The following is a 57,671-nucleotide window of genomic DNA, read 5'->3' on the forward strand; positions in this document are numbered from 1 at the left end:
AGTTAACTCATAAGATATGTGAAATTCATCTAGTATCTTAGCTGCTTCTTGCATAACAGGTAGATCAGAGTCACTGCCCATAATAATTCCAACCATAGGTTTCATAATATTAACCTCCTCATTATCCTTTTTGACTAATAACTCTTAGTCCTCTCTTAGCTTTTTCAGCTTTTTCTACTGCCTCATCAATTGTGTCAGCACAAACTGTAATATGACCCATTTTTCTCTTAGGTTTTACTTCTTCTTTGCCATAGATATGAACTTTTGCGATTCCATCATTATAGACTTTATCTAAACCTTCATAATATGCTATTCCTGACTCACCATCTTCACCTAGAAGGTTTCTCATTACTGTTGGACATCTAAGGCTTACATCTCCAAGGGGTAAACCTGAAATAGCTCTTATATGTTGCTCGAATTGAGATGTCAAACATCCTTCAATAGTATAATGACCAGAATTATGTGGTCTTGGTGCTACTTCATTTATTAATATATTATCATCTTTAGTAACAAACATTTCAACACAAAACATACCTACGCCTGAAAAAATCTCCATTACTCTATGGGCTAATTCCATTGCTTCTTCTGTACATTCCTTAGAAATCTCTGCTGGAACTCTTGTTTCATCTAATATACTATCTACATGAATATTTTCACCTACTGGATATACTGTTATTTCTCCATTTATCCCTCTACAAGCAAGAACAGATATTTCTTTTTTCAGGTCAACAAATCGTTCTACCATCAAAGGAATCGTTCCGTTACCTAATTGTCTATAGGATTCTTCTATTAATTTTTCATTTTCTACAACATAGTTACCTTTACCATCGTAACCACCTGTACAAGTTTTTAACATCATTGGATAACCAAATTCTTGACCTGCGTTTATTAAATCTTCTGTGGACTTTATTAACATAAAATCTGGAACTGCTATATCATTTTTAAGAAGTGTGTATTTTTGATTATATTTGTTTTGAATTATTTCCAAGCTCTTTGCAGTAGGGTAGATTGTATACCCTTCATCTTCTAATTTCTTTAAAATATCTACATTGATATGTTCGAATTCATATGTAATTACGTGAACTTTTTCCGCCATTGTTCGTATTGCCTTCTCATCATCAAAAGAAGCCAATATATGTTCATCAGATATACTATGTGATGGGCAAGACTCTGAAGGGTCTAATGTTATAACATAGAATCCCAACCTTTTAGCATCTAAAATCATCATCTTGCCCAATTGTCCTCCACCAATAATCCCAATCTTTTTAGAAAGATTATTCATTACGAACAACTCCTTAATCATATTTGCATTTTTAATAGGCTGTAAAATCATTTTACAAATAAAATTAAAATAAGTCAATAGATATCCGAACATTTTTTAGTTTTTTAATAAAAACATTCACTTCCACCATTTTTTTATAACCAACTATTCTAAAATAGCAAAAGAAAAAGACAAAAGTATACACTCTTGTCTCTTACATTTATTATTCCATATCTAAAAACCATTTTATAACTTTTTTACTTTCTTCAATTTTGAGAGTATTACTTACAACACCCATTATTTTTTCAGAATCTCCAACCATAACAGTTTTGATTTTTTCATTATCAGTTACATTAATTCCATAAATCTGCTCATTGGTATCCTCTTCACTTTTACCTTTTATTAGTCTATCAGTAAGCTTATTAAGTTCATCTTCTGAAAACACTTTGTCCAGAGGAATCATGGACCCTTGAAGCAATAAAAAATTATACTGTTCTTTGTCCAAAATTAATACATCAAGTTCTCTTGCTGAGATATTAGCTACAAATTTAGTTTGTGTTGCCATTTGTATCTGTGGGTTTTCTATCCCATAAACAAAGGTATTGAAGAACACCTTTTTATTACCCATTTCCTCAGTTACTATTATTGGGTTTAATTCTTTTTCTAATGATTCTGTGTTATCTGAAACAATACTGCTGCCTACAAAATTGACACTTACTGCTGATTTTGGTGGTGGATTGAAAACCCATATATTCAGAAAGCTTCCAACAATAATCATAACTAGTATACTAGCAAAGATATGTATCTTGTAATATTCCCAAATATATTCAACTTTTTCTTTCCTTGTTAACTCCTTGAATTTTGCTTTGTTTGATTTTTTCATCTGCTTATCACCTTGTTCTATCTATTTGCAAAATAATATATAAAGATTATTATATCATAATTTTAAGCTTCATCAAGGGCTTTATTTAATTCTTGTGTTCCTTCAAGAACAAATCTACCATCTTTTATTAATCCAATACGTTCATTATCTTTAGTAATTACATCAATTGACTTAAGTCCACTATATGGTATTGTTATATCGGTATGCTTACCAGTATATGCTTCATCAATATTTGTCTTTCTAAGTATTGATTTTTCATTATCCCTAGCAATTATTTCTTTTCCATCTGAATTATATACAGGAGTATCTTCACCCCATGCAAAACAAGTATCCCCAATTGCAAAGTGAGGACCTGTTTTTTCTGTTATTAATATAGGTAATACGTTATCAATATTATATTTATGTGCCATTACATATGCTGTAGTATTGGTTCCAATAGCAAATTCTCCAAGTGGTAATGTTTGGTTAGGGAAAATCAAGTTTTCATATACGTATTTTTTATTTTCTTCACTATTATCAAAATTAGTGCATGTATATGTGTCAACATATCCATCTTTGAAAGTTATTTCTAGGTTGTTATATTTCAATCCATTAAGGAATACTTCTTCGACAAATAATGTACCATTAGTACCCATTAAAGTTGGTGATGTATATACTTCTCCTAGAGGAATGTTAACATCAGCTAAACAATTGTGGAAAAGTGATTCTTTTTCTGGATTTTTTATCTCATGTAATTTAACCATTATATCTGTTTTATTAGAGCCTTTTCCTTGTACGTGAGCGTATTCACCCTTATCTAATGCATCTATTAGTTTCTGTTGTATTTTTTCATATACATTCACATCAAGGGTGTTGACTTTTATAGTATAATCAAATATCTCTTGGAATTTGTCTCCTATTTCAGGTACTGGATATGATACCATAGTAAAACTATAATTTTCACCTGATAAATATTTACAAAGCAGCTGTTTAGCTTTCATTTGAAGATTTTTATTAAGAACTGTTTGTTCGTCATCTAGTTTAACACACTCTTTTTTTGTTTCTGGATAGAATGGCTTTTGTCCAAAACCTTCAAGAACAGCAGGACCACCTTGAGCATGTAAATTAGCACCCAATTCATTTATATGTTTTTCACATGCATCCTGCTTAAGTCTTGCATACTCTTCATCAAGATATAATGCATAATCATATCTATGGTCATAAAAATATTGTTTATTAGGCATAGTAGAATACATCTTAGTGAAAGCATAATTGTATTCAATAGTAGTTATTGTTTCTATAGTAATGATAGGTCTTAGATTCAATTTTTCAAAGTTAGCTATTACTTCTCTCATAACACGTTCAAAACCTATTTGATATCTTAAGCTTACTGCTGATTTAATCGTGATATCTTTGTTATCATTTATAAATCCTATACGATAACCTTCTGACATAATATCAGCCATGTATTTAATCTTTTCTTTTGGTATATCATTAAGATATTCTGCTATCTTAATTTCATTATAATCTATGTAATTTCCATATTTAAATAAATATCTAAGGTCAGTTAAATCATCTTTTTTAACCATATCAGTAAGATAAGATTTATTAGGATTACTCATTTCATCATAATATAGCTTAACTTCTTGATCTACATATTCTTTTGCATCAGCTAATATGAATTCATTTAATTTGCAATGTGAAATCTCTTGATTATCCATAATGTAATTATAGAATTGAATAAATAACTTATTAACCCTATACATCATAAAAATCTTATGCTGATAAGCTAATTGTACATATTCATGTACTTTTGTGTATAGATATGACAATGCCTTACCAATTTCATTACCAAATTGTGAAACAGCATAACTTGGATTACCATAACATGTATCATAATTATCATGTAACAAGTCTTCGTACATTTCTTCATTAAAAACTTTTAATTGTTCAAAAGTATTATTTTTAAAATATACTTCATCTAATTCTTTTTCATGGTCAGCCATCATAATTATGAACCTGCTAAGTTCATTAAAATATTTTCCATAACCATCCTTTTTCTCTGTACAATTAACAATAGAGTTAATCTTTTCTAAAGATTTTTCGTATGAATCTAAAATAGTTTCATTTTCTTTTCTATAATAATCCTTATAATCAAACATAATTTTACTCCTTTTGAATTATATATTTCTATATTAATTATTATCTATATATTGTATCATCAAATAGTATTAACTTTTGTCTGTGATCAGCCCTTTTGCTCTAGCAATTCTTGTAGCTGTAAAAGACACTATAAAAGCTATAATTATACTGAGCAATACATCTGTTGGATAATGGACTGATAAATAAACCCTTGATAATGTTATAACTATAGCTAAAATAAGAATAGGTAAATATACTTTCCACTCTTTTACCAAAAAAACAACTATGAATGCTACAGAAAAACTGCTTATTGCATGTCCTGAAGGCATTGAGAAACTATTTAATTTATCAATGATAATATCTAAACCTAGTGCATCATATGGTCTAATTCTACCAATGGCATTTTTTAATATTAGTTCACCTAAGATAATATTAGTAATTAATACAGTTGTGGCTATTATACCGACAGTTCTATATTTTTTACTTGCTACAAGCAATATACATATGACTATCCAAATCAAACCAGCATTACCAATACGTGAAAAGAATACCATTATACTGTCCAGTACAGGTGTTCTTAGATGTTCAGATATATATAGTATAATATTTTGGTCAATTTTATTTATTGTATTAAATATTGTCATCACCCCTCTTTTAAGCTATTACCACAATTGTTACAGAATTTTGCATCATAATCATTTTTCGTTTGACATTTACTGCATATTATATACTTCTCGTTACTTCCTTCATCTGTATATGATGTAAGTCCTTCTTTAACTGCTTTAGTTACTTCTCTTATACTATCTTTTGTTCCGTCAGCCATATAATTAATAGTATCTTTCGCTACTGGTGAAATCTCTTCAGCAGAATATCTTGCTACCTCACCCATAAATGCAAATTTACACATAGCTCCACCAAATCCCATCAATGGAATTCCAATAAAGCCACACCAAAATTTAGTAGGTGTATGAGGTTCTTTGCCAAATCCAAAAGAATTCATGGAACCTATGGAACTAAAGGAACTAAAAAAATCCACGAGACAAACAACAAAAAATATTATGCCAATTCCAAGTAATAATGGTCCTAATACTTTTAATATGTTTTTCTTACTTGTATGATTTTTGTCAATACTATTTTTATTCATATAATATCCTCCTCATATTAGTGTTCTTATATAATGATTAAAAATATACCTTCACTTAATTAAATTAACTAATTAGTAAATCAAGTAATATTTTTAAACATAAATATAAGAGTTAACCCCTTACCAGCTAACTCTTATATTATACCTTATATCCACATATTTTTCCAACCATTATATAGTACAAATTTGTATTTATTTTGTAGTATTATCAACTCCTATATTTATATTATCCAATCCCTTTTTTTTATTATATTCTCTTCTACTATATAGATGCTTGACACCTATTATCACTGCGAATATATAAAATCCGCAACCTAATATCGTTTTAATATCCCATTCTCCTATGACATTCTCTCCTCTCTTATTTCTTTTTAATATATTTTCTAGTGTCTATTGCAACAGCAATAAGAATTATCATACCTTTTACAACGTATTGAAGATATGGGTCTACTCCAATATAAGCTAAACCAAAGTTAATTACTTGGAATATAATAACCCCTGTTACAATACCTGCTACTGAACCAACTCCACCCATGAGGGAAACACCACCAACGACACAGGCTGAAATAGCATCTAATTCATAGCCTAGACCTAAGTTGTTGGTTGCAGAACCTGTACGGCCTAATTCAAGCAATCCAGCTGCTCCATATAATACTCCAGCAATTACATATATTATTAGAGTTGTCTTGACAATACTAACACCAGATACTGCCGCAGCTTCTGCATTCCCTCCAACAGCAAACATATTCTTGCCTATTCTGGTTTTGTTCCATATGAACCATATGAATAAAATTGATATTAGAGCAAAGAGCATAAGGAATGATATATAAAACTCATCTGAACCAAACTTAAGTTTTAATAATTTGCCTTGAGCGATATATTTAAAACCCTCATTCAAACTTGTTATAGGAGAACCGCCTAAAGCATTATAATAACTTGAAGCTGCACCATATAGAACTAACTGCATACCTAGTGTAGCGATGAATGGTGTGATATGTAATTTTGCTGTCAACCAACCATTAATAAATGATGCAAAAGTTATCAATAGAATTATAAATAAAATTGATAATGCAATAAACCATCCTGATGTTGGCAGATTAGGAAATATCCTTCTAGAAAAACCAGGTGACTGCATCAAGCTTGCTCCTACAACCCCAGCTAATCCAACCATCCTACCAATAGATAAGTCTGTTCCAGCAAGTACAATGATACCTCCTACACCAAGAGCAAGCATACATCTTGTTGAGGCCTGAGTTAATATTGTAGCCAGACTTCTCCATGATACTATAGATGAATCCTCTATTATAATTATTATAATCATGATGAGTAGTACAAAATATATTGCATATTTAAGAAGTAAGTCGCTTATCTTCTTTTTATCAAATGAAATCTTTCTGATTATCTTATTCATGTAATTTATCCTTTCTATATATATTTTGCTGCAAGTGCTAATACTTCTTCTTGAGTTGTTGAAACTGTTTCTACACATCCTGCTAGATGACCATTACTCATAACAATTATTCTATCAGTTATACCAAATAATTCAGGCATCTCAGAAGAGATAACTATAACACCTTTACCGTTACAAGCTAATTCATTAATAAGTTGATATATCTCATATTTTGCACCAACATCTATACCTCTCGTAGGTTCATCCAACAATAATATCTCTGGATTAGTTAATAGCCATTTTCCAATAACTACTTTTTGTTGGTTACCTCCAGATAGAGTCCCTATTTTAGTTTTTTCAGATGGTGTCTTCACTCTCATACTATCTATAACCCATTTTGTATCTACCTTGGATTTGGATTCATTAATGACACCACCACTGCAATAGCTGTCTATGTTAGAAATAATACTATTAAAGTAAACAGATAAACCTGCAAAAAGACCAGTTTTCCTTCGTTCTTCAGTTACCAGAGCAAATCCATTTTTAATTGCCTCTCTAGCATTATTATTTTTCACTTCTTTACCATGCAAATATATATTTCCTGATTCTTTCTTACGTATTCCAAATATGGTTTCCAATAATTCTGTTCTTCTTGAACCCATAAGACCTGCTACTCCTAATATCTCACCTTTTCTTAGTTCAAAACTAACTCCTTTGACTTTTGGAGCATAAAAAGATTTTAGGTCTTTTACTTCTAATATTAATTCACTAGGTTTATTCTTCTTTTCTGGGAAACGATTTGTTAAATCACGCCCTACCATAAGTTTTATTATTTTATCTGTTGTCAAGTCATCAGCACTCTCAGTTGCAATATACTTACCATCTCTCATTACAGTAACTTCATCAGCTATTTCTAGGATTTCTTCCATCTTATGAGAAATATATATAATACCTACTCCCTGTTCTTTCAAACTATTGATTATTCTAAATAGATGATGTACCTCTTTTTCAGTCAAAGAGGATGTTGGTTCATCCATAACAACAATCTTGGCATTATAGGAAACAGCTTTTGCAATTTCAACCATTTGTGCTTGAGATACAGATAGGTTTTCAATCTTTTCTTTTGGATCAATATCAATATTAAGGTCTTCAAATATTTTTTTGGTTTTATCATACATTTGTTTTTCGTCAACAACGATACCCTGCATTGGAAATCGTCCTAACCAAATATTATCCACAACTCTTGTTTGTCTTACTTGGTTTAATTCTTGATGCACCATTGAAACTCCGTTTTCCAGAGCCTCTTTTGCATTCTTATAATTTATTTCTTTTCCCGATACCTTGATTGTTCCTGCATCTTTCAAAAAGATACCAAACAGACATTTCATCAAAGTAGATTTACCTGCGCCGTTTTCTCCCATCAACGCATGAACAGTTCCTTTTCTCAAAGCAAGTTTAACATTATCAAGAGCTTTTACACCAGGAAATTCTTTTGTTATACCAGTCATTTCTAATACTAATTCATTCTGTTTTTGTTTATTCATATTCATCACCATACCTAAAAGATTAGCAGGCAGGTTATTCATAACCTTACCTGCTGTATTTCATTTCAATAGTGTAATCTATTCCATTCCATAAGCTTTTTTAGCTAAATCCAAATTATCTTTTGTTATTGGTTGATATGGTATCCTAACTGCTTTTGTTTCATCAAGGGAGAAATCAAGACCATCTAGAACGTCTTTTCCTGCTGCAGAGTTGATAGCCATTTCAATAGAAACTCTACCTTGATTTAATGGGTCATTAAGTACTGTACCAAGCATTATATCTTGTTGAATCAGATCTAACGCTTCTGGAATAGCGTCAACTCCAACAACTGGCATATATTTACCGTCTGAAAAATATCCATCTGCTTTTAGAGCTTCAACAACACCAAGTGCCATACCATCATTATTACATAACACCATTTCTATTTTATCGCCTTCTTTACCTAACCATGTTGTCATTAATTCTTTACCTTTTGTTGCATCCCACATACCAGTTTGTTTTTCTAATTCTTCTACCTTGATTCCTTCATTTTTTATATATTCAACTGAATATTTAGTACGAGCTTCAGCGTCAGGGTGACCTGGTTCTCCCATCAACATAACATATTGCATTATACCATCGTTATTTCTATCCCATTCTGGATGGTCTTTCCAAGCTTCTGCAACTAATTTACCCTGAATATCTCCTGATTCTTTTGATTGTGTTCCTACATACCATACTTTATCATAATCTATCTTATCTGTTCCTTCTGGGTATTCTTTGTTAACAAATATCAATGGTATATCAGCAGCTTTTGCCTTATCAGCTATTGTTGGTGCTGCACCTGGGTCAACGAGATTGATTACAAGAGCATTAACTCCTTTATTAATCATTACATCTACTTGGTCATTTTGCACGGATTGATTATTCTGTGAATCATTCATAACAAGTTCTGCATTTCCCTCTGCTGCTGATGTCATTGAATTTCTTGTATAAGTCATAAAGTTATCATCAAATTTATAGATTGTTACCCCTATTTTTGGTTTATCAGTTGACTTATCCCCTTTAGTTCCTTGATCACTTTCACTGCTACTTTGAGCACTATCATTACCTCCAGTAGGTTCAGCATCATTCTCTTTTGAACCACAACCTACAAACAAACTCATAACTAGTAATGTTGTAAGTAATAATCCCATTATCTTTTTCATCTAACTACCTCCTATAATTGTATATTTCTTATAAATTATTTCTTCTACAACTAGTATTTTACCACCTTTATCATAATACATATAGTAATTATTTATTATGGTTTAGTAATTTTTCACTAATTATGTGTAATTATATTGGTTTTATAGTAATTTTTTAATATCAATCGTAATAATTTATTATACTCAAAAAATAAGACTCACTTATAAGATAAAAAATAGCTATCACTTTAACAAGCAATAACTATTTTAACTGATGTACCAATATTAGGAGTGCTTTGAATTGATAAACTTGCTTTATCATTGTATACAAGCTTTAATCTTTGTTTTGTATTATCTAAGCCTATACTTTTACAATATGTCTTGAAGCTTGTTTTTTCATTTGATGCTTTATTATTGATACCATCGCCATTATCAATTATCTCACAGGTCAATACATCATTTAGTAGTGAAATAAATATCTTGATATCACCGTTTTTTTTGTTAGAAAAAGCATGAAAAAAAGCATTTTCAACTATAGGCTGTAATAACAATTTGGGAATAAGGATATCAAAAGCTTTATCATCAACATAATAAGATACTTGTATTTTTTCTCCGTATCTCATACTATTGATTTTTGCATAGTTTTTCAGATTATTAATCTCTTCTTCTACTGTTACCATTTCATCAGTTTTTGATATTGTATTTTGCAATAATGCTATAAATGCATTAATCATTTCATCTACGGCTTTATTATCTCCCTGCCAAGCTAGATATTTGATTGATGCTAGAGTATTATACATGAAATGAGGATTGATCTGCATCTGTAAAGCTGATAGTTCAGCAGCTCTTCTTTGTTCTTGCTCGTCCATTAACTTATCTATATATGATTCTAATTCCAGTACCATCTGATTATATGCCTTACTTAGTTTTCTTACCTCATAACCTCCTTCAATAGGAACTTTTTGTTTAAAATTAGCTTCTGTTGCTACTTCCATAGTATCTACTAATTTGGTTAGTCTACTGGTTGTCTTTTTAGTTATTATAAGGATTATAGAACATGTTAGTAATGCAATTATACCTGATAGAAGTATTATATAATACTTTGATTTCAAGAAAACTTTTGATACAATACTTGTATCACTTAGAATAACTAAATAAAAATCCATATTCTGAATATATCTAGCTGTCAATAGATATGGTTTCTGGCGAAATTGGGTCCGTATATACTTGGAGCTTTTTATTGATTCCTTTACCATTGTAAGGATGTCTTCACGATCTTCTCCTATATATTTTTTCATACTACTTGATAGGACTTGTCCTGTTTTACTAAGTATTATTACATCATTTCCTCTTACCATATATTTTTTATATAAGGAACTATAATTTTCCTCTGTAATACTTATGAACATATCTCCAAAAAAAGTATTATTAATAGGTTCTTCCAATCCTTTGGTAATAACAATAGATGGCTGTGAAGAAGCATAACCATTAAATCCACTTATTATATAATGGTAAGTATTAGAAGGATTTTGCTTATACTGTTTATAAAATCCCATTTCCATTATTTTATCTTTTGTTGTAGTAGTGACACCTATATAATTGTCTGTATAATAATTCTTGTTATTTCCTATGACAAATATATTAAACATAGGTACCCCGTAATTATTATTTATTCGAAATAATTCATTTTGTAGACTATATCTTTTATAGAAACGTTCAGCTTTTGGCATGTACTCTGTACAATACAATTTTAGATTATTGCTTAGCCCATATTCTTCCATCAAGTTATAAGCCTTATAATTCAGATTTTTTAGTTCATCTACAATTCTATCTCCAATCTTTTGATTAGATGTATTATATGTATTAATATATAATTTTTCTCCTGTACTAATAGTCACTGTTGCTACTACTACAGTTGATATCACTAGACCACACAATGTAACAAGAACAATTTTAGTAAATAACGAAAGTCTTATAATTTTATCTACTGATTTTATTTTTCTTAATCTCATTTCATATACATCCTTCTATAGGTTGTTGGTGTGTAACCAGTCAATTTCTTAAAAACCTTGGTAAAGTAGTTAGGGGATGAATAACCAACCAACTCACTAACATAGGATATCTGAACAGAAGGTTCAACTAGAAATTCTTTCGCCTTTTGTATCCTAACTCCATTGAGATAATCATTAAAACTTTCTTTGTAGTTATTATTAAAATAAGCAGATAAATATGAATAGCTAATATGAAATTCATTAGCGATTTCTTGGAGATTGATTTGTTCTTTATAATTGAGGTTAATATAGTCTAGTATCTGTTGCATCATTTTACTTGTAGTCCCTATGTTTATCAATGATTGTATATAATCTTTTATTTCATTAAAGTATTTTATTATCTCTTTCAATGTAATTGCATTGGAGATATCATTGAAAAATAAGATCTTTTTTGTATTTACTTCCTCATATTTATCTTCCCTAATAAAAATAATATTTAAAAGATTATAAATAACGTTTTGAACAATTGCTTTTATTTCGTTGCCTAATAAACCATTTTGAAAAGTTAGTTTGTTAAGATATGCTTCCAAGTATTCAAGTGCATTAATTGGGTCGGATGTCGCTATATGCATAAATTCTTTTGTATCAAATTGTAATCTTTCCTTATTTTTATATGTTTCTAAAGAAACACTTATATACCCATTTTCATAACCATAAAAATTGTATTGTGCTAAGTTTTTTATTTCTTGATAAGCTTTTAAGAGATTTGAAGATGAATTAATCCCGTCAATTTTCATTAAAAAAACAGCAATAATTATATTCTCAAGATTGTTGGTTAGTTGATTCCATTTATTATTGATGTCAAGTCTTGCTTCTGATTTATGATTAATAATGAATATATGTATGTTTTGGGATTTACCTATATATATATAATTGTAATGTCTGAATGTTTCATTAACCTTATCATTAACTAAACCAATATCAACAGAATCAGTAGTGCATTGCTGATATCCTATTATGGTATACTCTGATTGATTGAAACAATTACTTATTAATTGTTTATCCAAGGTTTTATCCTCTAACATCTTCAGAAGCTGTTTCCCTGCATCATCTTCTTTTTTAACATCACATACAGGTTGTCCAAATTTCTTTTGTAACGGTATTAATATATCAAGTAATTGCTTTGCTGTTAGTGTAGGTTTTAGAATATAATCTGCAACTCCATACTTGAACGCAGTTTTTACATAATCAAAATTATCATATCCACTTAAAATTACGATCTCAATATTCGGATAACGTTTCTTTATTATTTTAGATAGCTCTATACCGTCAATATTAGGCATGACTATATCGCATAAGATTATATGCGGATGTACCTTTTCAATTAGCTCTAATGTCTGAGTGGCATTAGTTGCTTCCCCCACAATTGTAAAACCATACTTTTCCCAATCCAACATATGCATGATACCTTGTCTCAATAAGTATTCATCATCTACAACTATAATTTTGCACCATTCCATATACCATTCTCCTATAATAACATAATACTATTATTATAATGCTTATGCCTAGATTCCACAAGACATCTAGGCATAATGTATGATAGTTATTTTCCATATTTATTTTTATCTATTAATATTATAGATTAAATAACTTATATAAAATTATAGATAGAGCATCAAAACCTATAAACTAATTGGCTTATCATTAGCCTTTAGATAGCTTTCGATTGCTTCAACATCTTTATCACCTCTACCTGATAAATTAACTATAATAATCTTGTCTTTATCAAGGGTAGGTGCAAATTTCATAGTATAAGCAAGTGCATGTGAACTTTCAATTGCAGGAATTATACCTTCTGTTTGTGATAAATATAAGAATGCATTCACTGCTTCATCATCTGTAATAGATTCATACCTTGCTCTACCAATGTCTTTTAGATGTGCATGTTCTGGTCCAACACCTGGATAATCCAATCCTGCTGATATTGAATACACTGGGCTTATGTTTCCTTGATCATCTTGGATAAAGATTGTATTCATACCATGAACAACACCCTCTTCTCCATGAGCCATAGTTGCCGCATGGAACTCTGTATCTACTCCTTTTCCCGCAGCTTCTACACCGATTAATTCAACTTCTTCATAAGAATTAAATTCGTGAAATAAACCAATAGCGTTACTTCCTCCACCTACACATGCGATACAATAATCTGGAAGTCTTCCTTCTTTTTCTTTTATCTGTCTAAGAGCCTCTTCACCTATGATTTTTTGGAATTCACGAACCATAGTTGGATATGGATGTGGTCCTACTGCTGAACCTAATAGGTAAAATGTATCTTCTATTCTCTCTACCCATTGCTCAATAGCTTCATCTACTGCATCGCTTAGAGTTCTAGTTCCTCTTGTTACTGGAGTGACTTTCGCACCTAGTAATTCCATTCTAAAAACATTAAGCTTCTGTCTCTTAGTATCTTCTTCTCCCATAAAAATCTCACATTCCATGTTGAACATAGCTGCAGCTGTAGCAGTTGCTACACCATGTTGTCCTGCTCCCGTCTCAGCAATTATCTTATTCTTGCCCATTCTCTTAGCTAGTAATATTTGTCCTATTGCATTATTTATTTTGTGGGCACCTGTATGATTAAGATCTTCTCTTTTTAGATAAATCTTAGCTCCACCTAGCTTATTGGTCATATTCTTTGCAAAGTATAGTGGGGACTCTCTTCCCACATAATCTTTCATGTAGTATAGATATTCATTTTTGAATTCTTCATCCTTCATAGCTTTGTTAAAAGCTTCCTCCAATTCATTCAAAGCCTCAATTACTGGTTCTGGTACATATTGTCCTCCGAATTTTCCAAATTGATGTGTCATAATTAAATTCCATCCCTTCTAATTAATTTTGAATTTAATAAAATGTGATATTGATTTTTGATGAGATGTGTATCTAAAAAGGCAATTAAAAAACACTTCATCCATTTATTGGGACGAAGTGTTACTCGTGGTACCACCCAACTTTAAGCACTTTGCTGTAGGTCAACAGCTTAAAATTTAATTCTCTCTAATAACAAAAAATCTCCGTCATTATTAGGACGAAGTTACATTTCGTTATGCCACCTATTATGTGCTTAACTCTTTCAGATACTAACATATCCTATCCCTGTAACGTAGGAAAAACGGTATAAGCTACTTACAATTAAGCGTTCACCATACTTCTCATGAATCCATTCAGAATTATTGTAGATATCAGGATTCCACCATCCCCAACTCTCTATAATTACAACCAATTCTTACTACTTTCAATCACCGAATTTGATTATTAAATTATATTTATTATATATTAATATGTTCTATGTGTCAAGATTTTTTTGTACTTAAGCTTTTCTATTTAATAAATATGAAAAAGGTTACAGTTATATTAATAATTGTAACCCTTACTTTCCCGGTTATTCTATTAATTTGAAGCAATTTTCTCAGATGTTTCATTCAAGCTTTCCAATATCTTATTACCTTTTTTTGATAATGTTAGATACTTATATGTCAATGAAACAGTATTTTCTGAGCTACTATAATTTTCTTGTGCAATAGCCGACAGGTTATTAGCTGAACCCACTATATTTCTGTTTTCCTCTACAATTGTAGATATTTTCGAGGATAGCAAATCGATTTTTTTCGTACTATCTATCATATTATTTTTAATTTTACCAAAAACATTCTTTGTATCTTCAACTAATTTATTTTGTTCCTCACTTATTTCATTAAGTTTTTCATATGCACTCAAAGATTTATTGGTTTGTTCTTGTAATTCTGCAATAATTAATGTAATATCATTAACGGATTGCGAAGACTGTTCTGCCAGATGTCTTATCTCATCTGCAACAACGGCAAAACCTTTACCTGCTTCTCCAACTCTTGCAGCCTCTATTGCAGCATTTAGAGCCAATAGATTAGTTTGATCCTCAATATTTTTTATGGTCTCTATGATATCTACAATATTATCCGACTTTTCTTTCAGTTCTTGCATTATATCAAATGTTCTAGAATTATTTTCATTTGAGACATTATTATTATCGTACAATGTTTCGACAATCTCAATACCGTTACCAATTACATTTTCTATTTCTTTCGAAGTATGACTTATTGATAGCGATGTATCTGAAGCTTCATTTATCAACTCTTGGATATTATTAGTTGACTCTAGCTGTTTTTCTGTATATTCAGCACCTTCTCTAGCCCCTTCTTTTATCTGTTCTACTGATTGTTCTATATCTTTTGACATTATATTCATATCTTCCATAATAGTATTTAGTTCGTTAGAATGATTATATATTACTTTGCTAGTATCTATTAATCTATTCATCATGTGATCTTGCTCTTCTTTAGACTTTTTAAGATTACTGATCATATTTCTATTTCTATTCATCATGTTATGTAATATCTTGGCTCCCATATAGCAGGAAGCAGAAAATATTAGCAGTACAAGAACTAAATAGATATAAACAGATTTATCCAAATTTGATACATTATCATTATCTAATAATCCTACTATTTTAAAAATAGTCACAACTATATTAACACTGCTAGTTATTACTATTGCCTTATATCGACCTAGGAAAACTAGTAATACTAAAACTGGAAACATACCTGAGAAAACAACTATACTTTCACTAGTACCAAATATTACAGACCAACATATAATCATTGGAATCAAGGTTATATAGATTGTTCTCCTAGTATTAATATTTTTTTTATTCACTATAAGAGTAATGACAACTGATGTAATAAGAAGAAAACACAAAGAAATAACTAGATAGAATGAGCGATTCCCCATTTTAACACCTATAACCATTTGCATTATCATCAGCAAAAATATAATACTTATCATTATGTAATAATTTTTATATCTCTTTTGCTCATGACTTATTTTAATATTTCCCTCCATCTAACTCCACCTTTCCTTTTATACGTAACATTATATTACATAATTTGTCTAATTACAATATTATTAACACTTTATCATTAAGTTCATATGTAAAATTAGATTTCATAATATTTATATACTATTTTTTTTAAAAATTATAGACCATTTCACACATTTTTTCCACCAAAAAAACAGAACAAACTGTAATAATTACAAACTGTTCTGTTTATTGATTTTGTTATATATTGAATTCATTTATTATTTTTTTCAACTTTTCCATACTTTCTTTTGTTTTTCCAACTTGATGGTTAACTTCATTAGTCTTATAATTAGATTCAGACATTCTATCTGCAATATCTGTAGTTGAACTAGCACCTTTATTAATCATGACCACTATTTCATCAATAACAGTAAGTACATATTCAGTAGAGGCTAAGAGTTCCTCAGATGTTGCACTAAAATCATTAACAAGATCATTAACAAGCTTAGCATCTTCACTATATTTATCAGCTACATCTAACATTTTTTTATAATCATTTTCTACATCTGTAGATACAAATTCCAACAAATTATTTGCACTCCTTGAAAGGTTTCCCACTGAGCCTTTTACTTCTGATGTTACACCCTGTATTTTTAGAACTGTGTACTTTGATTGTTCTGCAAGCTTCCTTATTTCATCAGCAACTACTGAAAATCCTTTTCCTGACTCACCAGCTCTCGCTGCCTCTATTGCTGCGTTTAATGCTAATAGATTCGTCTGTTCTGTAATCTGCATAATAGTTTCAGATAAGATATCTATTTCTTCTACAATTTTTGATTTATTAATTGCCTGTTCCAACTGTTGTTTTGTTTCGGAAAATATTTGTATTGCTTTTCTTTGGGATTCATCAACGTTTATTCTTGTTGTATTAGCTTTTTCATTTATTTCTCCAGAGGCTACTGAACCTTCCTGTGATTTGTAAGCAATAGATTGTACAGCTTTTTTTATTTCTTGTAAGGTTACCGTCATTTGTTCAGATGAAGAAGTAGTTTCTTCCATATTTTCTGTAAGTACTTTTGTGGTTTCAAATACATCTTTTAGGTTATTATTTAATAGTTCCACATTTCCCCTTACATTTTGTACTTTATCATCTACATTGATTGATTCGCTAATAATAGTTTGAACTATTCTTCTAATATCAATCTTCATTTTATTAAGGGCATTGGCAAGTACTCCAATTTCATCTTTTTTATTTAGTAGTTTTTGATCGATATTACTGCTAAAGTCACCAGAAGCTAATGCATTAGCATAACTAGTCATTTTTACTAATGGGTTTGTTAATGTTTTTGCATAATAATATGCTAATACTAATCCTATAATAATAGCCACTATTACAATAAAGATTTGATTAGTTTTAAATGAATTCAAGGGCTTTAATACTTCTGATTTAGGTACTTTCAATACTAATAAGCTTCCTGTATTTAATCGTGAATGTGCAGCGATCATTTTTTTTCCATCTATAGTTACCTCTTTTACGCCAACTAAATTCTTTCCGTTATCTGTAATGCTATTATACTCTTCAGTTACCTCTCCCATAACATTATATGGCACTATTTCCACTGGACTGTTATCATATAAGTCTATTTCCTCTAATTTTTGCTTTAGTTTATTATCTTTTAGGCCTATACCGAATACACAAATTCCTTTTCCATCTATTGAAACCGACGAATTGTAATCTATACTGACCTCACCTGTTTCTTGATTAGTTAGAACGCTCCATTTCCCTTCATCATTATTGATTACACTATAGAACCAGTTCATTTTCGGATCATCTTTTTTAAACCAAGTTTTATCTATTTCAGTTACATTTTTAAAACTTCCGTCTAATTCAGGATCCATATACCAAAATGCATGCACTTTATTTGTGGTAGATGGCGTTAACTCAGGATTAAAGGTAACAAATATTCCATATAGATTTCCAGAATATCTTTTTGCTATGAATTTCATATATTTTGAAAGAATATGATTATACTCTGATAAGTATTCATCTCCTCTTTGCTTAAGTTCATACATATTAAAGCTACTCTTAACGTATTCTCTTAGAGATTCCTGCATTATCTGATACTGAAAAAACTCTTGGTTTATATCTTTAGTCTCTCTTAACACTTGTTGAAACATCTTATCTTTAAACTCATCCTCTAACACAATACTACTTTGAATAAAATTTAATACTCCAATTACTGTAGACAATAAAAATATAACTATAAAAATTGACACTATAAATCTTATCTTTATACTATTTAACTTTTTAACCATAACACAAACTCCTTTTAAAAACAATTATAGTATTAAATTCGACAATAATTTAATCTATCCTTTATTTTTTTATAACTTCAATAAATAAAAAGATATCCCCTATTTGGGGGATATTGAAATAAAAACTTTTTATTTATTTGATGCTTTTTGTTTTAGAATGTGACCACAATATGGGCAAAAAGTAATACTATGGTTAAAATCACTTAAATTACTTGCACAATGAGGACAATATTTTATATGTGCAGAAATTTCATCTTTTCCAACAAAATGTATAATGTCTTCTTCTTCTCCAATTCTTTTAAGACTATCTTTTAAGGTAAACATTGATAATGGAGTGTGTATAATTCCATCAACACTATCTTCGATCTTATCATATCTGATTGAATTGCTAGATGATAATAGACATTTGCTTTTTGGTATAGTTGATTTAATGTCTTTGATTAATTTATCTCCACGAGTTTTCCTCATTATATAATTGACTATAACAATATTAGGCTCAAACTGCTCTGCTTCGTATATTGCATCAAATTCATCTGCAAGTTCAACATCATAACCTAGATTGTTTAACATATCTTTCATTATTAAACTTTCAAATCTAGAATCATTTACAAGTAGTGCTCTTTTTCTCACATCAATCAGCTCCTGTTTGATTTAAAAATATAACATAAAACTTGTTTTATAAGCAAAAACTACTTATTTTATTAATTCTATCATCAATACTCACATAATTATAGTATATCACATACAGCTTATTTTTATTATAAAAAATTATGTCGTTAGTAAAATTTTATTTTCAATACTAACAAATTCTACTAAGTGAATAAATAGCTTTTTCTATATTATTAATATCTATTCCTTTATATGATAAAATTAATATGGAACTTTTTTGAATTTTTTTTACTATTGTATATTCTGAAATACCAGAAATCAAAATATCGTTATCTAATGCTTTTTCTATTATTTCTTGTTCAGATAATTTCGTATCAATATTAATCAACATATGCAACCCTGAATCCATTCCCCCAATCCTAACTTTATTTCCCATATAATTCTTGATTGCTTGAATCAATATCTGATTTTTCTTAGTATAATTTTTCTTAAGTCTCCTAATATGTTTCTCAAACATGCCTTCTTTCATGAAAAGTGCTAAAGCTAATTGTTCTGTCTTCGAAGTTGTCTGTGTATATCTATTTTTACTTTCATTGTATAGTTGGATTAATTTACCTGGTAAAATCATATAACTTATTCTTATAGAAGGAACCAGTACTGTAGAAAACGAACCCAAATATATAACGTTTCCATCTTTATCAAAACTCTGCATTGATGGTATAGGTTTCCCATAATATCTTAATTCACTGTTATAATCATCTTCAATAATATAACCATCATTCTCACTAGCCCACTTCAATAGCTTAATTCTCTGGTCAACAGACATGACAGTCCCAGTTGGAAATTGATGCGAAGGACTAACGTAGCATAATTTCGAATTAGAATTTTTAAGTACTTTCATTTCTATTCCATCATCTTTTACAGGTATAGGTAATATATCAAAACTATTATGCATAAATATATTTTTAGCTCTATTGAATCCAGGATCTTCAAAAGCACAACTATCAATATGGATTTTTTTCATTAACGTGCTAAGTATATTTAATAGATATTGAACACCTCCACCTATGATAACTCTTGTGGCATCAGCTGTTACACCTCTTGACCTTCTAACATATCTTACAATCTCCTGTCTTAGTTCCATCTCACCTTGCACATCTGTAGACTTGTATAGTTTTTGATAATCATAATTAAGAATACGATTCATATATCTTCGCCATAAATTAAAATCAAAGTTCATTTCTTCCACATATTCGTTTTTAAAGTCATATTTAACCATTTTTTTTACTTTTTGTTCTGCAACATATTCTGTTTCATTTTTCTTACTGTTTACATAAGTTTTATCAAATGCGCTTGCATAATATCCTTTTTGGGGTAGACTATATAAATAGCCTTCAACCAGTAATTGCTGATAAGCATTTTCAATAGTTGTTTTACTTATATCAAGGCTACCTGATAGCTGTCTTATAGAGGGTAATTTTTCGTTTTGTATAATGTTTTCACCTATTATCTCATTTCTTATGTATTCATATAATTGAACATATAATGGTTTATCTAAAGTCGCATCCAGATTCGGTACCAAATCTATCATATTTTCATCCTTCCTAACAACTGTCCCTCTTGTTTTTAATAAAACTGTCACTTTTAAAATACACACTTATATTATATAGTATATATAAATTTTGAAAAAAGGCAAGGTGACACTCATGAAAAATACATATTTTGAATCTAGCAACATTAGAAAAATAACTTATACAGGATTAATGACAGCCCTTGTATTACTAGCAACTTTGGTTATAAAAATTCCAGTTCCTTTTACAAATGGTTATATTCATCTTGGAGATAGTATGATTTTTATTGCAGCTATTCTATTAGGATGGAAATATGGTGCATTCGCTGCTGGAGTAGGTTCTGCACTAGCTGATGTTATTGGAGGATATGCACATTGGGCTATACCCACTTTGATTATAAAAGCTTTGATGGGAGCGATTGTAGGAATATGTGCAAGTGAAAAATTCAGAAAGGAAATGTACATTTATTTAAGTATTATTTTCGCTAGTGGATTTGCCATATTTAATGTTATACTTAGATATATTCTTTCTAATAAAATATCTCTAGAATCCAATGCTTTTAATAACAATTTACTAGACGAGCTGACATTAGATTCTGTTGACGAATTGATAAGTCTGACCAATAGAGTTGAAACACAGCTTCTTATAATAACAATACTGATACCGTTAATTATTTTAGCTCTATCTTTACTTGTAGCTAAATTAAATAATATAAAATTCAAACCTGCATATACTTTTGGTTTTGTTATAGCTGGTACTTTTATGGTTTTTGGTTACTATATAGCCTCATATATAATGACTGGTAATTATATTGTTCCTATATTTTCATTACCTTGGAATATGGTACAGTTTATAATGGGTCTTATTATAGCTAATCTTATAGTAGCAGGATTAAATAAAAGCAAATTGTCAATCCCATTAAAATAGAAATAAAAGGGGCTATCGGATAATATATTAAGTTAAAAATGTATTATCGACAGCCCTTTTTTTATGTTATAGATGTTTCATTATTATATGTAAGTAAATATTATCCTCCAAAACCGTATATAATCACCAATACGTGAAATAACATCATTATCAGATTTATACCTATGCCTATATGAGCAAATGTCTTAAATGTCTCTTTTGAAAGTTCTCCAATCAATCCGTATATAATTCCGATTAAACATATAATAAATCCTATTATCTCAACAAGTCCTATAGTATAAGTAATACTATTCATACTTCTATCTCCAAAAGCAGATATACCTACTGCACTTAGAAATAATATTAAAGATGTAATCCCTAATGCAAAAGAAGCTATTCCATGTCCAGATTGTTTTTTATTATTTAATCTTAATGTAATCTTCTTATCTTCCATATTTTCCCTATCCTTTATTTATTAGAACTCTTTTCTCTGGAAATTACTTTTTATTATCTCTCAAATATTTTATACCATAATATATATAATAACATATCCTAAAAATTAAGTACCCAATGAATCCACCAAGAGTATTGAGTATAATATCATCTACATCAAAACTTCCAACTGCATACTGATATTGTAGCACTTCTACTGTCAAGCTTACAAATCCACTAATTAATATAATTAGTATAAAAAATCTTGTTCGTCTTAATAATATAGGTACAAAAAATCCCAAGGGCATAAATGCAAGTATATTACCAAAAATATTAGTCATGATGGCATTGGTTCCACTATATTTTATATAGTTTCTAATTGTCTTGAATGGTTCTATGTTATAACCTTTCAAACCAGTAATCCTACCATATCTAGCATCTAAAAATAATACATTTATTAGTATTATCAAATATATAATAAAAAGAATAAAACTAATTATTCTAAACGTTTTTCTGAATTCATTTGAATGAATAGTATTCATTATAACCCCCTGATTTACGTCAAATTAATTTGTCATTCAAATTTTATTATACCATATACATTATCTTTAAACTAGGTTATTTTACCTAAAATTTAGCTGCTTTTTATAATATATACATATTTAATTATATATTATAATAGTTAATAAATTTTATTAATTCTTTTTTTTAATCCTACATCTAATTTCTACAACTATCAATGTAATAATTGGAATTATTAATTGCATAAGTACAGAAATATACGTATAAAATAACTGATGTTCTACTAATTCCATAATACTTGACACTGTTGTTATTGATGCAATAAGAACTATAAGGCTTATTGGTGTAACTAAAAACTTATAATCCTTTAAATTGAATAAAGATTCAATACCTTTACATCCAGCTAAGAGATAAATTGTTATTTTAATAAATCCACCTATCATAAATATTATAGCAATAATGGCTTCAATCCTCTGCAATATATCTCTAATATTAATCCTGCTTACGGCTCTATAGATAGGAAAATAGCTAGTTGAATAAGCAAATTGTCCCAGACATAAGTATGCACTAACATGTGTACAAAACAGAATAAATCCTCCTAATAACAGACCTATTATAAATAATTTATATATACTTTTTGAATTTCTTATACTCTTAGTATTCAATACTAATATAAATGTGAATATCTCAGCTAAAGGAAATGTTATCATTTCCAAAGTTCCTTTTGCTATAGGCTGAATACCATCTGCTAGAACTGGAGTTAAATTAAATACCTCAACCATAGTCAGCATAAGTGGAATAGTTATTAGTACTATTGGATAAATAATTCTCACAAAAAATTCTGACCATCTACCTAGCACTTCTAATCCACATTTTAGTCCAGTAATAACTAATAATATAACTCCAATAGATAGTATTAATTTGGGAGTATTAATTAGTCCAACTATATTTGTAAAAAGTATAAAAGTAGTCAAAACTAAAGTTCCCACATAAAAACAATATATAATATATAATATACTAATGACTTTACCGATTATCTTACCAAAAACTGCAATAAGAATCTCATATAAGTTCTTACCAGGGTATCTAACAAGAATTCTGCAATATATAACTGATAGTATACATGTAATACCTATAGCTATCAATATTATAATCCATATATCTGAATTGGCATTTGTAATAGGATTTATAACAAATGACTCTGATAACATTATTAAAATAATCATACTTATACCTTGACGGTTTGATATTACTTCTTTCACTAAAAATCACCATTTCTATAAATCATTATTTGTTTTTTTATTAACCATTACTGTTTTATCCATAACCTTACCACTCTTACCACTATCCTTTATTAATGTAATATAATCATTATAGAGTTATATAATTTTTTTAATTATTGTATTTAAGTCTTTTGATATTTGAGGTATTTCTACATCAATACTATATAAAAACATCAGTACAAAAGCTGCTACAAAAAACAAAGTATATATTGTGAGTTCCTTTTTATCTTTATTTTTTTTTAGTGGTACTATCTCAGTAATTCCAATTACAGTGAAAATAATAACTACTAATAAACCTTTTAAAACCATACCTTCACCTGTTCCTATTAATTTTTGGATATATTTTTCTTTCTATTTGTTTTTTTAGAAATTAATTTACCTCTCATATCCATATACCACCACGGTGCCCTAATATATGCATCTTTCATGTTTATTACATCTTCCATTGAATCAACATTCAACATATAAGGTATTCCAAAGCTTCTTATGGAGAATAAATGAAGACTTAAGAATATTACTCCCAAAATATATCCATATAAACCTAATATCGAAGCTAAAAACAAATATATAATTCTAATGAAAATTGTTGCATTAGCCATCTTAGGCAGTAGGAAATTAGCTATCCCTGTTATACCAATTACGATTATCATAGGTTGACTTACCAATCTAGCCTCAACTGCTGCTTCTCCAACTACAAGGGCACCTACTATACTTATTGCCGAACCACTGTATTTTGATATTCTAATACCTGATTCCCTTATCAATTCAAATACTATAATCATAACAAAAGCTTCTAAAAACGACGGAAACGGGATACCTTGCCTAGCTTCATAGATACTTAATATTAACGGTGTAGGTATTAATTCTTGGTGATAGGTAGTAAGAGCGATATAAATAGCGGGAACACTAGTAGTAAGAAAAAATGCTAAATATCTAAGCAATCTATTAAATGTGGCAAAATAATATTGCTGATAATAATCTTCATCCACTTGAAAATATTCAATAAAAACAAAAGGTGTAGTAATTACAGAAGGTGATCCATTACATATAATAGCTACTCTTCCTTCAAGTAATTTACCACATACAGTATCAGGTTTCTCTGTTGTAAATAGCGTCTTGAATAACGACATTGGCTCATCTGTTATGAATTCTTCTATATAACCAGTGTCCAATATACCATCTATATCAATTTTATCTAATCTTCTCTCTACTTCTTTTACAATTTCATCTTTTGCAACTTCTTCTATATAGCAGATGCATACTTTTGTTTTAGTAATATTTCCTATCTCTCTAAACTTAACCTTTAAATGTTTAGATACAATCCTTCTCCTTATTAAGGAAATATTTGTATATATAACTTCATTAAACCCTTCTCTAGGACCTTTAATAACAGTCTCCGATATAGGCTCATTAATAGCTCTAGCAGACCAATCAAGAGTATTTAGTATAGCACCTTTTGCAAATCCATCAATAAATAATATACTTTTTCCTATATATAGATTTTCAACAAGAGTTGTAAAATCATTTGATTGTTCTACTTCATTAATGCTAACTATTTTATTAACAACATAATCCAAGAATTCAGAACTATTTTCATGCCTTTTTATATCTGCACTCATTATCGGCTTGAAAATATTATCAGACATTACCTCATCATTAACCATACTCTTAATGTAAATTAGGCAAAACTTCTTTTTACTTCCTTCATTTTGAAATAATCTATATACAATACTATCATCGTCTTGAAATTCTTTCTTAAATAAATTAATATTATAAGTTAAACTTTTATTTAAACCCTTATTCATTTTTCTACTCCTTACCTTTATAAGTCTAGTATTTATCCATTTCTATTGGATGAGATGATAATGCAGAACTTTCAACTTTCACATTAACATCTGTCGTTATTTTTAAAGTTTGAAAAATATTATCCCAATCTTTTTCAACCTTTTTCCACGTTTTATTTTTTTCTCTTTTGAATAAATCCCCAAATCCGAACATGTCTGAATTGTAATCTTTTTGAACATGTGTAATTAAATCTACTATACCCTCTTCAATAATTTTCTCAGCATTTTTCTCTACATCATTTCTATCTTTTTCATCTAGAATATCTATATGATTACTTAATTCATTAATTGCTACATTACAGTCAACTGTAATATTAATTCCAAGAGACTCTCCATATACCATAGGAGTTACCTTCGTTTCATTAGATAATACTTCTAGCGAAATATGTCCTAGTTTTTCTTCAAAGTAATATTGTATTGATAATGGTTGATTCTTGATTTCATTATCAATAAAAAGATAATACAAAGTCTCATCCTCTGTTAATTTTCCTACCATTTTGGATGCTTTAAAAACAGCAGTACCTCCTACTGTATGTATTAGATTTCCATCCTGATTATCTTTATCCATACTAATCAAAGGAATAGCTGGCTCAAATCCTTTCTTAGTCATTTTATCTATTATATTCCATACTGTTGAAGATTCAAATGTACCTATTTTATTTTGATTTTTTAATGTATCGCTTAATCTCATGCTTGCTACATCAGTAACGTCATCTTTAAACATTTCTTCTGCATTACAATTATCTGTTATTAAAACATATACATCTGGTCTATATTCTGCATCTCTCATGGTATAATCCAATATTTCAGTTATACCTTGCTTTGCTAATTCTTCACTAATTATTAATATCTTTGTATGGGCTAGATATACTCGTTTACCATTCTTTTCAATTATTTTTCTGATTGCTCTAAATAACGTATTACCTTTATCCTTCAAAACCCTGCTTTTTAATTGACCTTGTTCACTTTCTATACCAACTATCTCATATGTAACAAGGTATTGAGTCTCAGATATTTTATCTACTTCTTTAGCCGGAGTGATATGAGAATCTACTCCAATCCCTAAAACTATCTCTACCTCATCTATCTCTTTATAATCCCAACAGCCAACTAATAGGATACATGTAATAATATATACTGCTATAAAACAAATTTTTTTCATAAAATTAGATCCTCCTATTGTTAAACTAAGTTTCTTAGACTTAATAAATATTATCCCATAATATGTTTATATTATTCTTTTTTAATGAAATTAGAACTATAATTACCGTGATACAAAAAAGCTACTTGGAAAGACTCCAAATAGCTTTTTTTTTGTATAATTTTATAAAAAGTTGTAACACCAATGTAGACAAGTACATATACTAAACTAGGACAACATATATTAGACTTAATTGCTAATCAATTACTCAGACAAGTAGAACTTGTCAGTAAAATCCTCCTCAGAATTATAAGTAAGGTACAGTAATCTGTACCTTACTTATTTATATATAGTTCTATAGCACAATAATGATTTATGACATCATAATCCATTAATCTATAATTTTGATATTTAACCTCATATTCTATAATAGCATCATCTAAGAATCTATAGTCTCCCAACTCTATCTCTGTTCTGAAATTAGTCTCTCTCTCAACTTGAACTTCTTTTTCTGGTATAAATTCACTGGTTTCTTCTGCATCTTCGTCAAACCAAATAGTTGGTTTTTTTTCTACTGGTATAATGCCTACATCATAGTTAATTAGATATTTTAATGTACCTGCTATTCTTAATTTTGATGTTTTATTAAAATCATTTTTTATGATCTTTTTATCATTAATAATTACATATATCATGATATTTTTTATTTCTACAATCTCATCTTCATAATTTTCTATTTTAAGCCTATCCTCAAACTGTAGAAATTTAGATATTTTGGTGCTGACCTCTTGTTCTTCTATATCTATCTTTATAGTCGAATATCTTTCTCCTACTCCACAAATATAAACTTTTATAACAAATTCTTCAGTTCCAACAAAACTACTATCAGGTATATAAGACCAATAACCATTGGTTGTCAATTCTATTTTTCCATTCATAGGTTCGTTTTCTAATGAACAACGAATATTATCTCTTGATAAATTTTTCCCAACAATTCTACCTTCGATTCTCGTACCTTGCCCCATTGATAAATTACAATTATATATTTTAACTTTTTTATCCAACCTATCACCTCTCCTAGCACTTTATATATTATATGCTTATGAAGAATATAAGTTGTTGATAAACTTACGTAATTTAGTATTAATCAATCAACTGATTTCTAATATTCAATAGTATAGAACCAAAAATTATTGATATTACACCAACTGCAATCCCTGTAACTATTGAAATGATCCCTAGACATATACCAACTTTTCCTGCTCCACTTACTTTTTTGTATAATTTATCACTGTATTCAATCATCATAATTTCTCCTTTCGTGAATACTATTATTTGTAATTATAACACTTATATAATATATATTTCAACTTATTTAAATATATGGATTAATCCTATATGAAATAAGGAACATTAATTTATTAATCCCTGTAACCCTTTGTCCTAAATACTCATATATTGTACTAAGTTAATTATTAGGTGGTGACTTTGTGCACGATAAAAAAACATCATACATCAGACTTCTTCATGCATCTCCAAAAGCTCCAGCCGTAGATGTTTATGCCAACGGTGACAATATTCTAGCAGATGATTTATCATATGGAGAATTCACTCCATATCTTCCAGTTATGCCTGGAACTTATACTATTGATATATATCCTGCTGATAATTCAGATATGCCAATTCTTACTAAAGAATTAGTTCTACCTGAAAAAACAATAGCTACAATAGCTGCTATTGGAGATTTACCAGAACTAGAATTATTCATAGTAGAAGACCCAAAAGAACCTTTACAACCAAATACTAGCAAATTAAGATTTGTACATCTTTCCCCAGATGCTCCAGCTGTCGATGTTATAGAATCAAATGGGTCAGTACTATTCACAGATGTAAGCTATAAAGATATATCTGATTATATGAGCATAACCCCGAACACTTATACAGTAGAAATAGTACCTACTGGTACAGATAACGCTGTTTTATTTGTACCTAATATTAGATTACTTCCAGATGCCTTTTACTCATTATACGCAATTGGTCTAGTTGAGGGAGATCCTTATTTACAATTATTAATACCATTAGATGGAAATTCTTATATCGAGACATAAAAAAAGTGTGCATTTTTGCACACTTTTTATTATATTATCTTATTGACAATAAAATTATCTTCAACTAACTCCCAATTCTGTGGAGCTGCTTTAGCTAAAACCCAATAAAAGAAACCTCTTAAATCTAATTCTTTAATCAAATCAAATTTTGCTTGTAGGCTTCTAGCATCTTCAAACCATACCTCATGCTCCTTACCTTCTTCATCTATATATCTAAAGAATGGTGACTGGGACACTTCATCAAATTGAATCTGCCTGTTGTATTTTCTAGCTAATTCTACTCCATCTTTGAATCCAATAGATTTTGCGAACTTACCACCTTCAACAAAAGGTAGCGTCCAATCATAACCATATAAAGGTATCCCCATCATAATCTTTTCACTTGGAACATGAGACAAAGCATAATCAACAACTCTTCTGACTTCATTTATTGGAGCAACTGCTCTAGGTGGTCCCCCTGACCATCCCCACTCGTATGTCATTATAAAAATAAAGTCAACTATTTTACCTATTTCTCTATAATCATGTCCTTCGTATAATATTCCTACCTGATCATCACTAATCTTAGGTGCTAAAGCAACTGATAGTGTATATCTTTCATCTTCTTCCTTTAACCGCTTTTTAGCTTTCTTCAAGAAATCAATGTATGGTTTACGATTTTCTGCTCCAAGGTATTCAAAATCAAAATCAATTCCTAGATAACCTTTTTCTTTCATAATAGCTATAGCTTCATCTAACAATCTATCTTGAGCTTCCTCATCATTAAGCAAGGCTGTTGCATTATCAATACTGAATCCATCATCATCAATATTTGTTATTACCATGAGAGGTGCTACTCTTTTACTGTAAGCAGCATTAATTACAGGTTCATCACCAATTGGTGGAGTTAAGGACCCATCAGCATTAGCTTTATAACTAAATATATTAACATATGTTAAATTATCTCCTACATCTTCTACATATGAAGCTGAATCAGCACCTGTTATATCTAAATCAATATAAGCTGCTACTTCTGCAATAGTTTTTGGTTCACTAGGTATAAGTATTCTTGTACCAACTTGTAAATCCATTGGATCAAGATAATCATTGGCTCTTTGAATCAAATACACTGGTATATTAAATTTTTTACTAATAGAATATAAACTATCACCTGGTCTAACTGTATAGAAATTTCCCATTGTTGGTATGAGTATTGTTTGACCAACTACAAGATTCCCAGGATTTTCCAACTGATTTATTTCAATTATATCACTAACAGGTATATTATATGTCCTTGCAATAGTAAAAAGTGATTCTCCAGGACTCACGACATGTATTTGCATATAATCTTTCCTTTTTTGCTCTTATTAAATTATATTCAATACAAGGTCAAAAGTTAATCTTTTTATTTATTTTGTAAAGATATATGGTCGCCCCTAGACATATCTACCTCATATCCAGCCATCTTGATTCTATTTTCAATACAATTCCTACACTGAGCAGCTTCATCACCTGTACATATCTTACCATTATATAATGCGTATTTATCTCTTACACTAGTTGGTGATAAATTAGGCATAACAACATTAGCACCTGCTTTTAACCCTTGCTCTCTTCCTTTATTACTAATTGAACCAAGTGCAGTTGTCGCTGGTAATAAAACCTCTGGCAGTAAAAGTCTGATTAATGAAAGAAGTATGCACGTCTTATGGACTGTTCCTGCCTTTTCATCAGCAAGTGGTGTGTCAGATTGAGGTATAAATGGTCCTATCCCTACCATATGTGGCTGTAATTTTTTCAAAAAAGTAAGGTCTTTAACAAAATCTTCGTTAGTCTGATTAGGTAAACCAATCATGAAGCCTGCCCCAATTTGGTATCCTATATCTTTTAGATCATGTAGACATCTAATTCTATTATCATAATTCATATTAGGATGCAAACTATCATAAAGTTCTCTAGAATTAGTTTCATGTCTTAAAAGATATCTATCTGCTCCTGCATCAAAGTATTTTTTATAGGACTTATAACTTTTTTCTCCAATGGATAATGTAACAGCAACATCCTCAAAAGTTGCTTTTATAGAAGAAACTATATCTACAATTTTATCGTCTGTATAATAAGCATCTTCTCCTCCTTGAAGAACGTAAGTCCTATAACCTAGTCTATATCCTTCCTTACAGCAATCCAGTATTTCTTCTTTACTTAATCTATACCTACTTGCATTTTTGTTATCTCTTCTTATCCCACAATATCTGCAATTGTTTTTGCAGTAATTAGTGAATTCAATTAATCCTCGCATATATACTTTATCACTATAGATATGTAATCTTGTTTCATTAGCTTTCATATGTAAGTACTTCTTAGATTCTTCATCCATATTATTAAGTAATAGTAATAATTCATCAGAAGATAAATTATTACTATTACTTAGCTTATCAATTAATATATTCATGACAATCTCCTTTATGTTAGAAATTAAGTAAGTCTTTTACTACCTCCGAAGCTATAATCAATCCCACAACCGAGGGAACAAATGCAACACTTCCTGGTGTCTGTCTTTTTATTTTGGTTGATTGGTTTTGTTCACTATCAGTTATATTATTATCTGATATAGGCTTTAATGGCTTTTCTTTTGAATAAACCACCTTAAGACTGTCAATATCTCTGTTTCTTAACTCTTTTCTCATTACCTTAGCTAGTGGACATACTGAAGTTTCATATATATCTGCAACCTGAAACATAGCAGGGTTAAGCTTGTTACCTGCTCCCATACTACTAATAATTGGTATATTTTTCTTCTTACATCTTTCTATCAAATCAATCTTTGACGAAACCATATCAATAGCATCTACTACATAAGAATAATCATCTGATAATAATCTGTCTGCACTATCAGAATTATATAATTCTCTGTAGGTAAGAACTTTTGCTTCATTATTAATAGCTAGAATTCTATTCTTCATTACATCAACTTTTGCTTGTCCTACAGTATTAATAGTTGCATGTAATTGTCTATTTATATTAGTAATACATATGTCGTCATCATCTATTAGAATCAATTCTCCTATTCCACTTCTAGCTAATCCCTCTATAACATATGTTCCTACTCCACCAACTCCAAAAACAGCTACTTTACTGTTTATTAACTTTTGTAACCCATCCTTGCCAATCAACATTTCTGTTCTTGAAAATGCATGTGACATTCTAACACCTCTAGTCTAAGTAGTCTTATTATATATATCTCTTGTTATCGTAATTTTAACTTAAATATATATAAAAATCAATTAATATATTTATCCACTCTTTAGGTTATAACCTTTATCAGTATAGATATAATCCAAAATATCCCAATAGTTTTTCTCTGATAAATATAGTTCATCAAAGTCATATTTGCAATGCATTCCAGTCTTATCTAAGTCAATTACTATATCCTCATAAGAGAAATAAAAAGTCTTTTCACATACTTTATATTTGGCATAATCATTAATGTCTATAGCATAGTTATCACATAACCAATCAATAATCTTAAAGAAATAGCTTCTCACTAGAGTCTCTCTAGTTTTTATTAAACTATATATAATGTTGATATTATCATTCTTAAGCATATATTTTAGATACTTAGGTTTCAATTCACGGATATCTTCAGTCTTATAGAATAGCTTAATTTCGAATAATTCAGTCTCTAATAAAGCTACTATAGGTTTAGCCTCCAAATATTTATCAGTACATAAAGTCACTTTTCCCATTATTTCACCCTTCCTTAATATAATAAATCCCCTGTTATTTTCTCTTTCGAAACAATTACTTGATTAGGCAATTATCTTACTTAAGTAATTGGCTGTATATATTAATTATATCATATATAATCATAAAAAAATTGAAATATAATGTTACTTTTTGATTCTCAAAAATATTTTTTTTAAGGTGTTAAATTCCATACTGCTATACGACACAAACCGTACATAAAATTATTAATTTTTCATTAAATTATTTAATACTTCAAAATATGTCGAACAGGGTAATATACATTATATAGTATATCAAGTTCTTTCAACACCAATATGTAGTGGCAAAATCATTAAGTTTCATTTAATATTTGCTTGAATATTAAATAGTATTTTTTTTTATGTATAGTAATATTATATAAAAAGTGCTATACTTTTTTATGATTAGTCTTAAGGGTAAATAAAGGGATAAATGGATTAATTATACATATTATGTTATTTATCTTATTTATTATTTAGGTTCTTGTTTAGCAGTAAAGATTACCATACCATCACTAAACTAATGACCTGCTTGTTTTTGAGTTAATTAAGTTTTGAAAAATGGAAAATAAGCTAATTAATAGGGTTATATAAACTCAAAAACTACTAACAACATAATTAAGAAAGGAGGAGTATAATGAGTGATATAATTGAGATCAAAAACCTAAGAAAAGTGTATCGAATGGGTAATGAACGTGTTGTCGCCCTTGACAATATCAGCCTGGGTATTAAAAAAGGCGAATGCTGTTGTATATTAGGAACTTCAGGTTCTGGAAAATCTACTCTGCTTAACATGATTGCTGGTCTTGAAAAACCTACTAAAGGACAAATCAAGATTAAAGGTAATCGAATTGAAAAAATGAATGAAAAACAAGTTACAAAGTTCCGTCAAAAAAATGTAGGTTTTGTCTTTCAATCTTACAATTTATTACCTAACTTGACAGCCCTTGAAAATGTGGCCATGCCTATGATATTTGGTGGTATACCTAAGAAAAAAAGGGAAAAAGAGGCTAAGCGAATGCTTACAGCCGTAGGTCTAAGTGATAGACTTCATCATAAACCTTCACAAATGAGTGGAGGTCAGCAACAGAGAGTAAGTATCGCAAGAGCTTTTGTAGGAACACCTGAGATAGTATTTGCCGATGAGCCTACAGGAAATCTAGATACCAAGACAACTATGGAAGTCATGGAACTGATTACGAATATTGCTAAGGAAAATAATCAAACACTTATAATCGTAACCCACGACGTAGAAACTTCCGTATATGCAAACCGTGTTATTCATGTACGTGATGGACTTATAGAATCGATAGATAGTATTGATAAAAATGAAATAGAAAGTAAACAGGAGGCTTAATGAAAAAATGAAGAAATTTTTAGTATATATGTGTGCGCTTGTGATTAGCTTGAATGTGATGGGGGTTGATGTCTCTGCCGTTACTAAAGACACAAATGACATATCTATAAGTAGATATACAGTAAGTAAAGATACTATTAGTGAAGGAACTGAGTTTACTTTACATGTTGAATTTAATAGAACAGGTAGTGCTATTGGTAAAAATGTTACTGTTAATATTGATCCAGGAAGCTTCATTGTAAAAAATACAGGACTACTTGTTAACTTAGGTACTAGTAATGTGCTTGATATACCTATGAAGTGTTCAGGAACAAATAACACTGTAACTTTAACTTGTAGCTATATTGATGGTAATACTTGTCAATCTGTCAACAAAATCACAATTGACATGGTAAAATACAGCGACAGCGGTTCATCATCACCAACCGACACTAGCAAATATACTCCAGAATTAGTAATAGAAAATCAAGAAATCCCTACTGCTAATGCTGGTTCAGATATTGATTTAGCTCTAAAATTAAAGAATGCTGGTACATACACAGCTAAAAACATTACAGTTGAACTTATACCACCAACTGATAAAGATTTTAGTTATGAAACAAATACAATTAGTTTAATTGATAAAATACAGCAATTAAAGAAAACTGAAACTGCTGAATTAAACTATTCTTTCTTAGTTAAAGATTCAACACCTGCTAAGACATATAGTTGTCAATTAAAATATACATACTTCAACTTATATGGTGACAAAGTAGAAAAAACACAAGACATATATATAAAAGTAAGAAAAGGTTTCCCTTCTGTTGATCTAAGATTATCAGAAGTGACTAATGACCCTGAAATAATCAAAGCAGGACAAAAAGTTCAACTTAGCTTCTTAGTAAACAATAACTATGGTTTATCTACTGTTAGCGCACTAGATGTTACATTAGAAGGATTAGGTAAAGGATTTACAATAGTTGATGGTGTTAACGGTCGTAGAATCAGTAACTTACGTCCTGATGCAAAAGGAAAAAAAGTTACTTTTGACCTTTTCGCATCATCTGATTTGAAAAAAGGTAGTTATCCAGTAACAGTAAATCTTAAATATAAAGACAGTTCTAATGCTGAAAAAGAAGTAAAAAAAGAAATCTATTTAATGGTAGACAGTGGAAATACTGATATTGCTATTAGAAATATCAAAGCTCCTACAGGTCAAATAAATACTAGTCAACCATTCAACATATCTTTTGATATCGTTAATACTGGTGAAGTAAAAGCAGAAGACCTTATTGTTACAGTAAAAGGTGACGAAGAAATCGTACCAATGTCACAGAACATACAAGTCATCAATGAAATGGAAGTCGGAGCAACCAAACAACTAACATACAAATTCCAACCAACTGAAGAAGCAAATACTAAAACTCATTTGCTTAACATTGAGATAAAAGGTAAAGATGAAGCTGCATTTACAACTATCAACCAATACGTTGGTGTTTATGTAAAAGCTAAGAAAGAAACCAATGATGCAAATACAAGTAAACCAATCATTATTGTAGATAATTTTACAATTGTTTCTGAATCAACTCAATCTAAGATTACTAATGCAGGTGAAAATTTTGACCTTACACTATATTTTAAAAACACTCATGAAAATAAAAAAGTAAAAAATATAAAAGTATCTTTGGGTGCAGAAGAAAATTCAGATACAGATAAAGCAAAAGCAGGTAGCGTATTTACTCCAGTTGAATCAAGTAATACTTTCTTTATCAAAGAAATTACACCTGGAAAATCAATTGAAAAGAATTTAAAAATATTTACAATACCATTTGCTGCATCAAAAGTACATAACCTAAAGCTTGAGATTTACTATGAATATGAAAGTGATGGAAAATTACTTACTGAAACTATCAAAGACGCTATTCCTATAACTGTAATACAACCATCTAGTTTTATTACTAGTGATATTAAAATACCTGAAACAATGTTTGTTGGTGAACAAACTGATATAGACTTTGAAATAAGTAATACTGGTAGAACTTCACTTGATAATTTCACTGTAAAAATAGAAGGATTTGGCAGTACCAATAGTAGAACTTATGTTGGTAATTTAGATACTGGCAGAACTAATTATTACAGTAATGAAATATGGGTAACTGAAGAAGGAGAAGTTACTGGTGCTTTGGTTTTCACTTATACAAAACCTGATGGTAAAGAAGAAGAAGTTAGAAAAGAATTTAAGACAGTAGGTCAAGCAATGGATTTCGGCCCATCAGAAGGAGATATGAACATGGGTATGGGTGAATTTGATAAAATGCCTGGTCAGGAGAAGAAATCAAATAAGACATTAATTATTATTATATCTTCTGTAGCAGCTGTAGTAATTATATTAACTATTATTATAGTAAGAAGAAAAATTAAGAAAAAGAAGGAAATGAACTTCGATGAATAGAATAGATTTAATAAGAATGGGCCTTAAGAATTTATTTAGAAGAAAACTTAGAACTTTTCTTACTACTCTAGGCATTATAATAGGTACTATATCTATTGTATTAATGGTATCTCTCGGTTTGGGGATGCAGAAAAATATGGAAAAACAACTGAGTGAGCGAGGAAGTTTAGATATTGTGGAAGTATACCCAGCAGGTGGGAATAATGGCAATTATCCTGGTGGTGGTATGGTTATATTGAATACTAACCCATCAAAAAGCAAAACTTCAAACAACAAAAAAGAAAAGATTCAAAATAGTGATATTATCACTTTTAAACAAATTGAAGGAGTTGAAGCTGTTTCACCTATAATTGAACATACTGTCGTCATGAAGTCTAAAAAAGTAATGAATAGCTATATTCAAATTAAAGGTATGACTTTAGAATTCATGGAAAAATATGGATTAGATGTTAGTCAAGGGCGTATGCTGACTGCCGAAGATAAGAATGGATTCATTATTGGATATGAGACATTATATGAATTCTATAATCCAAATAAAGAAAATAACTGGTGGGAATCTATTGATCCTGAAACTGGAGATAGGTTACCTCCATCTTTCAATCCATTAGAAAACAAAATAACTATGAGTTTTGACAGAAATTATGGGCGTGATAATAGATATATCCGTTATGGTGATGAAGAAGAACAAAAACCAGTAAGACCAATAAATGTTAAAGCTATTGGAGTATTATCCCAATATGAGAATTGGCGAAAAAATAATTCTGCCTATATGGAAATAAACCAATTGACTGCATTAAAAGATAAATACGATAAAATCACTGGTTATCGTGAGTATGATGGTAAAAGACCTAAAAAAGATGGATATGAAAAGGTATTTGTATATGTACCAAAACGTAAAAAGCTGGAAACTGTTCAACAAGAGATTCAAAAACTAGGTTTTACAGCAAGAAGTGACGCTAATGAATTAAAACATCAAGAATCTATGAGTAATACTATCAAATTGGTTTTTGGAGCTATTGGAGGTATCTCCTTACTAGTTGCAGCTATTGGTATCACTAATACAATGGTTATGGCAATATATGAGAGAAGAAAAGAAATTGGTGTCATGAAAGTTATTGGATCATCCATAAAAGATATTAAAAAATTATTCCTATTTGAATCAGCTACTATAGGGTTATTAGGTGGAATACTAGGAATATTGATAAGCATTGGTATATCCATTTTACTTAATAATATGCAAAACTCCATATTATTGAATTTCTTGCATATTTATAATAATGAGACTAATCCAGATATTTTTATAATGCCTCCTTGGTTAATTATATCTGCTATGGTTTTCACTTCTTTGATTGGTCTTATATCAGGCTACCTTCCTGCACGTAAGGCTATGAAACTTAGTGCACTTGAAGCTATTAAGACAGAATAAAAAATAATTTCAATAAGGTTATATAAGTCAATGGATATTCATATATTCATTGACTTATTTTAATTATATATTATAATTAAATATCTAAGAATGCACCATAATGCATATGAAAATCCTTCTACTTCATGTGCTTAAAATAGTACTGTATAAGAAAATTAAAGGAGATATTATGTATAGTATAGAAGAAATTAATATATCAAATATGATTGTACATATACTTGATACTAATCTAAGTGTTCCAGTGATTTCCACAGATGAAATGGAAAGTAATTATGAAATAAAAGATTTTTTTGCAAATCATATAGTAAAGACTCTTAACGATGACAGTATAAAGAACTGTGAATTCAACACAGATTATAATATGGTCTATACATATGTTAAAGAATTTGCATCAGCAGAAAATAAATTCATTGATATGTCAATTAATATAGCCAATCAATTGTTCTCTATTATGTCTTCAAATCTTGATATACCTTCAGCAGATTTGGCTATAATCAATTTCTCATGTAGAAATAATAGGTACTTGGCATTATTAAAACTAAATTATACTAATTCATTTATTCATTATACAGAGGTAGAAAATGAGTCTAATATAAATAACATCATTAGATATAGGACTACCCTTCCTAATATGGGACAAAAGATTAATGAAGCAGTAATTATAGATTTATCCAATTTAGACTTAAAAGTACTTGAAAAAAAGTATGAAATAGATGGTAATAAAGAATATTATTTATCCATGCATTTATTAAGATGTAAAACTACCCTATCTTCAAAGGAACAATATAACATTGTCAAAAAAGCAACTGATTCAATCAGCAAAAAATATTTTGATGAAGATGTTGAAAAGAAAATGGAACTCAAACAAGAACTCTATAATAACATTGAAGAAACAGGAGAAATCAATCTAAATAAATTTGCAGATGATGTATTTAAGAATAATATAGAAGTAAAAAAAGAGTTTATCGAAAACCTAGAGAAAAAAGGGCTAGAAGAACCAGTAGTGACCCTTTCTGAAAAAACTATTACTCGTTCATTTGAAAAACAAAGGATTAAAACCGATAATGGAATTGAATTAAAGATTCCTATGGAATTATATAATGATCCTAATAATATAGAATTTGTAACTAATCCTGATGGAAAGATATCTATATTAATTAAGAATGTTAATAAAATTATTTAATAAATAGTAAAAGTAGCTCTCAGTCGTTCCAATAGTATAGGCTCTACCGTAATACTAGTAGAGCCTTTATTTATTCATTAATTTAGTTTTGTTTGTCTTTTATTACTTTTAGGAAGTCTTCTAACTCAGTTCCTTCAACAATTACATCTGGTGTTATTCCTACATCATTGATGTTTTCTTCTAGGATATTCCAGTAAAAGCTTACTAGGTATAGTACGAATTCGCCGTTATTGTCTACATATATCTGCTGTCCTACACCTTTTCCGTAAGTTGTTTTTCCTAATATCTGTACATTGCCTAAGAACTTTTTAAGTCCTAGTGCTAGTAATTCAGATGCGCTTGCGGAATCATTATCAACTAATATATTGATTGATTTGAATGGAACTCTATAATAGTCTGATTCAATATTTGATGTTTTACCGTCTCTATCTATCAAGTAACAAGGTGAACAATCTGGTAATAGAACATCTAGCATTTCAGTAGCAGCAGATATAAGTCCTCCGCCATTACCTCTTAAATCGATTATTAATGTTTTATTATAAGGTTTTTCTATTCCTTCGATATAATTGATGAACTTGCTACTGGTTTGGTTTAAAAAGCTGCTTACTTTTATATATTCTGTAGAACCATCAATTTGTTTGTAAGTTACTTCTTCTTCACTTTCTCCTTCTTCATTCTTCTCTACTTTGTAGAAGAATGTAAATTTATCATCATCTTGTTTAATACTTTCAATATAATCGTTTATATCATCTAGTGTAGCATTATCATTTTTCATGAACTGCTTAGTTAAGCTTGCCACATCTGTATTATTTAGATATAAATAGTTATTAAGGACAAATTCACCAACCTTTACAGAAATAGGCTTCTCACTTTCTTCAATTGCCATATCAAGTATTACTTTGTATATGTTATATTCTTTATCTATTTTATTAGAATATATCCTAGCTATATTATATTTTCCTATTATGGTATAATATAAGCCCATATCAAAATATAGAGCAGAATTATCTATTATTTCTTCTTTACATCGTAATGCTTTTTTGTATGCTTTGATGGCTTCATCTCTATTATCTAACATAAGATTAGTTTTGCCTTTATAATAATATATATATCTTTGGTTCTGTAAATCTTCATTTTCTAATTGTTCATTAGTATAATCCAATAATTCATCATACTTAGTATCATTCAATAATATAGCCATTTTATGAGATTTTGCTAGATTATTATTTTCATCAAGCAATAGAGCTTCATTAACATATGATAACGCTTGGTCATTATTTTTTAAACCAATAAATGTTTTACTTGCTATTAATAGACAGCTAATATATTTATCTAAATCCTTTTCTGAGTCAAGTGTGCTCCAGTTAATACGATATATACATTTTGATGCTGATTCGTAATCTCCTTGTTCACTATATATCTCAGCTAGTAGAAAATATACACCATTACAATCTTCATTCAAACATTGTTCTAAAAACATTTCTAATTGTTCTAATGCTTCGTCTTGTTTGCCTTGTTTATAAAAAGCATATGCTTTTTGTCCGTAAGCATGGATAGCTTTACTGTGTAATTTTAATGCTATATCAGAATATTTTATCGCTTGTTCATATTTTTCTGCTTCATTAGCTTTCTTTGCCTTCTCTAAATAAGTAGTGGCTTGTTGTAATTTTTTTAGAGACTTAAAAACACTATTAGGTATTACAAGTTTATCAGTCAAATTAAATTTATTAACAGATTCTAATCTGAATTCTCTTGTTACTTTATTATCTATATCATAATCTTTATGCTCTATAACAACTTTTTCAATCTTGTAGTTTGTTTTATTGATATATATACAATAATTAAATGTATCTAAGTCATAAAAATCACTAGTTAAGAATTGTAACCAATAGTTGTCTTTAATTTTATTAAATTGTCTGCTGAAAGAATTTTTCCCTTGTAGTATATATTGTTTACTATCTTCAGTAAGTTTTAGTTTACTACTTAAATCACATCCATTATCAATAAAATTATATATATTAAAAAGATCATTATCTGTAGATTCATTTAGTTCAGTATGCTGTAAAAATCTCCAAGGACTATTATCTCTGGAAACATATATTCTTTTATCATCAGCCCATTCATTATAATAATAATTATCAGGCTTATTGTCTTCACTTTTTGATTTTAGATTATATTTCTCGCTAATGATTTTGTTTCCTTGATCTATACTATAATCAAGTTTATATGTATTAACTACCTCTTCGTCTTTTCTATCATCTACTATTGATACTTTCATATCATATCTTTTTAGATTATTCATTACTCTCGTAGTTTTTGTTAATATGTCTTTTATCTTATTGTAGTCTTTATCAAGTTCTGGATAAATCATATTTTCATTAGAACCATCTAAATCAATTCTCCATAACTGATCACCAAATATATCGTCGATATTTTCATAAGTCAATAAATAGATAGATTCTTCGTAGTTTGATAGTTGAATTACTTCGTAGGCTTGAAATATTTTCACTTTTTCTTTTCCATCTAATGATACTCTAACCACTTCATCATAACTATTTAGATATATTATATAGTCTTTTGATACGTCAAATTCGTAGGCTTCTACTGTATTCTTGATAAGTTCTACTTTATTACCTTTATCAAGAGATATTTTATATATGCCTGCTTGTTTATTATCTTTGTATCCATTAGCCATTATATAAATATAATCATTCATAATTGTGAATTTTGAATTATACTTGGTATCCAAATTCTTAGATATATCTGTATATGTTATTTTATCGTCTGTAATAATCATTTTTTGCAATCCATCATCTGATAATATATATACTTCATCTTTATATACTGTAAATGATATAATCTGTTTGTCAATAATACTTACATCACTGCCATCAACTTTTACACTACAAAAACTTGTATCGCCATATTCATTGTCATTCAAAAAGTATATTATATCTTCTACAACCAAAAGATTATAAACATCCTCTATCTGGTATATAAGAGTTTGTTTATTATCATTATTGGTATCAATTTTATATATTCCAGATTTTTTTTCCTCATCATCTGCATAATTTATGTAACCATAGATAACTCCATCCAATATATTTAGACCATAGATATTATTATCTGTTATCTTCTCTGTTACTCCTGAATCAGGGGTATGTTTATATAAAGCATAATTATTATTACGTTCTATAGATGTATATATTGCTCCATTTTCATAAGCTAATCTACTATAATTAATTGCATTCATACTTGTATTGCCAAGTCTACCCACATCTGAGACATTAGCTTTTTCTGCATTAACGGAAAAACCAAGTAATAATATTAGTAAAATACTAGTAACTATTGATGTAAACACTTTTTTCTTCATCTTTTTCTAGTCCCCTTATAATTAATTTTATACGTTGATATTAGCAAATATTGGGAGTATTGTCAAAGACTCTTTACTCGTTAAATTGTTGCATGTAGAAAATCATTATCATTATTTGTCAATACTTCTATATCCGGCTGAATACCTTTTCCTTCATAATTTTTTTCGTTTATATTCCAATACAAATTATCAAGATAAATAGTATAATTATTTTTTCTATCAACATATGCTTTCTGAATAGTACCTTTTCCCATAGTTTTTCTACCAACTATTGTAACATTTTCCAAAGCTTTCTTTAATGATAAAATTAATAGTTCTGAAGCACCTCCTGTATTTTCGTCTACCCAGATAACTACATTTTTAAACTTAAAATATTGTAAATCCGTATAGATGTCTTCAGTCTGCCCTTTTTTATTTATCAGATAAGAATATGTTCCATAAGGTACTAATAAATCTAGTGTTTTAATAGCCTGGTTCGTAATATCTTGTGAATTACCTCTTAAATCTAAGATTAGTGTTTCTTCTTCTAAATTGTTATTTTTATCTAAATACTTAAGAAAACTAAATAAGCTACTAGTGTGATGGTAAAAAATAGGCATTTTAAAATAATGATATATGTTATTATCAGAGACATAATAAATTAAATATTTACATTCCGATGTTTTGCTATTTGGAACACTATCTTCAAAAATTATTGAGTCATTATGTATATTGTTAAGATCTCCAATTATTTTTTCTATATCTGTTCTATCAATCTTAGATTCATTTCTAAAATTTCCAATTATATTTTCTGTTTTTTCATCCATAAATAGATAATTGTTAGTTATAAAATCTGCTACTCTTACATTTTCTTTTTGCAACCCTTTTTTAATTATTTTTTCAAAAAGTTCTATATTATAATTAGAAGAATTAATTTTTCTAAGTTTTTTCAAATAATCATCAGCTTTATTATATTCACAGTTACAACAATAAGAAGATATCAAACCAACATATATATCTTCCATACTAATATTTAGTTCTGTAATACTATCTTTACATTGTATAGCTTGTAAATAATCAATTATTGCATCATCATAGTTCATAAAATTTTCGTTTATTTTTCCTAGATAAAACCAATAATTTCTATAATTTTTTATACTATCAAACTTAGTTGATATTCTATTAGCATAATCAATACATTCTTTATATTGTTCACTCTTACATAAAATCTCTAAACGTAAAAGCATAGCTTTCTTATCATTAGGTTTAGTACTTAAATACATAATTATATTATCATCTGCTTCATAGTATTCTCCAACATTCATATTTATTGTCGCTGCAATCATATTAAAATTAGTTGCTTGTTCTAATGAAGAAAAATGTTCTACCATATTTAAGTAATACTTAGCCATATAATATTGCTCTTTTACTAAATATATTTTTGCAAGTAATATATTAACATCACTTGTATCTTCAATCCATATATTATCTAAAAAAAGCTTACATTGTCCTATGGCTTCATCATACTTTCCTAAATTATATAAAGCAACTCCTTTTTTATAGTAAGCTTCTAAAAATAATTTATGTTCACTGATAGCTTTGTCACAATAATTAATTGCTTTTTTATAATTCTGTTTATTAATTTCATCTTTTGCTTGACTAATATAATCTTTTGCTATTTCATACTTTTTGCAGTCATCATAAACATATTTGGGTATGGCTAAATTCATATTATGGCAATTATATTGGTTTATTAATTCAACACTAAATTCTTTTACTATTTTATTGTTTTTTTTGATTATACATGATACATCTACCTTATTAATAGAATATTTTTCTTTATCTATATATATCTTAATATTAGATAAATTATTATCAAAGTTATCAAAATAATAATTCATAAAACTATCTTTTTTTAATTTTTCCATTATATGATTGCATGAATTACTTTCTATTATATAGTCATTTGCAGTCTCTTTTAATTGTAAGTCATTAGATGTATATATATTTGGGCTAAACCAATTAAAAATAGAAAAGTAATCATTAATAAATGCAAAATAATCTAAGTTCCTATATTGACCTCCATTTTTTGAATAATATATATATAAGTCATCGTACCATCTTTCGGCTTTTGATATTTTTTTATCCTTATTATACTTATATTTATTGAAGGATATTATTTTTTTTTCGTTATCCACTTTTAGATCAGCTTTATAAATCTCTTTATTTATCCTAACTTTTTTATTGCTAAAAACATCATAATCATAATATTTATCTACATTATTAATATTAGTTATAATATTTTTTTGATTAATCATATTTTGTGATGTCTTTAAAATTATATCTTGTATTTTATTATTTTCTTTTAAAGGATAAATCTTTGTATTTTTAGTATTTTTTATATCTAGTTTAAATAATTGATTCCATAATGTTCTATAGTATAGTGTGTTTTCATCATATGGAGTAAAATCTTCTAAATTAATAAATTGTCCAATATTTATAACTTTTTTTGTTGTTAAATTCTGTTTATAAATGTTATTAAAACTATCATTATAAAAAATATAATTACCAATTATTTTAAAGTTTTTTATAGATTTAATGCTTGCAATACATGTAATATCTTCTGAATCGTTAATAGAAAATCTGTATATACCATAAATATCTTTATATCTAGTTAAAGCATATATATAATTATCTATAATTGTAAATACATTACTGTTTGAAGAAATATCTATTTTAGAATTTAATTCCTTGAGTTTTCCACCCTCTATAACAAAGATATTATTAATCAAATTATTTCCTTTAAGTATATACGAATCTTTATGTACATATATCTTATCTTTATATACAGTAAATGTAGTGTATTCATCATCTATTAATTGATATTCTTCAACTTGTGAAAGATCTTCTAACTTAAACTGAAAAATACTACCATAACATAGAAAGTAGATATACTCATTATAAATTAATATATTAGTTATATTATCCGCTTCAAAAATAAGAGTAAGTTTATTATCTTTTCCGTTAACTTTATACAAACCTGATTTTTTATCATTTTTTTCTTCATATTTAATAAACCCATATATATTATCATCAATAACATTAATTCCTGATATATTAATATCAAGTAATTTTTTCACCTTATTCTCATCTATAGATTTTTTATATAATGTATGACGGTGATTTTCTCCTTCTAGACAGAAATATATATCATTACCTTCTATTGCAATACTTGAATTACTCATAGAATTGAGCCTTGTGTTACCAAGTCTTTCATTTTCTTTACTACTATCATTATTGGCAAATACAGTAATACTTGTAATAAAAATTAATGCACTAATCAATAAACAACAAAATCTTTTCTTCATATTATAAAATCTCCTATAATAAATTATTTTTCAACATAATTTTACCAATAATAATATAAAAAGTAATTAGTAACATTGCACTAATTTAATATAATAATGTAATAATAATTAATAAATGTAGTTATATGCTTTTTTATTTATTTTGCTATAATCAAATTATAATGGAATTATATTTTATAAGTAGCTAGTAATAAAATATAATAATATACAAAAAGAGGGCACCAATCTTATGTAAGTGTCCTCCTTAAAAAAATATATATTGGGGTGGTATTAACTAATAATCAATTTTCCAAACTGGGCAGGTACATGAAAATTAGGATATTCAAATTCTATGTTATTCCATGTAGCATACTGTGGTTGGGTTATGCCTCCACATCTATAGAAATTGCCATACCAGCATCCTTTATCATAACTTATTTCCTTACCGCTCATTTCTTCTAATACTTCTATTGGCAGTATTATAAATAGTTCCCAGACTTTATCATCACTTGATTCTTCTTTTGTTATAGTTTTGATTGATGGAATAATGGTAATTCTATCTCTTTGCTCCTTGTTACAAAATACTTTTTCACCTTTTTCACTTTTGTAACTTAGATGAAGTACGCCACAACAATTAATTTCCATATTGTAGTATCCCCCACCTAGATTATCCTGCGGTGTAACAAAAAATTCAAAGCAACTATCTAGGTAAACATCTCCATTCAATTTTGTTTCTTTACTGTAACTATGAATATCTTCGCATAAAGCTTTTATCTCAATACATCTATTATGTAGGACAGTTTTAACATGTGTAGCTTGTTTCAGTCCACTTTCATACCACGGGTAATTATCAATAGCTAATTCATCTATATTGTCCCAGTCAATGTCTTTATCATTAATAATCTTAATGTTATATTGATTCATAACTTCTCCTTTTACATTATTTTATCTTCTATATATTTTGCTGCTTCTTTGTCAAGTATAACTATAACATGAGGATGTAATTGTAAAATGGATGCTGGTACGTTAGGAGAAATTTCTCCAAATAGCATTTTCTCTATAATCTTAGCCTTTGCTTCACCATTTGCTAGAAGGACTATTTTCTTAGACTGCATTATGGTTTTCATTCCCATACTAATAGCCTCTTTTGGTACTTCTTCAATTGAATCAAAGAATCTTGAATTAGCTTTTATTGTCTCATCATCTAGTGTTACTTTATGTGTACCTGACTCAAATGTTGCATCTGGTTCATTGAAACCAATATGTCCATTTGTTCCAATACCTAATACTTGTAAATCTATTCCACCAGAATTATATATGTCTTTATCATATTCATAACATTCTGTTTCTATATCTTTCGCTTTTCCATTAGGAATATTAATATTCTCTTCATTAATATTTACATGATTGAAAAGGTTATCTTTCATGTAATAATAATAACTTTGGTCGTTAGTCTTATCTATAGGATAATATTCATCAAGATTGAAGGTCTTAACCCCGCTAAAATCAACTTCATCTTCTTGGTACATCTTAACTAACTCTCTATACATACCAACTGGAGTTCCACCTGTTGCCAATCCTAATATGCTGTTTGGTTTTAGATTAACTTGTGAAGCTACTAATGTTGCAGCTTTCTTACTCATCTCCTCATATGTATTTGAAACAATTATTCTCATACCTCTAATTTGGTTTTTCATATAATGTCTTTCCTTTCCCAATTGTATAGTATATTGCTAGTTTGTCATCAATCACTGTAATATCAGCGTCTTTACCAATATCTAAAGTACCTTTTCTGTCTTCTACACCAATGTATTTTGCTTGATTGATAGTTGCTAATTCTATAACTTTTTCCAGTGAATAATCTGAGTATTTTGTAAAATTATAGATAGCTTTATTTAATTTTAATGAACTACCTGCTATGGTACCATCACTTAACATACATTTGCTATTTTCTAAAAATACCTTTTGTCCCCCAAGACTATATTCACCGTCGCTAAGTCCTGCTCCCATAATGGCATCTGTTATCAACAATACTTTGTCCATGCCTTTGACACGTGCGATTAGGTTGAATAGTGCTTTATTAACATGTATAGTATCAGCAATTACTTCACATCTTATGTCAGAATTCATGACTGCTCCAACTACACCTGGATTCCTGTGATGAAGACCTGTCATTGCGTTGAAGAAGTGTGTACAAGAGCATACTCCTTTTTCAATTCCTGCCATTGCTTCGTCATATGAAGCTGCTGAATGTCCCATAGAAAATCTAATACCATAGTCTTTTGTATGTTTTTCTATAAAATCAAGGGAACCTTCTACTTCTGGAGCAATAGTGATTATTTTGATAATATCTTCATAGCCTTTTATTACTTCTCCATCTGGCTCTTTTATGAACTCTTCTGATTGAGCTCCCTTATATTTCTCACTTATGAAAGGTCCTTCCAGATGAGTTCCTAATACTTCTGCACCATAAGTCTTTTCATCCATAAGAGTCTTAATTGTATCAAGTGCTTTTCTTATAATAGGAACGTCCATTGTCATAGTTGTAGGTAAGAATGATGTAACACCATTTTCAGGTATACTTTTACTAATAAACCTTAGTGTATCAATATCTCCGTCCATAGTATCATGACCTTTATAACCATGTATATGTACATCAATAAATCCAGGAACAATATAATTGCCTTTTGCATCAATCTTATATTCTATAATTTCACTATTTAATTGACTTTCATCAATAATCTTATTTATAGCTTCATCAAATAGAATTACTTTGTCACTTACAAACTTTCCATCAATCAATATTTTTCCATTATAGATACATTTCATATAATCACCCTTTCTTGTATGTTATTATAGCTTAGCACTTTGCTTAATAATAATGTTATATTATTATCTAATTCAAAATATCTTTTATAGTTTGTTCCATAGCGATCTTAACTGCTCCTACCAAACTAGAATTTTTTGCTTTGGCAATGTCAACTGATGTATGAAATGGAACTAAGTTAGATACCACTTCATTAATCCTAATTAAAATTGATTCATCTAACTTAGGTATATCTCCACCAATAACAACATTTTCAATATCTAATAGAGATGTGATATTGGCTATAGTTATCCCTAAGTATTTTGATACTCTGTCCATAAGGCCCTCACAATATACATCTTTTTGTTTTAGTGCTTGTGATAATTTATTTATTGATATATTATCCATATTGCCATCACATAATTTATATAGTTTACTATCAGTTATATTATTAAAATCCTTTTTTATAATTTTTATAATACCTGTTTTGGAAGCAACTTCCTCAATGTTAACGTACTTTCCATCCACATGTATATTAGGAACTGTGAATCCTATTTCGCCTGCTGAGTTTCTATCTCCTTCATATAGTTTTCCACCTATAATAAGTCCTGCACCAATCCCTACATCAACACTTATATACAAATGATTATTGATATTCATAAGTCCTGTAATGATTCTCTCTCCGATAATAGCTAGGTTGATGTCATTTTTAATTATTATTTTGGAATCAAATACTTTATCTATAGCATTAGTTAATCGTTGTAATTTAATTTGATTAACCTTTTCAGATAATATATTAGGAAATGCTCCATTGCTGATTATTCCTGGATAGGAAATACCTATACAATATATATCTGATTTATTTATACTATTATTATGTATAAAATCTTCAATATAAGTTATACAATCTATATCATCTGGGTGATTATACTCAATGTCTAAGGTATGTTTTATATTACATAACAAATCACCTAGAGCAATCTTGAATCGTCTTTTTGATATGTCTATGCCTAATACGTATTTATGGTCTTTATTGAAATTAACTAGAATAGACTTTTTACCTAGTTCATTATCACCTTTTCCTTCTTCAATAAGAATGCCATACTCCATTAATTCATTAATATTTTTTGATATGGTTGGCTTACTTACTTCAAGTATCTTAGCTAAATCAGCTCTAGAAGCAGCTCCATTCTCCATTAGATACTTAACTATCGCCTTTTGGTTATTCTTTTTTACCATAGATTGATTGCCCGCTCTAGTCATAAATAATCTCCCTCGTTATATATTGAACTGTAACATCTATACACCCACTTCAATAAGTTCAAATTATTTACTTAATTCAACTTATATATAGTTAGTAAAGTTTATTTACTTATTATCATAATACTAATTTATGGCGAATTTGTCAATAGTAAATAAAGGTTATCCATTTCTATGTTATGGATAACCTTTATTAATATTCTTATTGTTAGGCTTTAATTTAATTTTTTTATATATCTATCTTAATTACTCTACCATTATTAATCCTTGAATCTTCTGATCTAAAAGCAATACTATGCCCATGTATAGAGTCTTTAATACTTGTAATAGAAGGATTATTAATATCTTTACCAATTAAATAAGTATACATATCATGCATCAGCCAATAGTCGCCACCTCCATGACCTACATGAGATTCAACATTTTCACTCAAATCAACTGTTCTAGGTTTTTGCCCAAATTTAGTTATAGTTAATGTTTGTTCGTCCATATCACCAACTATTTCACCTAAACTACAGTTAACAGTAATATCACGTTTAATTTCTGCTGTTACACCACACATAGTCAGAGTGGCACAAGCTCCGTTTTCAAATTCCATCATTACCACCTGATGGTCAACAACATCATTATCACAATAATAAACACATCTCCCGTATGGTCCTTTTAACAGTGCCTCCATTACATTCTCTTCTGTCAATTCCTTATTGGTTATTGCTCTAGCAGGCCATAGATTACCATGTCTGATACCAGATACTTCATTAGTTATATATATTTTTTCTGCATCATATGGACAATCTTTTTTTGCATTACATCCATCTAGGCAACGTTTACTAGCTCCTCTTGGAGCTCTATTATTATTAAAATACATTAGTGAGCCAAATGAACTGATTTGTGTACATCTTTTTCCAATTAACCATGATACAATATCAGTATCATGACAACACTTAGCCACTATCATAGGACTACTAATATCCTTTCTTCTCCAATTTCCTCTTATATAGCTATGAGCTTGATGATAGTAACCTACATTCTCTTTCGCTGATATATTAACAACCTCACCTAGCTTACCACTCATTATTATTTCTTTTATCTTTTTATAAAATCTAGTATATCTAAGAACATGACACACAAAAACCTTTCGTCCAAGTTCTATAGATTTTTCATATATTTTCATACTTTCGTCCAAAGTAGTTCCAAGTGGTTTTTCTAATATTAGATCATAACCTGCTTCCATTGCTAGTACACTATGTTTTAAGTGAGCACTATCTTGTGTACATATAAAAGCAATATCTGCTATTTTTTCTTCTTGAAACATCTCTTCAGCCGTTTTATAACAGTACTTTTCATCTATTGAAGTACTTTTTCTTATTTTATCTATCTTACTTTTTATTGGGTCGGCTACACCAACAATTTGATACTGGTTAGGGTGTTTTATCATATATTCGCCATAGGCATTAAGCCCTCTATCACCTAATCCAGCAATAACTACTTTTATAATTTTATCCATTCTTATCCTCCAATCTTATTTTTCACCTTTTATCCATTTAACCTTTTAATCCTGTTGTAGCGATTCCATCAACAATATGTTTTTGGAAAAATACAAAGATAATTATTATAGGAATAGTTGATATAACTCCTCCAGCCATAACTAATTGATAGTATGTAGTATGTTCACCAATTAAAAATGATAGACCAGCAGCAAGAGTCATTTTATTTATTGAGCGGTTAATGATAATCGGCCACATTAAAGCTCTCCATGTAGCTAAAGCTGTTAATATACCAATGGAAGTTATAGCTGATTTTGATAAAGGAAGAATAATTCTAAAAAATATCTTAAAATAACCTGCTCCATCTATTTTAGCGGCTTCATCAATTGATCTAGGTATTCCATATAAAAATTGTCTAAAGAAAAACAATGAAAAAACACTAAAGAATGAAGGTATCATCAAAGCAAGTAAAGTATTTGATAGTTTCATTCCTACAATAATATTATACTGAGGTATTAAAAATATTTGATATGGCACCATTAATATGGATAATAATAAAACAAATAAAATATTTTTCCCTGGGAAATCTAATCTTGCAAAGGCATAAGCTGCAAGTAGACTAATAAGTGTCTGAACAACAATTATACATATAATTACTATAAAGGTGTTAATAAATAGATTTCCAAATGAAAAATCTTTATATACCTGAACAAAATTATTCCATTCATAATGTTTGGGTAAAAAAGTCGGAGGAATCGCAATAGTCTCTTCATATGTTTTCAAAGAAGTAACTATCATCCATAATAACGGACCTATAGTTAAAAAAGAACCTACTATTAGTAAAAGATATCTTAATAAATTATTTTTTTTAGTTTTCAAAGTAACCTCCCTTTCTCTGCTATACTTTTATTTTTATGAATCATAATTAACCCATTTTTTTTGTAATCTTAACTGAATAATAGTAAAAATCATAATAATTCCAAATAAAAGCATAGAAATTGCAGAAGCATAACCTCTATTAAATTCTATAAATGCTTTTTGATAAAAATAATAGACTATTGACATTCCATATCTCATACTTAGAGATTCAGAATTAAGCATCATAAAAATATAATCAAATACTTGAAATATATTTATTACTGTCATAGTAATAACAAAAAAGAGGGTAGGAGATAATAACGGTAAAGTTATATGACCAAAAACTTGCCATTTATTAGCTCCATCTATTTGTGATGATTCATAATACATCTTAGGTATATTCTTTAATCCTGCTAGAATAAGTATCATCTGGGTACTAATCATACTCCATATTATTACAAATGCTACTGAATATAGTACTAGTTTGGGGTCTGATAACCACCCAATCTTAGGAATATCATACTTATCTAGTATAATATTTAATATTCCAAATTCATCATTGTACAACCATCTCCATAATAAGCTTATTGCAGCAGGTAATGTAACTGCTGGTATAAATAAAACTGTTCTAAAAAAAGTCATTCCTCTTAATTTGGAATCTAATAGTACAGCTGCCAAAGTAGCAAATATTACTATTCCTGGTACACATATAGCAACATATTTTAACGTATTAATTAATGCTATATAAAATTTTTTATCTGTTAATAAAACTTTGTAATTATCAATGCCAATAAAATTAGGTTTTCCAAATGAAGCCAAATCTGTAAAACTATAATATATATTTTGGAAAAAAGCAAAAAAATAAAATATCCCAATGCCTATAACTAATGGAGATATAAATACAAATGCACATATTAGTTCATTACGACGCATTGGAGATATTTTTATATTTGTAATTTTATTAAACATATACAGCCCTCCTATTTTTAAAGGGGCTGTCAGATAATACATTATTTAACAATAATATCAAGACAGCCCCTTTATTTTAAAATATTTTGATATACTTATAGAAAATGTATACCTTTATTTATTATTTTTATCAATAATTTCCTGCATTTCTTTATATATAGCATCACAGCCTTCTTTTGGTGATATTATTTCTCCAAATATTTGTGCTGTATAATCTATAATAATAGGTGTCCATTCTGCTACACAATTTCCAGTAGGGAATTGATGTCCAGTCTTAGTTGCATTAATAATTGGCATTATATCTATGTTTTTGAAAGCGTTTTGATAAAGAGGTTGAGCTGATTTCATTGCTGGAATATCAATACCTTCTGTGGCTTGAACTTCATTACCATATTCACTAGTTAAGAATTTTATTAATTCCCAAGTTTCATCTTGATGTTCTGATAAACTAGATATACAATACCCTAAACCATTCATTATAGAAGTATTCACTCCATCTTGAGTAGGCATTTGAACAATTCCTACATTACCAGCTTTTGCAAGGTCACATGATTCTAATACAGATGTACTCCATGAACCCATATAAGCCATAGCTACTTTACCTGAATAATATAAAGCATCTGTACCAGTATCTGGACTTGATAATGTTGTATAAGGTGCTGATAATCCGCTTTTTAACAATTCAAGAATTCTTTCATAACCCTTTACAGTACCAGGTTTATTGAATCCTGATTCTGTTGAATCATCGCTAATAATTTCTCCCTTATTTTGTAGAATAAAATTATAGTAACCTGATTGGAAATTAGTTGGAGAAACAGCTATAGCATATGTTCCACTACCATCAGCATCCATTGCTTTTTTTAGCTTATTAGCTTTTTCTAGCATATCTTCATATGTCCAACCTTCTTGAGGATATTCTACCCCATATTTATCAAATAACTCTTTGTTATAAGCTACAAAAACTGAATCTACTCCCTTAGGCATAGCCCATTGCTTACCATCATAGTTATAAATCTTGGAGATAGGCTCAATATAGTTAGTCATATCAATATTATCTCTTTTAATATATTCATCCAAAGGTATTAATACATCACCTTTTATGTATTTTGGCAAATATATATTCATCCAAAAAGCATCAGCTGTAAGTCCAGCTCCAGCAGCCACATCTAATTTTGTCCAATAATTATTCCATGGAGTAACTTCAAGTGAAGCTTGAATATTCGAATGCTCTTCATTAAATTTATCTAATACTTTTTGTATTCCAGCCTCTTGATTTTTATCCCAGATTGCTAGAGTTATTTCAACTTTTTTATCACTTTTGTCTTTTGATACTTCGTTACTAGCTGCTGGTTTAGTGGTATCGTCATGTTCTTTCTTATCTTTTTGATCACAACCTATAACACCAGTTATTAATAGAAAAATTACAGTTAATAAAGCTATCCTTTTTTTCATTTTCTGCCTCCTAATATTTAGTTAATGTTAGTTACTTTCTAAAATACTTCTTAACTTTTATAATTTTAACATATCTAGTGGCTGTAAATAAGAAATTGGGATATACAAAAAGGTATACAATTGTCCTCTCTATGTTTAATAGAAGACATTTATATACCTTTTTGTAGACTTTTGACTATTTATTTAGCTCTCTATATTTTTTTGGTTGTAACCCTGTAACTTCTTTAAATGTTTTTCTAAAATATTTTTCATTCTTATAACCAACCTTCTGGCCAATATAATATATATTTCCATTACTTTCAACAAGCATTTTTTTAGCTTTTTCAATTCTTAACTCTTTTAAATAATTTGTATATGTTTTATTAGTTACCTGTTTAAAAACTTTACTAAAATAACTTTTACTCATGTGTACAATATTCAATATATCTTTGAGACAAATATCATTATTATAATTAACATGAATATATGAAATTGCTTCTTCTATTAATTCTATTGTAGATTCCTTTGCATCTTCTATATGTATACATCTTCGAATATTGTTTCTGATATCATTTAATAATAATTTATATTCATACCAATAGTTAAGATATGATAAACGTTCATAATATGTGGCCATATCATAATTAATATATACTGACCACTGAACCAATAATAAGTTAATTAGTTTTTTCATTTCTTGTTTATTTAGGCTTAGGTCTAATATATTTTTTATATTTTTGTCAAAGGTAACTTCACTATAGATCCAAGTCAGATCTTTCATTTGTTGGCCTATCTTTTTTACCTGTATATTGCTCAAATCAGACTTGGTATTTTTAATATCATCAATATTCAATTTATATATCTTATTTTTATCGCTATATTCATAGAATAATTCATTATTTATATAAGTATCTATACTTTTTAACAATGTATTAATATCTATTTGATTATCACTAATTATTTGAAAGGCGATCTTTTCTTTTGATAAATAAGTAGTCAAATTCTTTTTACAATCATCCTGTATTAATAATAGTTTCATATTAAGCTGTCTTATAGGAGTTTGCAATTTGTAGGATAATTCATCTATTTGTGATGAGTCAACACCATTAGAAAAATATACAATTATATAATCATTGAAATTTTCTTTTTCACAAATTAATATATTCTTGCTTTGTATCTTTTTCTGCTTAATTCTTTTTGAGACTCTCTCAAGGATTTTATCAGTGTTATTAGTTTCTATTTGAGATTTAGTTATATAATCAAGTATATCGTATTGTAAAGCCTTCTGAATAATATCAAATTCTTGATGTATTGTGGAAATGACTATGTATAACGAAGGATATTCTTTTCTTAATCTTTTGATAAATTCAAGTCCACATAAACCGGGCATGGTTAAATCTGTAATTATTAGATCTACATGATTATCTTTTAAGAATTCTAAAGCACTTCTTCCATTAGATGCTTCTCCAACTACTATCATATTATGTCTTTCCCAATTCATAATGGATATGATTCCTTTTCTAACCATTTTCTCGTCATCAACCATTAGTACCTTTATCATTACTAACAACTCCTGCTATATATTATTAATGGGTATTGTAATAATTATATCCGTACCCTCACCTATAATACTGTTTATATAAAACTTATAGTTTGTACCATATTCATTATTTAACATCTTAAATACATATTGCATACCTATACCTTGTCCACTGATATTATCATTCTCTGATAATTGTTTTATTGCCATTATTTTATCTTCGTCCATTCCATATCCCATATCAGATATTTTAATATTAATATAATTACTATCATCTGAAGTAACTTCAAAAATAATCTTTCCATCACCTTCTAAACCATGAATAATAGCATTTTCAACCAAAGGTTGTAATAAAAAACGAGGCATAGTTGTAATTAGTAGGCTATCCTTAATATTAATATTTTTTACAAATTCTATATCATATTTCATATTCTGAATTAATATATAATTTTCAACTGCTATAATTTCACTTTGTAAGGTTGTAAGCTTATTTTTTTCCATATTATAAATTAATAATTTATTTAGTGCTGAAACAAATTTTACTATTTCTTCTTCTTTACGGGTTCTAGCATACCACTTTAATGTATCTAAAGTGTTATAAAGAAAATGAGGATTTATTTTATAAAACAACTGCTTAATCTCAAGCTGAACTTTAAGTTTGTTTTCTCTTTCAATATTTTTTGCTAATTGAATTATTTGTTCCTTCATATTATTAAAAACTTCTATATCTTCATCTAATTCTTTTACATTCATCATTTCAACTTGATGAATAATATTGTTACTTGTTATTGATTTTAGATTTTTACTAAATCTAATAAATGGAATGTAAACCATTTTCCATATAAGAATGGCTATAAATATACTAACACAAATAGCTATAATAAATATTATAATATACTTATATATAAAAGAAGAAATATCTTTATTGTATTCCCTTACTGGAATTAATGCTGATATACTCCAGTCAAATTTTGACTTTCTAGTTAATATATGGTACTTGTCATTATTAATGATTACTGTATCTCTATTTTTCATATTGGAATAATTATAAGGTTTAATTTTCTCATTGGAGCAAAATACAATTTCTTCTGTATTAGATACTATTATAAATACGGCTCCTCTACTTGATAGTTCAACATCAAAAACATTATCAAGTATTCTATAACCTGATTCCATATAAATGGACATATCTGGTGAATCATCAATTAATACTTGTCTTACCATTGATAAAGATAAATAATCACTCACGATAGAATTAGTTCTATGAGGACCAAAATATGTGATATTATTATATGTTGACAGTTTTGTATTATTAAAAGACATTCTTTCTTTTATAAGAGAACTA

Annotated in this window: 46 protein-coding genes and 1 other annotated feature (2 of these 47 cut by a window edge); of the genes, 6 read left to right on the forward strand and 40 right to left on the reverse strand. The window is 28.7% G+C overall.

The window, feature by feature from the left end:
* The 16 genes from purE to pdxR form a co-directional block, all read right to left on the reverse strand.
* A protein-coding gene (gene purE, locus N4A55_RS10870; protein WP_293756139.1) for a 5-(carboxyamino)imidazole ribonucleotide mutase crosses the window boundary here: on the reverse strand, positions 1-105 show its beginning. Its footprint begins 414 nt before the window's first position; 105 of the gene's 519 nt are visible here — the first part of the coding sequence; it begins with the start codon at positions 103-105; its stop codon lies off the left edge, out of view.
* Between the two features lie 16 nt (positions 106-121).
* Positions 122-1,282 (reverse strand): 5-(carboxyamino)imidazole ribonucleotide synthase, encoded by a 1,161-nt coding sequence (locus N4A55_RS10875; protein WP_293756141.1) that lies wholly within the window; start codon positions 1,280-1,282, stop codon positions 122-124.
* Between the two features lie 202 nt (positions 1,283-1,484).
* Entirely contained in the window at positions 1,485-2,144 is a 660-nt protein-coding gene (locus N4A55_RS10880) for a hypothetical protein (protein ID WP_293756143.1), read from the reverse strand.
* A 62-nt stretch (positions 2,145-2,206) separates the two neighbouring features.
* Positions 2,207-4,285, reverse strand: a complete 2,079-nt coding sequence (locus N4A55_RS10885; RefSeq protein WP_293756145.1) for an aminopeptidase — start codon at positions 4,283-4,285, stop codon at positions 2,207-2,209.
* A 69-nt stretch (positions 4,286-4,354) separates the two neighbouring features.
* The gene (locus N4A55_RS10890) at positions 4,355-4,909 is read right to left on the reverse strand and encodes a phosphatase PAP2 family protein (RefSeq protein ID WP_293756147.1); all 555 of its coding nucleotides are present in this window, start codon (positions 4,907-4,909) and stop codon (positions 4,355-4,357) included.
* Positions 4,909-5,409, reverse strand: coding sequence for a zinc ribbon domain-containing protein (locus N4A55_RS10895; RefSeq protein ID WP_293756149.1), 501 nt, complete (start codon positions 5,407-5,409; stop codon positions 4,909-4,911). The genes N4A55_RS10890 and N4A55_RS10895 overlap by 1 nt, the downstream gene beginning before the upstream one ends.
* A gap of 361 nt (positions 5,410-5,770) precedes the next feature.
* Positions 5,771-6,820, reverse strand: a complete 1,050-nt coding sequence (gene mglC / locus N4A55_RS10900) for a galactose/methyl galactoside ABC transporter permease MglC (protein WP_293756151.1) — start codon at positions 6,818-6,820, stop codon at positions 5,771-5,773.
* A gap of 14 nt (positions 6,821-6,834) precedes the next feature.
* The gene (gene mglA / locus N4A55_RS10905; protein ID WP_443083831.1) at positions 6,835-8,349 is read right to left on the reverse strand and encodes a galactose/methyl galactoside ABC transporter ATP-binding protein MglA; all 1,515 of its coding nucleotides are present in this window, start codon (positions 8,347-8,349) and stop codon (positions 6,835-6,837) included.
* 72 nt (positions 8,350-8,421) lie between these two features.
* Positions 8,422-9,531: a galactose ABC transporter substrate-binding protein gene (locus N4A55_RS10910; RefSeq protein ID WP_293756153.1), complete on the reverse strand. Its 1,110-nt coding sequence runs from the start codon at positions 9,529-9,531 to the stop codon at positions 8,422-8,424.
* Between the two features lie 227 nt (positions 9,532-9,758).
* A complete protein-coding gene (locus N4A55_RS10915; RefSeq protein ID WP_293756155.1) occupies positions 9,759-11,522 on the reverse strand; it encodes a sensor histidine kinase in 1,764 nt (587 codons plus the stop codon).
* A complete protein-coding gene (locus tag N4A55_RS10920) occupies positions 11,519-13,021 on the reverse strand; it encodes a response regulator transcription factor (protein ID WP_293756157.1) in 1,503 nt (500 codons plus the stop codon). Before N4A55_RS10920 ends, N4A55_RS10915 begins: the two co-directional genes overlap by 4 nt.
* A 165-nt stretch (positions 13,022-13,186) precedes the next feature.
* Positions 13,187-14,377, reverse strand: a complete 1,191-nt coding sequence (gene trpB, locus N4A55_RS10925; RefSeq protein WP_293756159.1) for a tryptophan synthase subunit beta — start codon at positions 14,375-14,377, stop codon at positions 13,187-13,189.
* Positions 14,378-14,483: 106 nt separating this feature from the next.
* Positions 14,484-14,819 (reverse strand) — a binding site (T-box leader).
* Positions 14,820-14,957: 138 nt separating this feature from the next.
* Positions 14,958-16,445, reverse strand: coding sequence for a methyl-accepting chemotaxis protein (locus N4A55_RS10930; RefSeq protein WP_293756161.1), 1,488 nt, complete (start codon positions 16,443-16,445; stop codon positions 14,958-14,960).
* A 217-nt stretch (positions 16,446-16,662) separates the two neighbouring features.
* Positions 16,663-18,720 (reverse strand): methyl-accepting chemotaxis protein, encoded by a 2,058-nt coding sequence (locus tag N4A55_RS10935; RefSeq protein WP_293756163.1) that lies wholly within the window; start codon positions 18,718-18,720, stop codon positions 16,663-16,665.
* A 129-nt stretch (positions 18,721-18,849) separates the two neighbouring features.
* Positions 18,850-19,350, reverse strand: coding sequence for a response regulator (locus N4A55_RS10940; RefSeq protein WP_293756165.1), 501 nt, complete (start codon positions 19,348-19,350; stop codon positions 18,850-18,852).
* A 169-nt stretch (positions 19,351-19,519) separates the two neighbouring features.
* Positions 19,520-20,920, reverse strand: a complete 1,401-nt coding sequence (gene pdxR / locus N4A55_RS10945; RefSeq protein ID WP_293756167.1) for a MocR-like pyridoxine biosynthesis transcription factor PdxR — start codon at positions 20,918-20,920, stop codon at positions 19,520-19,522.
* A 115-nt stretch (positions 20,921-21,035) separates the two neighbouring features.
* Here pdxR and N4A55_RS10950 point away from each other — a divergent pair, with 115 nt between their 5' ends.
* On the forward strand, positions 21,036-21,827 hold the full coding sequence (locus tag N4A55_RS10950) for an ECF transporter S component (protein ID WP_293756169.1): 792 nt from the start codon (positions 21,036-21,038) through the stop codon (positions 21,825-21,827).
* A gap of 100 nt (positions 21,828-21,927) precedes the next feature.
* On the opposite strand, the gene N4A55_RS10955 is transcribed toward N4A55_RS10950, so the two are convergent.
* The 8 genes from N4A55_RS10955 to N4A55_RS10990 all read right to left on the reverse strand — a co-directional run bounded on the left by N4A55_RS10955 (position 21,928) and on the right by N4A55_RS10990 (position 28,333).
* A complete protein-coding gene (locus N4A55_RS10955) occupies positions 21,928-22,260 on the reverse strand; it encodes a DUF6142 family protein (RefSeq protein ID WP_293756171.1) in 333 nt (110 codons plus the stop codon).
* A 43-nt stretch (positions 22,261-22,303) separates the two neighbouring features.
* Positions 22,304-22,780 carry a VanZ family protein gene (locus N4A55_RS10960; RefSeq protein ID WP_293756173.1) on the reverse strand — a complete coding sequence of 159 codons (477 nt, stop codon included), beginning with the start codon at positions 22,778-22,780 and terminating at the stop codon, positions 22,304-22,306.
* Between the two features lie 153 nt (positions 22,781-22,933).
* On the reverse strand, positions 22,934-24,022 hold the full coding sequence (locus N4A55_RS10965) for a GerAB/ArcD/ProY family transporter (protein ID WP_293756175.1): 1,089 nt from the start codon (positions 24,020-24,022) through the stop codon (positions 22,934-22,936).
* A gap of 117 nt (positions 24,023-24,139) precedes the next feature.
* Positions 24,140-24,352 carry a hypothetical protein gene (locus N4A55_RS10970; RefSeq protein WP_293756177.1) on the reverse strand — a complete coding sequence of 71 codons (213 nt, stop codon included), beginning with the start codon at positions 24,350-24,352 and terminating at the stop codon, positions 24,140-24,142.
* Positions 24,353-24,369: 17 nt separating this feature from the next.
* Positions 24,370-25,848, reverse strand: a complete 1,479-nt coding sequence (locus N4A55_RS10975; RefSeq protein ID WP_293756179.1) for a spore germination protein — start codon at positions 25,846-25,848, stop codon at positions 24,370-24,372.
* A 25-nt stretch (positions 25,849-25,873) separates the two neighbouring features.
* Positions 25,874-27,049 (reverse strand): Ger(x)C family spore germination protein, encoded by a 1,176-nt coding sequence (locus N4A55_RS10980; RefSeq protein ID WP_293756181.1) that lies wholly within the window; start codon positions 27,047-27,049, stop codon positions 25,874-25,876.
* A gap of 314 nt (positions 27,050-27,363) precedes the next feature.
* Positions 27,364-28,092 carry an Ig-like domain-containing protein gene (locus tag N4A55_RS10985; protein WP_293756182.1) on the reverse strand — a complete coding sequence of 243 codons (729 nt, stop codon included), beginning with the start codon at positions 28,090-28,092 and terminating at the stop codon, positions 27,364-27,366.
* 79 nt (positions 28,093-28,171) lie between these two features.
* Positions 28,172-28,333: a hypothetical protein gene (locus N4A55_RS10990; protein ID WP_293756183.1), complete on the reverse strand. Its 162-nt coding sequence runs from the start codon at positions 28,331-28,333 to the stop codon at positions 28,172-28,174.
* 185 nt (positions 28,334-28,518) lie between these two features.
* Between N4A55_RS10990 and N4A55_RS10995 the strand changes: the two genes are divergently transcribed.
* Positions 28,519-29,136, forward strand: coding sequence for a DUF4397 domain-containing protein (locus N4A55_RS10995; protein WP_293756185.1), 618 nt, complete (start codon positions 28,519-28,521; stop codon positions 29,134-29,136).
* Between the two features lie 29 nt (positions 29,137-29,165).
* On the opposite strand, the gene N4A55_RS11000 is transcribed toward N4A55_RS10995, so the two are convergent.
* The 4 genes from N4A55_RS11000 to N4A55_RS11015 all read right to left on the reverse strand — a co-directional run bounded on the left by N4A55_RS11000 (position 29,166) and on the right by N4A55_RS11015 (position 32,861).
* The gene (locus tag N4A55_RS11000) at positions 29,166-30,458 is read right to left on the reverse strand and encodes a glycoside hydrolase family 18 protein (RefSeq protein WP_293756187.1); all 1,293 of its coding nucleotides are present in this window, start codon (positions 30,456-30,458) and stop codon (positions 29,166-29,168) included.
* 62 nt (positions 30,459-30,520) lie between these two features.
* The gene (gene hydE, locus N4A55_RS11005; protein ID WP_293756189.1) at positions 30,521-31,567 is read right to left on the reverse strand and encodes a [FeFe] hydrogenase H-cluster radical SAM maturase HydE; all 1,047 of its coding nucleotides are present in this window, start codon (positions 31,565-31,567) and stop codon (positions 30,521-30,523) included.
* A 16-nt stretch (positions 31,568-31,583) separates the two neighbouring features.
* Positions 31,584-32,318: a tRNA threonylcarbamoyladenosine dehydratase gene (locus N4A55_RS11010; RefSeq protein WP_293756191.1), complete on the reverse strand. Its 735-nt coding sequence runs from the start codon at positions 32,316-32,318 to the stop codon at positions 31,584-31,586.
* 90 nt (positions 32,319-32,408) lie between these two features.
* Positions 32,409-32,861, reverse strand: coding sequence for a hypothetical protein (locus N4A55_RS11015; protein ID WP_293756193.1), 453 nt, complete (start codon positions 32,859-32,861; stop codon positions 32,409-32,411).
* 655 nt (positions 32,862-33,516) lie between these two features.
* Between N4A55_RS11015 and N4A55_RS11020 the strand changes: the two genes are divergently transcribed.
* The 4 genes from N4A55_RS11020 to N4A55_RS11035 all read left to right on the forward strand — a co-directional run bounded on the left by N4A55_RS11020 (position 33,517) and on the right by N4A55_RS11035 (position 39,276).
* Positions 33,517-34,236: an ABC transporter ATP-binding protein gene (locus N4A55_RS11020; protein ID WP_293756195.1), complete on the forward strand. Its 720-nt coding sequence runs from the start codon at positions 33,517-33,519 to the stop codon at positions 34,234-34,236.
* Positions 34,237-34,243: 7 nt separating this feature from the next.
* Positions 34,244-36,667, forward strand: coding sequence for a COG1361 S-layer family protein (locus tag N4A55_RS11025; RefSeq protein WP_293756197.1), 2,424 nt, complete (start codon positions 34,244-34,246; stop codon positions 36,665-36,667).
* The gene (locus N4A55_RS11030) at positions 36,660-38,093 is read left to right on the forward strand and encodes an ABC transporter permease (protein WP_293756198.1); all 1,434 of its coding nucleotides are present in this window, start codon (positions 36,660-36,662) and stop codon (positions 38,091-38,093) included. Before N4A55_RS11025 ends, N4A55_RS11030 begins: the two co-directional genes overlap by 8 nt.
* Positions 38,094-38,262: 169 nt before the next feature.
* Positions 38,263-39,276 (forward strand): nucleoid-associated protein, encoded by a 1,014-nt coding sequence (locus N4A55_RS11035; protein WP_293756200.1) that lies wholly within the window; start codon positions 38,263-38,265, stop codon positions 39,274-39,276.
* An 82-nt stretch (positions 39,277-39,358) separates the two neighbouring features.
* Here N4A55_RS11035 and N4A55_RS11040 read toward each other — a convergent pair whose 3' ends face one another.
* The 12 genes from N4A55_RS11040 to N4A55_RS11095 form a co-directional block, all read right to left on the reverse strand.
* Positions 39,359-42,649, reverse strand: coding sequence for a S41 family peptidase (locus N4A55_RS11040; RefSeq protein ID WP_293756202.1), 3,291 nt, complete (start codon positions 42,647-42,649; stop codon positions 39,359-39,361).
* A gap of 80 nt (positions 42,650-42,729) precedes the next feature.
* Positions 42,730-45,996 carry a S41 family peptidase gene (locus N4A55_RS11045; RefSeq protein WP_293756204.1) on the reverse strand — a complete coding sequence of 1,089 codons (3,267 nt, stop codon included), beginning with the start codon at positions 45,994-45,996 and terminating at the stop codon, positions 42,730-42,732.
* Between the two features lie 270 nt (positions 45,997-46,266).
* The gene (locus N4A55_RS11050) at positions 46,267-46,899 is read right to left on the reverse strand and encodes a carbohydrate-binding family 9-like protein (protein ID WP_293756206.1); all 633 of its coding nucleotides are present in this window, start codon (positions 46,897-46,899) and stop codon (positions 46,267-46,269) included.
* Positions 46,900-46,910: 11 nt separating this feature from the next.
* Complete coding sequence (gene nagB, locus N4A55_RS11055) at positions 46,911-47,651, reverse strand: glucosamine-6-phosphate deaminase (RefSeq protein ID WP_293756382.1); 741 nt, start codon at positions 47,649-47,651, stop codon at positions 46,911-46,913.
* A gap of 4 nt (positions 47,652-47,655) precedes the next feature.
* Positions 47,656-48,804, reverse strand: coding sequence for an N-acetylglucosamine-6-phosphate deacetylase (gene nagA, locus N4A55_RS11060; RefSeq protein WP_293756208.1), 1,149 nt, complete (start codon positions 48,802-48,804; stop codon positions 47,656-47,658).
* A gap of 67 nt (positions 48,805-48,871) precedes the next feature.
* Positions 48,872-50,044: an ROK family transcriptional regulator gene (locus N4A55_RS11065; RefSeq protein ID WP_293756210.1), complete on the reverse strand. Its 1,173-nt coding sequence runs from the start codon at positions 50,042-50,044 to the stop codon at positions 48,872-48,874.
* A gap of 226 nt (positions 50,045-50,270) precedes the next feature.
* On the reverse strand, positions 50,271-51,548 hold the full coding sequence (locus N4A55_RS11070; RefSeq protein ID WP_293756212.1) for a Gfo/Idh/MocA family protein: 1,278 nt from the start codon (positions 51,546-51,548) through the stop codon (positions 50,271-50,273).
* 37 nt (positions 51,549-51,585) lie between these two features.
* Positions 51,586-52,407 (reverse strand): carbohydrate ABC transporter permease, encoded by an 822-nt coding sequence (locus tag N4A55_RS11075; protein ID WP_293756214.1) that lies wholly within the window; start codon positions 52,405-52,407, stop codon positions 51,586-51,588.
* A 33-nt stretch (positions 52,408-52,440) separates the two neighbouring features.
* On the reverse strand, positions 52,441-53,355 hold the full coding sequence (locus N4A55_RS11080) for a carbohydrate ABC transporter permease (protein WP_293756216.1): 915 nt from the start codon (positions 53,353-53,355) through the stop codon (positions 52,441-52,443).
* A gap of 114 nt (positions 53,356-53,469) precedes the next feature.
* Positions 53,470-54,807, reverse strand: coding sequence for an ABC transporter substrate-binding protein (locus N4A55_RS11085; RefSeq protein WP_293756218.1), 1,338 nt, complete (start codon positions 54,805-54,807; stop codon positions 53,470-53,472).
* A 175-nt stretch (positions 54,808-54,982) separates the two neighbouring features.
* Complete coding sequence (locus N4A55_RS11090) at positions 54,983-56,347, reverse strand: response regulator transcription factor (protein ID WP_293756220.1); 1,365 nt, start codon at positions 56,345-56,347, stop codon at positions 54,983-54,985.
* A 15-nt stretch (positions 56,348-56,362) separates the two neighbouring features.
* Positions 56,363-57,671 carry the 3' portion of a sensor histidine kinase gene (locus tag N4A55_RS11095; protein WP_293756222.1) on the reverse strand. 410 nt of this gene lie beyond the right edge of the window, so only the last 1,309 of its 1,719 coding nucleotides appear in the window; its start codon lies beyond the right edge, outside the window; its stop codon occupies positions 56,363-56,365.

This window comes from Vallitalea sp. (assembly GCF_025211055.1).
Lineage (GTDB): Bacteria > Bacillota > Clostridia > Lachnospirales > Vallitaleaceae > Vallitalea.

What these genes read in the sequence shown, in the direction of transcription:
- N4A55_RS10875 (WP_293756141.1), bottom strand. Translation starts at nt 1,282, where the DNA reads ATGAATAATCTTTCTAAAAAGATTGGGATTATTGGTGGAGGACAATTG.
- N4A55_RS10990 (WP_293756183.1), bottom strand. Translation starts at nt 28,333, where the DNA reads ATGATTGAATACAGTGATAAATTATACAAAAAAGTAAGTGGAGCAGGA.
- nagB (WP_293756382.1), bottom strand. Translation starts at nt 47,651, where the DNA reads ATGAGAATAATTGTTTCAAATACATATGAGGAGATGAGTAAGAAAGCT.
- N4A55_RS10895 (WP_293756149.1), bottom strand. Translation starts at nt 5,409, where the DNA reads ATGAATAAAAATAGTATTGACAAAAATCATACAAGTAAGAAAAACATA.
- N4A55_RS11040 (WP_293756202.1), bottom strand. Translation starts at nt 42,649, where the DNA reads ATGAAGAAAAAAGTGTTTACATCAATAGTTACTAGTATTTTACTAATA.
- N4A55_RS10955 (WP_293756171.1), bottom strand. Translation starts at nt 22,260, where the DNA reads ATGGAAGATAAGAAGATTACATTAAGATTAAATAATAAAAAACAATCT.
- N4A55_RS11025 (WP_293756197.1), top strand. Translation starts at nt 34,244, where the DNA reads ATGAAGAAATTTTTAGTATATATGTGTGCGCTTGTGATTAGCTTGAAT.
- N4A55_RS11035 (WP_293756200.1), top strand. Translation starts at nt 38,263, where the DNA reads ATGTATAGTATAGAAGAAATTAATATATCAAATATGATTGTACATATA.
- trpB (WP_293756159.1), bottom strand. Translation starts at nt 14,377, where the DNA reads ATGACACATCAATTTGGAAAATTCGGAGGACAATATGTACCAGAACCA.
- N4A55_RS11000 (WP_293756187.1), bottom strand. Translation starts at nt 30,458, where the DNA reads ATGCAAATACATGTCGTGAGTCCTGGAGAATCACTTTTTACTATTGCA.
- N4A55_RS11020 (WP_293756195.1), top strand. Translation starts at nt 33,517, where the DNA reads ATGAGTGATATAATTGAGATCAAAAACCTAAGAAAAGTGTATCGAATG.
- N4A55_RS11030 (WP_293756198.1), top strand. Translation starts at nt 36,660, where the DNA reads ATGAATAGAATAGATTTAATAAGAATGGGCCTTAAGAATTTATTTAGA.
- N4A55_RS11015 (WP_293756193.1), bottom strand. Translation starts at nt 32,861, where the DNA reads ATGGGAAAAGTGACTTTATGTACTGATAAATATTTGGAGGCTAAACCT.
- N4A55_RS10950 (WP_293756169.1), top strand. Translation starts at nt 21,036, where the DNA reads ATGAAAAATACATATTTTGAATCTAGCAACATTAGAAAAATAACTTAT.
- mglC (WP_293756151.1), bottom strand. Translation starts at nt 6,820, where the DNA reads ATGAATAAGATAATCAGAAAGATTTCATTTGATAAAAAGAAGATAAGC.
- N4A55_RS11050 (WP_293756206.1), bottom strand. Translation starts at nt 46,899, where the DNA reads ATGAATCAATATAACATTAAGATTATTAATGATAAAGACATTGACTGG.
- N4A55_RS10960 (WP_293756173.1), bottom strand. Translation starts at nt 22,780, where the DNA reads ATGAATACTATTCATTCAAATGAATTCAGAAAAACGTTTAGAATAATT.
- N4A55_RS10935 (WP_293756163.1), bottom strand. Translation starts at nt 18,720, where the DNA reads ATGGTTAAAAAGTTAAATAGTATAAAGATAAGATTTATAGTGTCAATT.
- N4A55_RS11090 (WP_293756220.1), bottom strand. Translation starts at nt 56,347, where the DNA reads ATGATAAAGGTACTAATGGTTGATGACGAGAAAATGGTTAGAAAAGGA.
- N4A55_RS11080 (WP_293756216.1), bottom strand. Translation starts at nt 53,355, where the DNA reads ATGTTTAATAAAATTACAAATATAAAAATATCTCCAATGCGTCGTAAT.
- N4A55_RS10975 (WP_293756179.1), bottom strand. Translation starts at nt 25,848, where the DNA reads ATGAATAAGGGTTTAAATAAAAGTTTAACTTATAATATTAATTTATTT.
- N4A55_RS11010 (WP_293756191.1), bottom strand. Translation starts at nt 32,318, where the DNA reads ATGTCACATGCATTTTCAAGAACAGAAATGTTGATTGGCAAGGATGGG.
- N4A55_RS10915 (WP_293756155.1), bottom strand. Translation starts at nt 11,522, where the DNA reads ATGAGATTAAGAAAAATAAAATCAGTAGATAAAATTATAAGACTTTCG.
- pdxR (WP_293756167.1), bottom strand. Translation starts at nt 20,920, where the DNA reads ATGATAGATTTGGTACCGAATCTGGATGCGACTTTAGATAAACCATTA.
- N4A55_RS11065 (WP_293756210.1), bottom strand. Translation starts at nt 50,044, where the DNA reads ATGACTAGAGCGGGCAATCAATCTATGGTAAAAAAGAATAACCAAAAG.
- N4A55_RS10930 (WP_293756161.1), bottom strand. Translation starts at nt 16,445, where the DNA reads ATGGAGGGAAATATTAAAATAAGTCATGAGCAAAAGAGATATAAAAAT.
- N4A55_RS11085 (WP_293756218.1), bottom strand. Translation starts at nt 54,807, where the DNA reads ATGAAAAAAAGGATAGCTTTATTAACTGTAATTTTTCTATTAATAACT.
- mglA (WP_443083831.1), bottom strand. Translation starts at nt 8,349, where the DNA reads ATGAATATGAATAAACAAAAACAGAATGAATTAGTATTAGAAATGACT.
- N4A55_RS10920 (WP_293756157.1), bottom strand. Translation starts at nt 13,021, where the DNA reads ATGGAATGGTGCAAAATTATAGTTGTAGATGATGAATACTTATTGAGA.
- N4A55_RS10980 (WP_293756181.1), bottom strand. Translation starts at nt 27,049, where the DNA reads ATGAAAAAAATTTGTTTTATAGCAGTATATATTATTACATGTATCCTA.
- N4A55_RS10885 (WP_293756145.1), bottom strand. Translation starts at nt 4,285, where the DNA reads ATGTTTGATTATAAGGATTATTATAGAAAAGAAAATGAAACTATTTTA.
- N4A55_RS10970 (WP_293756177.1), bottom strand. Translation starts at nt 24,352, where the DNA reads ATGGTTTTAAAAGGTTTATTAGTAGTTATTATTTTCACTGTAATTGGA.
- N4A55_RS10880 (WP_293756143.1), bottom strand. Translation starts at nt 2,144, where the DNA reads ATGAAAAAATCAAACAAAGCAAAATTCAAGGAGTTAACAAGGAAAGAA.
- hydE (WP_293756189.1), bottom strand. Translation starts at nt 31,567, where the DNA reads ATGAATATATTAATTGATAAGCTAAGTAATAGTAATAATTTATCTTCT.
- N4A55_RS10890 (WP_293756147.1), bottom strand. Translation starts at nt 4,909, where the DNA reads ATGACAATATTTAATACAATAAATAAAATTGACCAAAATATTATACTA.
- N4A55_RS10910 (WP_293756153.1), bottom strand. Translation starts at nt 9,531, where the DNA reads ATGAAAAAGATAATGGGATTATTACTTACAACATTACTAGTTATGAGT.
- N4A55_RS11045 (WP_293756204.1), bottom strand. Translation starts at nt 45,996, where the DNA reads ATGAAGAAAAGATTTTGTTGTTTATTGATTAGTGCATTAATTTTTATT.
- nagA (WP_293756208.1), bottom strand. Translation starts at nt 48,804, where the DNA reads ATGAAATGTATCTATAATGGAAAAATATTGATTGATGGAAAGTTTGTA.
- N4A55_RS11070 (WP_293756212.1), bottom strand. Translation starts at nt 51,548, where the DNA reads ATGGATAAAATTATAAAAGTAGTTATTGCTGGATTAGGTGATAGAGGG.